At 37.8% G+C, this 57,671-nt stretch carries 41 protein-coding genes and 1 tRNA gene (1 of these 42 running past the window's edge); 20 read left to right on the forward strand and 22 right to left on the reverse strand.

Features of this window, described 5'->3' with window-relative positions:
* Nucleotides 1–758 precede the first annotated feature (758 nt).
* The 5 genes from QNJ50_RS08125 (at nt 759) to QNJ50_RS08145 (ending at nt 7,278) form a co-directional block, all read left to right on the forward strand.
* Nucleotides 759–1,352 (forward strand): hypothetical protein, encoded by a 594-nt coding sequence (locus QNJ50_RS08125; protein ID WP_300633911.1) that lies wholly within the window; start codon nt 759–761, stop codon nt 1,350–1,352.
* Nucleotides 1,353–1,515: 163 nt separating this feature from the next.
* Entirely contained in the window at nt 1,516–1,953 is a 438-nt protein-coding gene (gene dut / locus QNJ50_RS08130) for a dUTP diphosphatase (protein ID WP_300633913.1), read from the forward strand.
* Between the two features lie 384 nt (nt 1,954–2,337).
* Nucleotides 2,338–4,020, forward strand: a complete 1,683-nt coding sequence (locus QNJ50_RS08135) for an alpha/beta hydrolase (RefSeq protein ID WP_300633915.1) — start codon at nt 2,338–2,340, stop codon at nt 4,018–4,020.
* 623 nt (nt 4,021–4,643) lie between these two features.
* The gene (locus QNJ50_RS08140) at nt 4,644–5,456 is read left to right on the forward strand and encodes a PD-(D/E)XK nuclease family protein (protein ID WP_300633916.1); all 813 of its coding nucleotides are present in this window, start codon (nt 4,644–4,646) and stop codon (nt 5,454–5,456) included.
* Nucleotides 5,457–5,952: 496 nt separating this feature from the next.
* Nucleotides 5,953–7,278: a diguanylate cyclase gene (locus tag QNJ50_RS08145; RefSeq protein WP_300633918.1), complete on the forward strand. Its 1,326-nt coding sequence runs from the start codon at nt 5,953–5,955 to the stop codon at nt 7,276–7,278.
* A 495-nt stretch (nt 7,279–7,773) separates the two neighbouring features.
* Here the strand turns inward: QNJ50_RS08145 and QNJ50_RS08150 are convergent, their stop codons facing one another.
* On the reverse strand, nt 7,774–8,496 hold the full coding sequence (locus tag QNJ50_RS08150) for a rubrerythrin family protein (protein WP_300633921.1): 723 nt from the start codon (nt 8,494–8,496) through the stop codon (nt 7,774–7,776).
* A 792-nt stretch (nt 8,497–9,288) separates the two neighbouring features.
* Between QNJ50_RS08150 and QNJ50_RS08155 the strand changes: the two genes are divergently transcribed.
* Complete coding sequence (locus QNJ50_RS08155) at nt 9,289–10,194, forward strand: serine/threonine-protein kinase (protein WP_300633922.1); 906 nt, start codon at nt 9,289–9,291, stop codon at nt 10,192–10,194.
* Nucleotides 10,195–10,303: 109 nt separating this feature from the next.
* Here QNJ50_RS08155 and QNJ50_RS08160 read toward each other — a convergent pair whose 3' ends face one another.
* Entirely contained in the window at nt 10,304–10,561 is a 258-nt protein-coding gene (locus tag QNJ50_RS08160; RefSeq protein ID WP_300633924.1) for a TIGR03643 family protein, read from the reverse strand.
* Between the two features lie 268 nt (nt 10,562–10,829).
* Entirely contained in the window at nt 10,830–11,699 is an 870-nt protein-coding gene (gene pgeF / locus QNJ50_RS08165; RefSeq protein ID WP_300633926.1) for a peptidoglycan editing factor PgeF, read from the reverse strand.
* Nucleotides 11,700–11,767: 68 nt separating this feature from the next.
* Here pgeF and QNJ50_RS08170 point away from each other — a divergent pair, with 68 nt between their 5' ends.
* Both QNJ50_RS08170 and QNJ50_RS08175 read left to right on the forward strand, forming a co-directional pair.
* Complete coding sequence (locus QNJ50_RS08170) at nt 11,768–12,583, forward strand: biotin--[acetyl-CoA-carboxylase] ligase (protein WP_300634024.1); 816 nt, start codon at nt 11,768–11,770, stop codon at nt 12,581–12,583.
* A gap of 163 nt (nt 12,584–12,746) precedes the next feature.
* Nucleotides 12,747–14,408, forward strand: coding sequence for a M23 family metallopeptidase (locus QNJ50_RS08175; protein ID WP_300633928.1), 1,662 nt, complete (start codon nt 12,747–12,749; stop codon nt 14,406–14,408).
* A gap of 268 nt (nt 14,409–14,676) precedes the next feature.
* Here QNJ50_RS08175 and QNJ50_RS08180 read toward each other — a convergent pair whose 3' ends face one another.
* Nucleotides 14,677–15,357, reverse strand: a complete 681-nt coding sequence (locus tag QNJ50_RS08180) for a riboflavin synthase (RefSeq protein ID WP_300633929.1) — start codon at nt 15,355–15,357, stop codon at nt 14,677–14,679.
* Nucleotides 15,358–15,705: 348 nt separating this feature from the next.
* Here QNJ50_RS08180 and QNJ50_RS08185 point away from each other — a divergent pair, with 348 nt between their 5' ends.
* Complete coding sequence (locus QNJ50_RS08185; RefSeq protein WP_027841509.1) at nt 15,706–16,203, forward strand: bifunctional nuclease family protein; 498 nt, start codon at nt 15,706–15,708, stop codon at nt 16,201–16,203.
* A gap of 395 nt (nt 16,204–16,598) precedes the next feature.
* Entirely contained in the window at nt 16,599–17,729 is a 1,131-nt protein-coding gene (locus tag QNJ50_RS08190) for an aldo/keto reductase (protein ID WP_300633930.1), read from the forward strand.
* A gap of 128 nt (nt 17,730–17,857) precedes the next feature.
* Here the strand turns inward: QNJ50_RS08190 and QNJ50_RS08195 are convergent, their stop codons facing one another.
* From QNJ50_RS08195 to alr, 8 genes are all read right to left on the reverse strand, one after another.
* Nucleotides 17,858–20,680 (reverse strand): methyl-accepting chemotaxis protein, encoded by a 2,823-nt coding sequence (locus QNJ50_RS08195; RefSeq protein ID WP_300633932.1) that lies wholly within the window; start codon nt 20,678–20,680, stop codon nt 17,858–17,860.
* A gap of 1,178 nt (nt 20,681–21,858) precedes the next feature.
* Nucleotides 21,859–25,065: a response regulator gene (locus tag QNJ50_RS08200; protein ID WP_300633934.1), complete on the reverse strand. Its 3,207-nt coding sequence runs from the start codon at nt 25,063–25,065 to the stop codon at nt 21,859–21,861.
* 124 nt (nt 25,066–25,189) lie between these two features.
* Nucleotides 25,190–28,009, reverse strand: coding sequence for a methyl-accepting chemotaxis protein (locus QNJ50_RS08205; RefSeq protein WP_300633935.1), 2,820 nt, complete (start codon nt 28,007–28,009; stop codon nt 25,190–25,192).
* 62 nt (nt 28,010–28,071) lie between these two features.
* A complete protein-coding gene (locus QNJ50_RS08210) occupies nt 28,072–28,569 on the reverse strand; it encodes a chemotaxis protein CheW (RefSeq protein ID WP_300633936.1) in 498 nt (165 codons plus the stop codon).
* Nucleotides 28,570–28,585: 16 nt separating this feature from the next.
* Nucleotides 28,586–28,963, reverse strand: coding sequence for a response regulator (locus QNJ50_RS08215; protein ID WP_300633937.1), 378 nt, complete (start codon nt 28,961–28,963; stop codon nt 28,586–28,588).
* Nucleotides 28,964–29,031: 68 nt separating this feature from the next.
* Nucleotides 29,032–30,156, reverse strand: coding sequence for a response regulator (locus QNJ50_RS08220; protein ID WP_300633939.1), 1,125 nt, complete (start codon nt 30,154–30,156; stop codon nt 29,032–29,034).
* Nucleotides 30,157–31,574: 1,418 nt separating this feature from the next.
* A tRNA-Leu gene (locus QNJ50_RS08225) sits at nt 31,575–31,656 on the reverse strand.
* Nucleotides 31,657–31,760: 104 nt separating this feature from the next.
* On the reverse strand, nt 31,761–32,948 hold the full coding sequence (gene alr / locus QNJ50_RS08230) for an alanine racemase (RefSeq protein ID WP_300633940.1): 1,188 nt from the start codon (nt 32,946–32,948) through the stop codon (nt 31,761–31,763).
* Nucleotides 32,949–33,931: 983 nt separating this feature from the next.
* Between alr and QNJ50_RS08235 the strand changes: the two genes are divergently transcribed.
* The 6 genes from QNJ50_RS08235 (at nt 33,932) to ndhI (ending at nt 40,451) form a co-directional block, all read left to right on the forward strand.
* Complete coding sequence (locus tag QNJ50_RS08235; RefSeq protein ID WP_300633942.1) at nt 33,932–34,429, forward strand: HNH endonuclease; 498 nt, start codon at nt 33,932–33,934, stop codon at nt 34,427–34,429.
* A 494-nt stretch (nt 34,430–34,923) separates the two neighbouring features.
* A complete protein-coding gene (locus QNJ50_RS08240) occupies nt 34,924–36,216 on the forward strand; it encodes a bifunctional oligoribonuclease/PAP phosphatase NrnA (protein ID WP_300633944.1) in 1,293 nt (430 codons plus the stop codon).
* 209 nt (nt 36,217–36,425) lie between these two features.
* Complete coding sequence (sixA, locus tag QNJ50_RS08245) at nt 36,426–36,920, forward strand: phosphohistidine phosphatase SixA (RefSeq protein ID WP_300633945.1); 495 nt, start codon at nt 36,426–36,428, stop codon at nt 36,918–36,920.
* 150 nt (nt 36,921–37,070) lie between these two features.
* Nucleotides 37,071–38,225 (forward strand): citrate synthase, encoded by a 1,155-nt coding sequence (locus tag QNJ50_RS08250; protein ID WP_300634027.1) that lies wholly within the window; start codon nt 37,071–37,073, stop codon nt 38,223–38,225.
* 500 nt (nt 38,226–38,725) lie between these two features.
* Nucleotides 38,726–39,844, forward strand: a complete 1,119-nt coding sequence (nuoH, locus tag QNJ50_RS08255; RefSeq protein ID WP_300633947.1) for an NADH-quinone oxidoreductase subunit NuoH — start codon at nt 38,726–38,728, stop codon at nt 39,842–39,844.
* Between the two features lie 25 nt (nt 39,845–39,869).
* Entirely contained in the window at nt 39,870–40,451 is a 582-nt protein-coding gene (ndhI, locus tag QNJ50_RS08260) for an NAD(P)H-quinone oxidoreductase subunit I (protein ID WP_300633949.1), read from the forward strand.
* 226 nt (nt 40,452–40,677) lie between these two features.
* On the opposite strand, the gene QNJ50_RS08265 is transcribed toward ndhI, so the two are convergent.
* A complete protein-coding gene (locus tag QNJ50_RS08265) occupies nt 40,678–40,815 on the reverse strand; it encodes a hypothetical protein (RefSeq protein ID WP_300633951.1) in 138 nt (45 codons plus the stop codon).
* Nucleotides 40,816–40,943: 128 nt separating this feature from the next.
* Here QNJ50_RS08265 and QNJ50_RS08270 point away from each other — a divergent pair, with 128 nt between their 5' ends.
* The 3 genes from QNJ50_RS08270 (at nt 40,944) to QNJ50_RS08280 (ending at nt 42,909) form a co-directional block, all read left to right on the forward strand.
* Nucleotides 40,944–41,549 (forward strand): NADH-quinone oxidoreductase subunit J, encoded by a 606-nt coding sequence (locus tag QNJ50_RS08270; RefSeq protein ID WP_300633953.1) that lies wholly within the window; start codon nt 40,944–40,946, stop codon nt 41,547–41,549.
* Nucleotides 41,550–41,673: 124 nt separating this feature from the next.
* Nucleotides 41,674–41,979, forward strand: coding sequence for an NADH-quinone oxidoreductase subunit NuoK (nuoK, locus tag QNJ50_RS08275; RefSeq protein ID WP_027841525.1), 306 nt, complete (start codon nt 41,674–41,676; stop codon nt 41,977–41,979).
* A gap of 6 nt (nt 41,980–41,985) precedes the next feature.
* Nucleotides 41,986–42,909: an NAD(+) kinase gene (locus QNJ50_RS08280; RefSeq protein ID WP_300633958.1), complete on the forward strand. Its 924-nt coding sequence runs from the start codon at nt 41,986–41,988 to the stop codon at nt 42,907–42,909.
* A gap of 227 nt (nt 42,910–43,136) precedes the next feature.
* Here the strand turns inward: QNJ50_RS08280 and QNJ50_RS08285 are convergent, their stop codons facing one another.
* From QNJ50_RS08285 to QNJ50_RS08295, 3 genes are all read right to left on the reverse strand, one after another.
* Nucleotides 43,137–44,234 (reverse strand): trypsin-like peptidase domain-containing protein, encoded by a 1,098-nt coding sequence (locus QNJ50_RS08285; protein ID WP_300633960.1) that lies wholly within the window; start codon nt 44,232–44,234, stop codon nt 43,137–43,139.
* A gap of 607 nt (nt 44,235–44,841) precedes the next feature.
* Nucleotides 44,842–45,153 (reverse strand): DMT family transporter, encoded by a 312-nt coding sequence (locus QNJ50_RS08290; RefSeq protein WP_300633962.1) that lies wholly within the window; start codon nt 45,151–45,153, stop codon nt 44,842–44,844.
* Nucleotides 45,154–45,275: 122 nt separating this feature from the next.
* Complete coding sequence (locus QNJ50_RS08295) at nt 45,276–47,576, reverse strand: NACHT domain-containing NTPase (RefSeq protein WP_300633966.1); 2,301 nt, start codon at nt 47,574–47,576, stop codon at nt 45,276–45,278.
* 355 nt (nt 47,577–47,931) lie between these two features.
* Between QNJ50_RS08295 and QNJ50_RS08300 the strand changes: the two genes are divergently transcribed.
* Nucleotides 47,932–48,180, forward strand: coding sequence for a hypothetical protein (locus QNJ50_RS08300; RefSeq protein ID WP_300633968.1), 249 nt, complete (start codon nt 47,932–47,934; stop codon nt 48,178–48,180).
* 75 nt (nt 48,181–48,255) lie between these two features.
* On the opposite strand, the gene QNJ50_RS08305 is transcribed toward QNJ50_RS08300, so the two are convergent.
* The 6 genes from QNJ50_RS08305 to QNJ50_RS08330 form a co-directional block, all read right to left on the reverse strand.
* On the reverse strand, nt 48,256–51,534 hold the full coding sequence (locus QNJ50_RS08305; RefSeq protein ID WP_300633970.1) for an efflux RND transporter permease subunit: 3,279 nt from the start codon (nt 51,532–51,534) through the stop codon (nt 48,256–48,258).
* 171 nt (nt 51,535–51,705) lie between these two features.
* On the reverse strand, nt 51,706–53,124 hold the full coding sequence (locus QNJ50_RS08310; RefSeq protein WP_300633972.1) for an efflux RND transporter periplasmic adaptor subunit: 1,419 nt from the start codon (nt 53,122–53,124) through the stop codon (nt 51,706–51,708).
* Nucleotides 53,125–53,346: 222 nt separating this feature from the next.
* Nucleotides 53,347–53,994 carry a TetR/AcrR family transcriptional regulator gene (locus QNJ50_RS08315; protein WP_300633974.1) on the reverse strand — a complete coding sequence of 216 codons (648 nt, stop codon included), beginning with the start codon at nt 53,992–53,994 and terminating at the stop codon, nt 53,347–53,349.
* A 217-nt stretch (nt 53,995–54,211) separates the two neighbouring features.
* On the reverse strand, nt 54,212–54,865 hold the full coding sequence (locus QNJ50_RS08320; RefSeq protein WP_300633977.1) for a class I SAM-dependent methyltransferase: 654 nt from the start codon (nt 54,863–54,865) through the stop codon (nt 54,212–54,214).
* Nucleotides 54,866–55,164: 299 nt separating this feature from the next.
* Nucleotides 55,165–56,523 carry an amino acid permease gene (locus tag QNJ50_RS08325; protein ID WP_300633979.1) on the reverse strand — a complete coding sequence of 453 codons (1,359 nt, stop codon included), beginning with the start codon at nt 56,521–56,523 and terminating at the stop codon, nt 55,165–55,167.
* Nucleotides 56,524–56,932: 409 nt separating this feature from the next.
* Nucleotides 56,933–57,671 carry the 3' portion of an ATP-binding protein gene (locus tag QNJ50_RS08330; RefSeq protein ID WP_300633981.1) on the reverse strand. It continues 530 nt past the right edge of the window, so 739 of the gene's 1,269 nt are visible here — the last part of the coding sequence; its start codon lies off the right edge, out of view — the gene reads right to left on this strand; the stop codon is at nt 56,933–56,935.

Genomic DNA, 57,671 nt, shown 5'->3' on the forward strand with positions numbered 1-57,671 from the left:
TGCCATTGAGCCTCAAAAGACTTACAAAAATCATCTACATGACAAAACAAAGCATCTAAACTGAACATAGGACAGGCTGCTGATTTGATGTTATTCTCAGCTTACTACCTGTCCTTTTTCTTATCCCGAACTCAGGTTAATTAGGGTAATCAGGAGTCAGTTGTTAAAACCTATGGAAAATTCATAAATAGGTTATTTGGAATAACAGTGATTTTTAGTGCAAAAACCAGGTAATAAATGTAACAAATAAATTATGGTTAAGGTGTCACTTTTTTATTTTTATACTCATATTTTTCTAACTTATGGATTTACTTACTTAGTCAAGTAGAATTAAGTCTTCGTGGTTTACTTGTGGTTAATTGAAAAAAAGATAAGACTGTTCTTGCAGACCTTTGATTTTTAAGTATTACATGAAACTGCACTAACGAAAGCCATGTAATCAATGCGACTACTGTGCCAGTAATTAAACTGAGGTAATTAATATTGTTTTAATCATAAAATAATATTTATCTTAAAAATATTAACTTAGTGTAGTATGTCAGCATTAAGCGACTTTGATATCGAAAAAGAAGTAGGTATTAATATTTATATATATCCATTCTCAAAAGAGAATCTTAGAAGTGCGAGTTATAATCTCACCGCGAGTAAATTAGCATGGAAGTTAGAAGGGAAAGAAACTATATATTATCCTCAGAGCAACCAACTAATCATACCTAAGCTATTCAACTGTTCTTATAGAAACCAACGAATCTATTTGGGTGTCTAAAAAAATATCTGGGACTTATCATTCTAAAGTTAGTTTGGTTTCGAAAGGCTTATCTCACATTGGGACAACATTAGATCCAGAGTATATTGGGCCTTCTTTAATTGCTGTTCATAACCACAGTAATGAGAATATAACTCTGACTCCTGAAGTTGACACCTTCGCAACTTTAGTCTTCCAATATGTGAAAAATAAGGCATCTCATAAACATGGCAATAATCCAGGGCGTCCAGATGTATTGAATAGCTTCAAGCTAAGTGAACTGGAAAAAAAATGGCTGGAGGAAGATTTTAGACAAATTCCTGAAAAATTAAAAGCAAAAATGGAAGCAGATAGTAAAGATTTTCAAGAAATATTGAAAAAGCGTAAAGCCCCAAAAGTCAGGATTAGACCGGGTGTAGTATATATTTTTTTATTAATTATATTTATAATAAGCCTGTTTTCATATGTAATTTTGGATTCAAAAAAGACATCTTTTTCTAATCAGCATTGGTATGACCAATTAAGAAATGTACTTTTAGTAGTTACAACTATCGTACCTAGTATTTTTTTGAATCAGTGGCTTTCTGATAGTTCAAAGAGCCAATAATAACTGAACTTATAGGAGTTCGGTTTGATTTCTGAAAGAGTTTTTGGGTTTTAGGCTTCCAATATAAGCTTTTGAGTCTCAGTATCTTTTCAAAATTCAAATACGATTCCTAATATATGCTGATGATTAAATCGATGTGTAGTCAAAGAAAGGTAGATTTTTAATGAATACAGTCAAAATTAAAGTTTTAAAATTAGTTGAATCCGCTAAATTACCTAGATATGAGCATGAAGATGATTCAGGTTTAGATTTATTTGCACTTGAAGAGCAGGAGGTTTTATCTGGGGAAGCAAAGCTTATAAAAACCGGTATTTCAATAGAACTACCCGAAGGAACGGAAGCACAAATTCGTCCTAGAAGTGGGTTGGCTCTTAAACATTCGATTACGGTACTCAATACTCCAGGGACTGTAGATGCAGGCTACAGAGGAGAAATTAAAGTTATCCTTATCAATCATGGCAAACAGCCCTTTAAGGTACTTAAAAGTATGAAAATTGCTCAGATGGTTATTGCGCCAGTAATTTCAGCAGAAATTGAAGAAGTTAATAGCTTATCAAAAACTATTAGAGGAGAAGGTGGATTTGGCTCTACAGGGTTATAGGAGAAAATCTGAATATTGGATTGGAAAACTAAACTCGCAATGCTCAGTTTATTGAATCTGTACCAGAAGATTTGCTTGAGGAAGTGCAAGCAAAAATAGAACCATTACTTTTTTAAACATATCTTCCCGTGATGCTAGAGATATGTATTAGATGCGACTTCACCACAGAAATACTTTGCGAGTAAGTATCCATAAGAATGATAAACGCCCATAAAATATTCTTTTCATCTCCACAATATATTAACTAAATGCTTATACAAGTATTTATATTTTGTGACTTGATACTTATCTCACTGGACGTTGAATTGACATCAGCTATATAATTCCTTGCCATCGGCTACGTGTTTTTGACTAATAAATATAAGTAAAAGTAGCAAAATAATTATGGCAAGGCTTTGGAAAATTGCTGTTAGCTTATTGAGTATATTATCTATTTCACAATTCAAAGTTACTCCCGTACGAGCAGCAGAAAAGGTAGTGCTACGTTTTGGACCTTTTACAGAATCTATCTCTTTGACTGAACTACAAAGTATTGCGAATCAGGGAGAAGTACCTAAAAATTTTAAAATTTATACCAAAAAGTTGTCATCAGAAGAAGGTCGTTTATTTGTTGAAGCTTTAAAAACCAAAATACCAATAAATGTAGTTGCTGCTAGTAAATTACTGAATACACGCATTGGTACAACAATCCTCAAAGATCTCAATGCAGTTATTCGTCGTAAAGATAAAGCAGGAGTCCAAGCAATTAGAGCTGGTGTAGTTTTAGGAGCTACAGCACCAGAAGGATTTTCCATACTGAACTTTATTGCAGCTTATCCGAGCAAGCGTTTAGAAATTGATTTACTACAAGCTTTTAAGTTTACTCAAAAGCTGAATTTAGCATTTTGGCGCACTCAGGAATTTATGATTGCAATTTCTCCTCAACTCAAAGCTAAAAACCCACGACTTTCTTTTCCCTTTGACCCTTCTCAAAAAGGTAGTACTAAAGTTCAACTTTTAGAGTTAGAATTTACAGACCAAAAGCGAAATCGTAATATCCCAGTTAATATCTATCGAGGGACAAAAGTAGATACTGAAAAACCTTTAATAGTATTTAGTCATGGTTTAGGTTCAGTTCGAACAGAACTAAAATATTTAGCAAAACATTTAGCATCTCATGGTTATGTAGTCGCAGCATTAGAACATCCCGGTAGCAACGAAGCGAACACCTACTCAGCAATTCAAGGTCAAAATCGTATTGTTCAACCCGAGGAATTTTTGGAACGTCCCCGTGATATTAGTTTTGTACTTGATGAGTTAACAAAGCTCAATCAACAATCGCTAAATAAACAAGAAACAAGTAAACCATTCAAGCAAGCTTTAAATCAAAACTCATTCCGAAGTCAATTTCCAACAAACAAAGTAATGGTACTGGGATATTCCTTTGGTGGTGGAACAGCATTAGCGATCGCCGGGGGAGAGTTGCAATTAGAAAAGCTCAAGGAACGCTGTCAAGATAACTTGACTACATTAAGTTTGGGTGAAGGAATTCAGTGTGTAGCTCAAGAACTACCCAAAAATCGCTATCAACTACGCGACGAACGGGTCAAAAGTGTAATTGCTCTCAATCCCATAAGTTCTCTGATGTTTGGTGATACTGGTTTATCAAAAATCAAAGTCCCAACTTTAGTACTAGCTGCTTCTGCAGATAAAACAACTCCTGCTTTAACGGAGCAAATTGCTAGTTTTACTAAAATCCCCACTCCCAAATGGTTGGTTGGAATTTTGGGAGGTACCCATTTGAGTCTGAAAGATCCCAGCACTACAATGGACCAAAATGGAAAACCAAGTACAGCCTTATCTGGTGGAGAAGTAGTCGGGGAACAAGCTAAGGATATTCGCAAATATTTTCAAGCGATCGCTTTAGCTTTTGCTTCGCAACTTACCCCGGAAGCTGAACGTTACAAGATTTTTCTGACTTCCGACTACGCCCATTTTGCTTCAACTAAAGCTTTTCCTTTTCGGTTAATTACAAAAATTCCATCTGATGCCAAAGGAATCATCAAGAATTTTATTGATAAAGAATGACAGCTTAATCCAAAAATTCTAAGAACTGCTATGTAGTTACTATTATTGAATTCATCAATTGTTATACCAAAAAAACTTAAGAGTCAATATATATTGACTAATCGTAATATTTGACTTATTATTATTTACATAAGTTAACAAGAGCATGACTAAATAACAAACGCCCTAAGATTCTTCTCAGGAAACTGTGAGCTATGTATGTCAGTGACGGTTAACAGCAAAAATTTGATTTCGACATCGGTATCTCCCATCGACATTTGGATTCCTCAATGTCCCCCGGCTATTTAGTCGGGGATTTTCATTTGTGGAGTTTCATATTTAGGGTTGAGTGTAAATGTGACTAAAAATAACAATAAGCCCAAAATCAATCAAAGAAGCATATTCTTATTGGTCTTTATTTTCTATATTTATTCAATGCTAAATAAACAATTAAAAGGCGTAAATCTTAATTTATCCACTGATTTTGGGCTAATCTAGAAATTAGGTTGAGTATGTAAACGGAAATAAAACAACTTATTTTGTTATTAAGTGCAAATATTTATATTCCTTGTCGGTAATTCTGCAATCAAGGAAACAAACCCTGCTTAGATACAGTCATACAAATCATCAATGACAAATAAAAAATGTTGTCATCTCCAACTCAGTTAATTAGAATTTCCCAGGGACAACTAAATATCTTAGAACGTTGTCCTCGACAGTTTCAACATACTTATTTAGAACAATTTTTTTCGCCAGCAGATCCAGACACTGAAGCAAGACAAACTTTGGGAAGTCGTTTTCACTTACTGATGCAACAGCGAGAAATCGGTTTACCGATAGACAAATTTGTGAAAGCAGATAGCCAACTAGAAGCTTGGATGAACGCTTTTGCAAAGGATGCACCGGAAATTTTAACCAACACTAATAGTCGATTTTTCCGAGACAGCGAACATTATCGTACCTTGCAAGCTCAAAATTATGTACTTACAGCGATTTACGATTTATTAATTGCAGACGAGCAGCAAGCACAAATTATTGACTGGAAAACCTATCGTAAACCACCTAATAAGCGTAGTTTGGAATCAAACTGGCAAACAAGACTTTACTTGTATATCCTGGCAGAAACCAGCGATTATCTCCCAGAAAATATATCTATGACTTACTGGTTTTTCCAAGGAGAAGGTAAGCTGCGAAGTATCAGGATTGATTACAACACAGTTCGACACCAACAAACTACAAAAAAATTAACTCGATTACTATCGCGCTTGAGCAAATGGCTGGAAAAATATCAGCAAGGTGAAGCATTTCCCCAGGTTTCAGAAGGACAACGTAAAATTTGCGAAAAATGTCAGTACGCTCATCGTTGCGAGCGCGATTCAGTTATTGAAACAGAGGAATTAAAAGCAGTAGATACGACTTTAGCCAATCTCGCCACAATTCAAGAAGTATCTTTGTGAAAGATATTTATTCTTCACTGATTACAAAGTAGATTTTGAGTAAATTTTTCCTAAGTATTGGACATCAATAATCGTAACTTTATATTAGCTGAAGTATTTATTCATTTATAGTTACTAAAAATATAGTCAAATATATTAACTAACTTTTAGCTTTGTAAGATTTAACACCTGATTAGTTCAATATCAAATCACCAAGAAGATAATTTTGATTTTCAGAACATTAATAATAAACCAAGAAAAATCTTACACAACAAAGTTATTTCATCTTTTATTTTTTGAATTGAGTAACCTGATAATGACCGTACTCAAAAAATAAATTGCAAAGCAAAAATGAAATCAAATTAATCCTATATGTCTAATGATATGATTTGAATAGTTGGAAAATCAACTAAGGTGTGAGGGTAATATTAAAATTGAAAAGTGTCTAATTACTCATTCAAGTATCTACTTAGCAATAATAGTAAGATCTGAACCTTATCAAATCAATCGTCTTAGCATGGAATCCCCCAAAATTCTCATTTTTGAGGACGAAAAACTCCTATATATTGGCATTAGGGAAAGTTTACAAAAGCTAGGATATATAGTCCATGGGATTAATGAATCGGGAGAAGAAGCAATTAGAAAAGTAGCAGAGATTAATCCTAACTTAGTATTAATTGACATCTGCTGGCAGGGAAATATCGACGCACTAAAAACAGCAGGAATTATTCAAAAAAATTATCAAACACCAGTTTTATATTTAACAGATTATTCCGAGTATATATTATCAAATGAGAGGAAATTGAAAGAACCTTTTACTTGTATCACCAAGCCTTTTGCAGACAAAGACCTGCATATTGCCGTGGAAATGGCACTTTACAAGCATAATTTTGAACAGAAATTAGAACAAGAGAAGCAATGGTTGACGGCAATTATTAATAGTATAAATTCTGCGATCGTAGTTACAGATATTAATGGCTGCATTCAAATTATGAATCCATTAGCACAAAAGCTAAGTGGTTATAAAATCGAAGAAGTAGCAGGTGAATATATAGGAAAAGTTTTAAATCTAGTCAACGAAGATAACGAAGAAATTATCACAAATTTGGTTGCACAAGTAATATCTGAAGGTGAAGCCATCAACTTACCGAAAAACTGTACTTTGACTGCTAAAGATGGAAAAAAAATATTTGTAGCTGATAGTATTTCACCAATTTATCTTCAGCATATGTCATCAGAGAGTGACTATAAGGGAAATATTACGGGAACAGTTTTAGCTTTTCAAGACATTACTGAGCGCAAAAATATTGAAGCGCAACTTACCCGGAATGCTTTTTATGATTCACTTACAGGATTACCAAATCGAGTATTATTTTCCGACAGGCTCAGTCAAGCATTTGAACGTAGCAAGCGTCACAACGACTACTTCTTTGCGATTTTATTTTTAGATTTAGATGGTTTTAAAGGTATTAACGATGATTTTGGACATGCAATGGGAGATACTTTTCTAATTGCGATTGCTCGTCGTTTAGAATCATGCTTGCGTAGCGGAGATACAGTAGCGCGATTGGGAGGTGACGAGTTTGTAGTACTATTGGAAGAGATAAAAGATATTAGCGATGCAACTAATATTACTCAGCGTATCCAAAAAACCTTAAAAACACCACTTTATTTGAACGGAAGTACAGTAATTGCAACAGCCAGTATTGGGATTGCAATTAGTAGTAATCACTATCAGCAACCAGAAAATTTGTTGCGAGATGCTGATATTGCGATGTATCAGGCAAAAAGACAAGGAAAAGCTAGGTACGCTATATACAATAGCAAGATGAATTTATTCTAACGAAACACATATAATTAAAGATTAAGAAAATTAAGCGTTAAGTAAACTGTTAATTATTGTTAGTTTTAATAAAAATCTAGTACTTTCTCTGGACAGCTTAATCTGCCGAGTATTTAAAATAAAGATGCTAGTGTTCCCTCGTGCGCCTAAAGTGGATAATACTCCCATGATCAAACCCAGAGTTAGACGCAAACTACCACAATGTAATCGTTGTCGGTTCTATACGGGCAATCCTTTTTCTTTTTGTCTCGTTCTTGCGAAAGGTCCAGAGGATAGATTTTGTCCCTACTTTGCACCAGAACCCCTTGATTTTGAGAAAAATTTTAATACTAATTAAATTTTTAAGAATATTCCCAAATCTTTCAAGGTATTAGAGCCATATTTGATTTTGTGGCAGATTGTCTACAGTAGCCAAATGGTATGGGGAAATCTCTTAGATCTTCCAATTAATACACACCAGCGTAACTTGAGGTTACGCTAATGTGCTTAATTACTCTATACCGCCGATGCTACAGCAGCTTCTTCATAAGGAACAAATATTTTCTTTTGTGCGCCACAAATGGGACAATGCCAATCTTCCGGAATATCTTCAAAGGGTGTTCCTGGTGCAATTCCTGAATCTGGATCGCCCTCAACAGGGTTGTATATCATCGAACACTGACGACAAATCCATTTTTGAGTTGCTGGATCTTCACCAGCTTTTTTCTCTACAGGTGACTCACCATTAAGTGTATTAAGTGCTTCCGTGTATTGACGGGCATGATGATTTTCAATGTGTGTTAATAAACCAAAATTATGTGCTGCTTTACGGAATGTTTGAGCGTGCTCTTTCGATTCAGCTTCTTGTGCTTTAAATTCTTCAACAGCTCCAGCATCGCGATCGCTACGAGCCTGTTCGGCAAAACCTGGGTACATAGTTGTATACTCGTAGGTCTCACCTTCAATCGCTAACTCTAGGCAACGAGCTGCAACTTTCTTCTTGTCTTCTTCACTCAAGGAATCCAGATTTTCCACTACTAATTCTGGGTGCATCAAACGAAAGTGAGCAAAAGCGTGTTCCGTTTCTTGATTTGCCGTTTCCTTGAATAGTTTGGAAAGTTCCTTCATCCCTAACTTACGGGTGACTTCGGCAAAAAATAAATACTTCCGATTTGCCATCGACTCACCACCAAAGGCTTCTTCTAAGTTTTTGGCTGTATTGGAATTTGATAAATCCATACTTCTCTCTCTTTAATTTGTCACTATACGTAGTCGTTATGATTATGCTTTAAGCATATCATACATCAACAATTTAATAACCCAACTTGCTGGTTATCAGCAAAACTTTTTTAGATTCTCTTTGCTCTTCCTAAATTCCCCTGAAAGGGGCGTCGCAAGAACTCAACTCCTTTAAATTCCCCTCGCTCTCACTCACTGTCAAGCCTCGCTGTGGCGGGATTCCCTTACGGATAAAACATCCCATAGATTTGTAAACTTCTCATCACATTAATTTCTGAAGGGGGGATAACTAGCTAGCTGCCCTACCTACGTAGTCACTACCTACCGTTCAGATCCGCTGGCGAATAGCCTGCTAAACCACTATCAAATTCCTTGCTAAGGAAAATATGGTCGATTAATAGCAACTTCCGTCAATATGCTAATTCAGATTGTGGAGTCATTGGGACAAGAATCAATCTAAAGGTATATGTCAATATAAGTTTCAATTTTACTGAATCAATATTTCTATCTTTGTAGCTATTTAAAATACGACTTACACAATTCTGCATTCTTTGCTGTTGGGGAAACACGCAAAAGTAAGAGCGGTTTTTCAAGTCTGATGACGCATTTTTCATAGAAGGACTATGTTTCGATCTGGGAAAAAGATCTGAGGTGACAGGGACCAAAAAAACACAAACCTAAGAAGTGGATATGTCGTCAGTTCGATCTGTATTGGATTCAGTTTGAAAATGTGTAGGTTTTGTCAAAAAAAACTTGTAGCAACTACAACATAAACATGACAGGGCTAGAATCATGATAGATATATATCACAATAATTATTATCGAGAAGTTCTACAAAAACGCTACGAGATTTTACAGATATTGGGTAGGAAACCTCAAAGAAAGACACTGCTAGCCTACGATATAAAAATTAAAAAGCTAGTAGTTATTAAGTTATTAACGCTGAATGATGAGTTTATCGACGAGGATTTAAGGTTATTTGAAAGCGAAGTTCAAATTCTAAAAGAACTCAAACATTCAGGAATCCCTCATTATATCGATAGCTTTGAATTTTCTTATAATTGTGGAAACACCTGCGCCCTAGTTCAAAGCTACATACCAGGTAGATCGCTGGCAGAATATTTACAATGGAAGCGAAAATTTACAGAAAAAGAAATTAAAATAATTGCCCAATCATTGCTAGAAATATTAATTTATTTACATAAACGACTACCGCCTATAATTCATCGAGATATAAAACCCAGTAATATTATTTTGGCAGACCGTCCGTACCTAATTGATTTTGGTTGCGCCCAGATCCTGCAAACCAGATACGATGATATGGTGCCCATAGTAGGAACTTGTGGCTATATGTCTCCAGAACAATTAAATGGTGCAGCAACTACAGCTTCTGACCTTTATAGTTTAGGGGCAACATTAATTACATTGTCCACAGGTATTCAACCAACTAAATTACCTCGACAAAAAATGCGAATAGAATTTGAGCACGTCATTAAATTTAGTTCTAGTTTAATCAATTGGTTGCGATGGATGACTGAAACTAATGTAAAAAGGCGATCTCCATCTGCAGAGCTTGCCTTGGAAGCTTTAAAAAAAGGTAAAATCCCTAACAATAAATTATTTATGGTCAATCGTTACAACAAAATGACTAATGTAAATTCGTTTTACGATACGATGTGGGACAACATTTTTTACTAATCATTTAGCGGTTGTTAACACCACGATTAAAACTGTGCCCTTATAGGCTAAAGTTGTGAGTTAAAATTTACAAATTACCAATTACCAATAAACAATTACCAATTACCAATTATGTTTTTTGATTATCAGATTTAAATCTACCTTCTATAAACCCACGCTTATTTAGATGCTTTGTTTTACGTCCGCTAACCCGCTTACGCCACATCCGAAAACTGGATGCCTTCATCTCACGACGCATAATACTAATTACATCTTCTTCTTTTAAACCATACTGGGTTTCAATAGCTTCAAATGGGGTTCTATCTTCCCATGCCATTTCAATTATACGATCGATAGTTTTGGGGCTTAATCCGGGAATTTTTTCCACAATCAAAAAATAATATAAAATTGCGAACTAAAGAATAATCAAGAAGTACTAAAATTGACTCTTCTATTGCTAGGAAAACTTATGGTTGCCAGCAAACATCGGTATAGTTAACTGTCAACCAATAAAAGTCACATATTAATAATTATGCACTAATGATAAAGCACTAGTTATCAAGCACTAGTTATCAAGCACTAGTTATCAAGCACTAGTTATCAAGCACTAGTTATCAAGCACTAATTATCAAGTACTAATTATCAAGTACTAATTATCAAGTACTAATTATTCCCGACCACTGAACTTTTTTCTGTTTGGCTCGGCGATAGGAAAAGAAATGTTCTGGGGTTTGATAGGTACAATACGGCGCGATGGCAATTTGTTCTGGGTTTATTCCCAGTTGCTCCATTTGTACTACATTCACTCGGCGCACATCTAATCGAATTTTACCTGGTTCTGGATCGGGAAGTAAGGGAGAATTTGGTATTTCTTGCACAGCATGAACGATCGCTTGTTCTTGTTCCTGGGATAATATTTTTTGCGTTCCTGAAGCTTGGAATTCTGAAGCTTGGAATTCTAAAGATTGGGGTTCCGAGGATTGGGATGTTATGCTGGCTCCTACTTGCGCCGCAACATTGAGGGAAACTTGATAAACCTCACCTGCGATCGCTGGTCCCATTGCAATCCGTAGGTCGGAAATCTTACTACCTTTTTCTTGTAGACGGGCGATCGCTTGGGGAACAATTTTTTGCGCAGTACCGCGCCATCCAGCATGAGCAGCAGCAACTTGACCTGTCTTTCGATCTGCTATCAGTACAGGGGTACAATCAGCTGATGCTACCCAAAGCGCCTGCTGGGAATTGTCACTAATCAGTCCATCTCCCATTACGAAGGCTCTATTTCCTTCTGCATCAATTTCTTTGCCAGTTTTTAAGCGATGTTCGATTTCTGTTGGCGACAAAACGGTGTTGCCATGCACCTGTTTTAAACGATAGACTGATGTACCTGGCTTCAGTGCCTTTGTCATTTCCGATAGCGGGCGAGACCAAAAATGTTGAGTCAAAAAGCCATGCGCTATCGGCTCAAGCAAACTACAAGTCAAGTAAGGCAGCCCTTCCCAATCGCGCCAGTGCCAAGTGTGCATTTTAACCAAACCTAAAGAAAAATAAAAATAGCCAATTTATGCTAACTCGAACAAGTTATTTTGGGTAAATTGCTGTGGAATTTAATCGGCAAAAGCTAGAATTAGCCCTAGAAGAAAGGCAAAATTATACTAATATATTTTCTTCTATACATATTTTTGATACCGTATCTTCTACTAATACCACCGCCTGGGAATTACTCAAAGCAGGTATAAAACCAGGATTTGCAGTTATCGCTACAACTCAAACCAGTGGGCGTGGACAATGGGGACGTGAATGGGATTCCCCTAAGGGTGGATTGTATCTTTCAGTGGCTTTAAATTCCCATTTAGAAGTTAACCATGGCTATCAATTGACCCTTGCTAGTGCTTGGGGGATTGCCCAAGAATTACGAGATAATGGCATTTCTGTGGGGATTAAGTGGCCTAATGATTTAGTTTTAGATGGATACAAGCTGGGTGGTATCCTAACTGAAACTAAAGTAAAACAAGCATTAATAACTCAAGCAGTTATTGGTGTTGGGATTAACTGGGAAAATTCAACTCCTAAAACTGGAATTAATCTCCAGAGTTGGCAAAAAAATCAAAACAATTTAAATTTTATCAGCTTGGAAAAATTAACTGCGAAAATTATCCAAGGGATAGAATCCGGCATACATTGTCTTGAACGGGAAGGAGTAGATATATTATTGTCTCGCTATGTTCGACTACTAGTGAATATAGGTCAGAAAGTATATGTAAATAATAATCGTGGAACGATTGTTGGTGTAAACCCATCTGGAAGTCTTCATGTTCGCATGGAATCTTCTAATTCTGAATCAGTAACAACACCCTATATTGACCTGAAGCCCGGTACAATCAGTTTGGGCTACCGTAAAACCTCTTAATTATTCTTATTAATTGAATCCTCTAATTCAAAATTTTTAATTCAAGATTTTTAATTTAAGATTTTTAATTTAAGATTGTTAATCCGAAAATTTAAAATTTTGATTAGAGAATAAACCCGGAACATCTGATTAAGTAAACCTTCAGACAATTACAGTGAAAAATATGACGCAGCGCCATAACTCTGCCGATAAAAAATTACATAAACCATCCCAGGAAAGCCAAAATGTCAACCAAGACGTTAATATGAAGCGTTTGGTAACAACAGTACCTGCTCGTGGTTTATGTTGGTTGGGGAGCTTTAGTCTTCTTAGTAGTGGTCTAGTATTTGCACAGACTGAGTCTTCTATTGACAACATAGTACCCACAGTTATATCTTCTCAACCCACATCTCAAAAAACACAATCTCAGCTACAAGTCGGATTATCCCAGCAGCGAGCTTCATTGAGAGAACGGCTCAGAAAAGCAAAAGCTAGTAATGCAAAACCTGTAAGTAAAATTCAACTACAGAAAAAATCGGGTGCATCAGCTTTAGGTGCGCGCCAAGGAAAACCAAAAGTAAAAGTGACGGCTAGTAACAGCGCTAATAATCCCGTCATAATTAAAACTCGAGAATCCAAAAATCAAAAATCTCAGCCTCAAGTTTCTGCTAGTCAGAAAAAACCTAAAGCGACCAACTTAAACCCTTCTGTTGCTCCTAGAACGACTAAAAAAATTACTAACTCCACAGCTAGCCATGCTGTAAGAAATTCTGTCCTCAAAACAAGAGATTACAACAACGCCTATATTGATCCGACAGATTATAACCCTCAAGTAAACTCCAAATACAAAGCACCTAGCTCCGTAGTTCTTAAAGAACGCCGAACTGGTTGTGAAGCAGTACTGTCAAGGAGTAGAAAACTTGCAAGTAATTACTGTCAGCAATTAGTCAAAATAGCTGGAAATTCTAAAAGCAAAAATCCACGCAAACCTGTTCCAAGCTGGATGAAAAAAGGTCAGACCCTAAATTTAGGGAACATTTCATCCATTCGACGTTCTGGAAAAGGTTTGAGAAAAAATAGATCGTCAGCAAGTCGCCGATTTTCTCAAAGATTAGCTAGAGTCAATTTGAATGCTAAACGGGTTAGAAACACTGCAAATAATATTCTCAACCCAAATCGTTTTATTCCCAGCCCTAACAATTTTCTACCAAGTGGTCAGAATACAATTGTAAGTTCCAGTCCCATTGCCCCTTCTGGTGGAGCTTTACCATTACCATTAACTGCATTAAAGCAAGCACCTCGGGCAACAACACTTGCTTATAATATTCCTCTGGCTTCCGTACTTCCAAGAATTGGCTATCGCCCTGCGATTGCCTACAGTGGTCATGGAATGGCATTCCCTTTAAGCATTCCAGCAAGGATTTCTTCCATGTTTGGTTGGCGACAACATCCGATTGCGGGCGTTCAACGCTTTCACTCGGGGATTGACTTAGCTGCAGCAATGGGTACACCAATTATTGCAGTAGAATCCGGTAGAGTAGAAACCGCTGACTGGCTTGGTGGTTATGGTTTAACTGCCATATTGAAGCACAACGATCGCCAAAAAACCCTTTACGGTCACATGTCCGAGATATTGGTTCAACCCGGTCAAGTGGTAGAAAAAGGAACTGTAATTGGAAGAGTTGGTAGCACTGGTAACTCTACTGGTCCTCACTTACACTTCGAGGTTCGCCAACGAACCAGTTCTGGTTGGGTTGCTGTGGATCCTGGTATGGAGTTAAATTCTTCCCTAGCACAGCTAACTCGGAGCTTACAAACAGCCCAAGTATATCAACCAGAAAAATAGTTAATAGTTCTTGTGAAATTTGCTAATGGGTGCAAACACCTAAGTTAAACCTAAACGGCAGAGCGTTTGTCGATTTTGCCCTGCCATTTAGGTCTAATCTGTTTTGGAGAATATTCTCCGTAATCTTCCAGTTAATACGTCTTACAGGAAAAACTTTGATAGTAAGCTTACTACCGCTAACACCAATTACAAACTACCAATTACTAGTCACTAATAAAGTAGTCAGTATGGCGATCTTTTTCTGTTAAAATCAATTAATTGATACGCACTACAAATATCCATGCTCTGCGAGAAATGCTGGTGTTATTTGTTTTTCTCCAGAGTCAGAAGTAGTATGATAATTCGTTTTCCCATTGGTAATAAATTTCTCCACATATTTGCCTAGAATATCCCCTTCCAAATTTACCCAGCTTCCGGGGACCAAATGGCAAAGATTTGTCTCAGCATAGGTAATAGGAATAACTGCGACTTTCAACAGTGCATCATTAGGTTGGTATTGGGCAACTGTTAGACTTATCCCATTTATAGCGATACTACCTTTTGGAACTAGATAACGTGCGATCGGATTGGGAACGCTAAAGGTCATTTCCCACGAAGTTGCCGTTTTCGAAGCTTGGACTAATTGACCAATACCATCTACATGTCCCATGACGAAATGTCCGCCAATCTTGCTACCAACACGCAAAGAAGTTTCTAAATTCACAGAAATTTGTAATGTTTCTTCTTTACCTAGGGTTGTACGTTGTAAGGTTTCTGGTGAAGCTGTAACAACGAAACCGTCCTTTAATATTGTTTCTACACTCAAACAAACTCCATTGACTGCTACACTATCGCCAAAAGCTAAATCTTGCATAATGGGAGCAGAGGCACCATCAATACAATTAACTTGCCAATAATTTCCTTCTAGAGGTCTTATGGTTCCCAATGCTTGGATCAATCCAGTAAACACGGCTAAATTGCAACACTAAGTTTATTTATCTCTTAATTTTGACTGAAATAACTGATATTTATTTTAAGATTTTGCAAACACAGTGTATAATTTCTAACTCTTGCTCCAATAAAGACGTCAACACATTTACTCCCAAATCAAGGCATACTTGGTTAAGGAGATGTTTATTAAAACAGATGGATTTAATTTACTCTGGTATTCGCAACAATTTGGGAGTTTAATAGAAGCAATTATAAAAAATCATCACCTATTAATGACCTATGTTTACAGTTTTACGAAAATTTCCAGACTATACGTATCATTTATTACTTTTCTGTTAATGCTCAAAAGATCTTAGAGGCTTAGCCAATGATTGAAATGAAAGTCGCTGGTATAGCATTGGATGCCATCACTCGTAGTCCTATTGTGCTACTGAAAGATGCATCCGAACGCCGTGCCTTACCAATTTTTATTGGTCAGGAGCAAGCAAGGGCTATTATGGGTCCATTAGAAGACCATAAACCCCCCAGACCTTTAACTCACGATTTAATGGTCGGCATTCTGAAAGCTTTTGACCTCACCTTAGAACGGATAATCATCCACTCTTTGCAAAATGATACTTTTTATGCATCTTTAATTTTGCAACAAGGAGAAACCAAAAAAGAGATTGATGCTCGTCCTAGCGATGCGATCGCAATTGCACTGCGTACCAATTCGCCGATCTGGGTGATGGAAGAAGTGATTGCTGATGCTTCCATACCTGTGGATAGAGACGCTGATGAAGCCGAACAAGAAGCTTTCCGTGAGTTTGTATCTGAACTACGTCCAGAGGATTTGATTAAGCGTTTTGGCAAAAATGAATCTTGAAGATTCTAAAAAGTTATAAGTTTGCTGAGGACAATGACGAGCGGACTAGAAAATGTTCTAGTTGCGATAAGCACGTTTGGACGCACTCCGTGTTAGTACGCGCCTTCCGGCGTTCGCATAGCGCGTCAACAAACGGCTAAGCCGCGTCAACAAACACCGCAGGTGCAGTTCAGTGCATGCGCTGAGCGATCGATGCTTTGCACTAGCCAACAAGGAGAATCTTTAGCTATAGCGCGCTCTGCTACGCGCTATAGAAAACGGTTATTGACCGTGAACGAAAAAAAAATTATGGAATAAGAAAATCATAAGTCACAAAAATTGTGAATCACAAAAATCATGACGTGAGTACTCTTATTAATAACTCCTGGCTGTTTAACTTATAACTTTAAGAGTAAATGCAATACCGACGTTTTGGGAAAACAAATTTAAATTTTTCCGTGTTTTCCTTGGGAACAATGCGCTGTTTAGCTTCACCTACAAATGTACGGCAAACCTTAAAACAAGCAGTAGAATTAGGGATAAATCACATAGAAACTGCCTCAAGTTATGGAAAAAGTGAGGAGTATCTTGGTGAAATTATTAACTCAGAGCTTCCCGTATCCCGCTCCCAAATCTATATCACAACAAAAATACCACCGACCGCAGACGCTGATAAAATGCGTTGGTGGATTGATGAATCTTTCAAACGCCTCAAGTTAGATTATATAGATTGCCTTGGGATTCATGGGTTAAATACCTGGGAACATTTTGATTGTATCAAGCAGAAAAATGGTTGCATGCAAGCTGTGGAAGAAGCCATAGCTGATGGTCGTGTAAAACATATTGGTTTTTCCAGCCATGGCTCCCTAGAAGTAATTATTGCGGCAATAAATACAGGTTTATTTGAATTTGTAAATTTGCATTATTATTACTTCTTCCAAAGGAATTATCCAGCGATCAAGCTAGCTTTACTTAAGGATATGGGGATATTTATTATTTCTCCTGCGGACAAAGGAGGACGCCTTTATACACCACCTCCAGCATTAACAAGTCTTTGCAAGCCTTTTTCACCTTTAGAATTAAATTATAGATTTTTACTTAGCGATCCTCGAATTAGTACTTTGAGCGTGGGACCAGCAAATCCTAAAGAGTTGGAAGAACCATTAAAATTTGCCGATCGCACAGAAAAGTTAACTATAGAAGAAATCACTATATTTAAGAGTTTAGAAAATCACATAAATTCAGTATTAGGTACTGATAAATGTAGTCAGTGTTATGACTGTTTACCCTGTCCGAAAAATATTAATATTCCCGAAGTGTTACGACTTCGTAATTTGGCAATAGCTTATGATATGACTGAATATGGAAAATATCGCTATCGCATGTTTGAAAATGCGGGTCATTGGTTTCCGGGAATGAAAGCAAATCGTTGCACTGAATGTGGAGATTGTTTACCCCGGTGTCCAGAAGAATTAGATATTCCGAAATTATTGCAAGATACTCATAATCGTTTAAAAGGAAAAGAAGGTAGAAGATTGTGGGGGTAAGAAGTCAAAAGTCATTAGCACCGCGTGCCCGTAAGGACATAAGTCAAAAGTCAAAAGTTAGAATTTCTCATTATGACCCTAGTCCCCAGTCGCCAATCTCCAATCCCTAATCCCTAATCCCTAATCCCTCAACTAACTTTAAAGGTTTCTACAATTTCCTGTAATTCCTGAGAAATTTCTACAGTTTCTTGTAGCGATTTACTTACCTGGCGAGAAGATGTACTAGTACGTTCTGAAACGCCGGCAATTTGTTTCATTAATTCACTGACATTTTGTGATGTTTGTGCTTGAGAAGTTGTAGCACCAGAGATTGACTGTACTAAAGAATCAATTTGTTGGGAAACTGTTAGAATCTGAGTCAAACTGTATTTGGCACCTTCAACAATTTTTGTTCCTTCTACAACCTGGGCTGTACCTAATTCCATCGCTTGCGCAAGTTCGCTAGTTTCACGTTGGATATTTTCAACTATTTTTTCAATTTCTTTAGTTGCATTTGCACTTTTAGCAGCAAGTTCGCCTACTTCCTCAGCGACAACAGCAAAACCTTGACCTTCTCCACCAGCACGGGACGCTTCAATTCCAGCATTTATTGCTAATAAATTGGTCTGCATAGAAATTTGATTAATTAGTGCTACCGCACGATTAATTTCCTGGGTAGATTCCCCTAAGCGTTTTACTTTTTTGGCAGTTTCAGCTACCGTTGTACGCAAGCGTAGGATATTTTGTACAGTTAAATCCATTGCCTTGCTACTTTCCGTTGCAGTAGTCTTAGCACTTCCAGCTACCAAAGCTGCTTCTTGAGCGCTGATAGCGATTTGTTGCATTGATTGACTCATGGTGTCAACTGCATCAAGAGTATGGCTGATTTCTGTTGCTTGGGTCAGTGCTTCTTCTGCTAGTTCACGAATAGCATTTTCATTAGAACCAATAGCTGTATTTACTTGACTTGCTGATGTTTTAACTTTAGTCACAATTGAGCGTAGACTTTCAACAATGGAGTTAAAGAAGTCAGCGACGGTTCCAATTTCTCCATCACTAACATCTGCTCGCACGGTTAAATCACCACTTGCTGCACCTTCAATGTTGTCAAGAAGTTCTAATAATTGCATTTGCAAGGCTTCTTTCTCCTTGCGTTCTTCTTCAGAAGTTATCTCAGCATTTTTCATTCCTTGTTCGATCTGTTGGAGTAATTGCGCTTGTTCCAACGCATAACCAACTTGAATCGCTACTTGGGAAAATAAATTAATTTCAATCTCTTCCCATTGACGATAGGTAGAGCATTGGTGAGCTGCTAACCATCCATAAAGTTGTTTATTAACAAATACCGGTGCAAGTAAATGGGATTTGACATCCAGTTTTTGTAGTTGCTGGAGATACTCTGGAGAAAAGTCGCTAGCTTCAATATTTTCGACTACTTGTACGCTACCAACTTTAGCTTCTGCTGTAATTTGAATTTGAGTAAATTGACTTTCCGAAGCTGCTTCCCATTCGTAACTTACAGACTCCGCAATTAATTGAGGAATATTATAATTATCGCAATGATAGAAAATCACTCTATCCAGTTGTAATGCTTCTCTAGTGTTAGACACAGTTGCTTTTAAAATTTGGTCAACATTCAAAGTTTCGCGAATATTCGCAGCGACATTATTTAGTTGAAGTGCTAATTTTGTCTCTTTTTCCTGACGAATCACTTGTCGGGTAATTTTGTCAGCCATTCTATTAAAGTTAACAGCTAATTCTCCTACCTCATCAGTTGCAAATACCTCAGCACGAGAAGTGCGATCGCCATTTGCATAGTTCTTTGCAGTTTGCTGTAGATTTTTAATTGGTGTAACAATTGACCGTCGTAAAATAAGTGCCCAAATAGCAATTAGAGTTAAAGCAAAAAGAACTGTTAATAATTGTATTATCACCGTCCGACCAATTGCTTGGTTCAGAGCATTTTCTGGGGTTCCCCTCACTAAAATCCCCACTGGTGACTCTACTCCAAAACTTTTCTGGGGTCCATTAACTCCTTGGATGATTCGATTGGGAATGGCTGTTGCTGCTATCGTGTAGGTCTGGTTACCTAACTTAATGCGGTCTGTAAAAGTTTCACCTTCAGGATTTTGTGCTGCTTTTATTAATAAAGATTCACCTTTTGAGGATAATTTTAAATTAGTTGCGGCTCGATTGATATTTTCTGATTCACCTTGATTTAAAGAGGAAGCTAAAACAAATTCTCCGGTGGGTAAAATCTGGTAAATTGCACTATAACCCCCCCCCGTTGCTTCTAAAGTCTTCTTAACAATATCGTCTTTGCCATTAACAACATCTCCAGAAATTAGAACGCCAATTATTGCCCTTGTCGCCCTATCTTTTACTGGTGTTGCAGTATATCTAATTAAGGCTTTACCTTGATTAAAAGATTCTTTTAATGCCTTGAGAGAAGGTGGCGCTTCTTTTGTTAACTCAGATAGGCTTACAAGACCAGTAGCTTTAATTTGTTGTCCTGTTTTGATAGCGTCACTAACTAAATTATCTGGGTTAAATTTTTCTCCACTACGTTCGCTATTTGCGTTAAGAACTATTCTTAAATCTCTACCAACTAAAGTTGCATATTCTATTTCTCTGGCTTTAATCTCATTACGAAGAATTTGCTTGACTTGCGTTCTTAAACCGCCAGTGATACCCCTTCCTGATTCATGTATTGATGCTGCATTAATAATTGCTGCATTATCTGACTGTCCCCTAAATCCAAAGCCCATTTGGTTAATTTTAATATTGTAATTAGTATCGGTGACAGTAATTTCTGACTTTGCTTGCTCGGAAAGTTGATTCCTTAAACTACTACTAATGATTGAAGTTCCAACAACACCAATACCAATAACTGAAACTAATTCTGAAGCAACTAATGCAACCAGTTGTTTGCGACCAATCGAGAGGTTATAAAATCGCTGTAAAATTGACATTTTTTGACCACTAAAATTAGATGTATGATGTTGCACAATGATTTTTGACTAATTAAAGCTCAAGTATTTTCAAGCCGTTTATTGTTATTATTATTAGGACGAAAAAATATTTTTCTAGTGTTTTTTGATATTATCAATATATGCGGTATATCGAAAGCGACAGGATTACATTATTCCCATTTACCAAAATAGTTGATAATAGTTAATCACTTCTTAATTAACTAATAAAAATATATTTTTCCAATGTGGAAATAAATATATATTTGTTATCATTTTTTCTTATTAGGATGACATTTCAGTAATTTCAATAAGTAAATAATTTTGTTATTTGAAAACAAAAATTATTATATTTTTTATACATTAGAATGAATCCACGCATTTCACGTCCGGAAAAGCATTTTCAAATTATTTAGCAAATAAATAAATCAATTGAAATATTAAAAGTTAAATATAGGCAATTAATCGAACGCTCAATTAATTCAGGGTATGAAATAATCACTACACATAAAATTAATAATTATTATGCTTATGAGATACGTCTTTACTAGCAAATTTCGATATAAACTCTGTTAGAGATTAATCTATCTAAATTTCCAAGCCCAGAAATGTTTATAAGCGTGCAACCTTGATTCTCTAAAAATAGAAAATGGTATATATTGCTTTATAAACTTACAATAATTTTGCAGAAATATATGTATATCAATTAACTATAGCTCTTAATTAACTTACAATATTTCGTTAGTTTGAAAATAATAAATCAACCTGAAAATTACTTTGTAAGTAATTTTTAGCAACCCATTTATAATTAGCCAATCAGATAATTTTGCAATAAAATTCAGCAGCAAAATATATAGATCTACTTATTCATAGTATGCTATACTGATACTTGATTGATGTTGCTTCAGCAAAAAATATCCAAATTAAACGTAGTAAAAATCGTAATTATTAAAACAAGATGTAAAATCTTAAATCAAAATTTGAAATTCCAATTATCAAAGCGAAATATTGGTTTAACAATCAATAAAAGCAATACTTATAAAGCAGCATCATTACAAAATCAAACAATAAAATGCAAACAGAAAATCTTAAAAGCAAATCAAATTAAATACAAAGATAAAAGGAAAAAGAGAAAATAATTTCCCCTTTCCCTAGTCCTGAGCTAATTTATTCATTATTCATTACTTTGCAGTTGTACCTGCTACAGGGTAAATTATTTCTTCTAATGTCTTGAGTAGATCTTGTTCATTGTAAGGTTTAGAAAAATAAGCTACTGCACCAAGTTGCATCGCAAGAAGTTTATGTTTGTTGCTGCTACGAGAAGTGAGCATTGCAACTGGGATATTTTTTGTTTTAGCATTTGCCTTAATTCGTCCTAAAAAGCCATAACCATCGATTCTTGGCATTTCAATATCACAAATTACAGCTTGTACTTCCAATCCAGAATCCAACTTTTCTAAGCCATCTTGACCATCTTTAGCCTGCTCTACAGTATATCCAGCTTTTTCTAGTGTTAAAGCTAAAAACCGGCGAACATTAATAGAGTCATCAACAATCAAGATTTTACCCTTACGGTTGCGAGATGATTCAGAGGATTTACCTTCACCGGAAAGTAGAAATGCTGTTTTTAGCTTGGCTGAAGGTAGTTTATTGCTCCTAGAACTGCGATCTTTATTAACAACTCCATAAAGCAGTTCATTGATATTAACTAAGGGTACTACTCGACCATCACCGAGAATTGTACAGTTACTAAAGCCCTCTGGTAAGTGAATATCTCCTTCCACCTGACGAACAGCAACTTCCATTTCTCCCCACGTGCGATCCACTTGCATTGCAAGTTGTTGATTTCCACCTTTAACGATTAACACGCTGTTAGCATTGATTGCTGCTGGGGTTTCCAAGTCTGGATTATCGTAGCGTACGCAGTTAAATCGCAAATATTTACTTAAACGAATCAATGTTAAATTTTTATCTTGCCAATTTAATAATTCATTCGTGCCCGTCACACTAACTTGTTTGTCGTCCAACAAAAAGATTTCTTCCACTATGTCTGTTGGAAATGCTAACAACATGCGATTACTTTCCACTAACAGTACCCTTGCAACAGAAAGGGTAAATGGTACGGAAAGAGTGAAAGTTGTACCCTGTCCGGGTTCGGTATTAACGGTGATATCTCCCCGGATTTGTTTGAGGTTGTTCCGAACAACATCCATCCCAACACCCCGGCCAGATAGTGAGGTGACTTTCTCACTAGTACTAAACCCTGGTTCAAATATTAGAGATAGGAGTTCTTCTTCTGTCGCTTGCTCTAATAAAGATTTGTCTAAGCCCATGTCTAGGGCTTTTTGGCGAATTTTACTTAAGTCAATACCACGTCCATCATCTCGCATGGTGATGACTGTACGATTACGGCGATGACAAGCTTTAATTTCAATTAATCCTGACTCCGGCTTATTATGTGCAGTACGGGTAGCTGGATCTTCAATTCCATGGTCAAAAGCATTTCGCATCAAATGCATCAATGGTTCGCCCAAGGACTCTAAAATACTACGTTCAATTAAAGTGTTTGCACCTTCGATTTTTAATTGAACATTTTTGCCATGTTCGACACTCATATCGCGCACCGCTCTGGGGAAGCGATCAACAACATCTCCCAAGGGACGCATTCTAATTTGAGTTAATTTTCTTTGTAGCTGTTTGGAAGTTTTATTTAGTTTGCGGGAAATTTGGTCGGTATCTTCAATGCTTAGCTCAATATCAGTAGCAACTTCCTGCACCTGAACAATAGTTTCCATTACTTCCTGAGAAAGGAAATTTAGCTCATTGTAACGATCCATCTCTAAAGCATCAAAACTGCTGTTAATGTTTTGAGCGATCGCATCATCATCCGAGCCGAGCTTGTTATCTTCACCGTTACCACTGTGAATAACTTCATCATCAGATGAAGAAGTATTGTTAAGTCCTTGACTACCAGGTAAAGTTAGTGGGGAAGTACTCAAAGATGTAGAAGACCCAGTTGCTATTTTGTCATATGCCGTACGCAATTGATGGTTCTCACGATCCAAAGTTTGGACTCGTTTATTCAAATTGCGAATTAGCTTACGCAATCTTTCTAATTGCAAATTAAGTCCATTACGCTGAATAACGAGTTCCCCAAATAAATCATTTATTTGTTCTAACTGCTTGCTAGGAACGCGAACTGTGTTTTCTGGAGCGTCACTTTTATTCCCAGCAAAATTATTTTCTGCTTTGTGTTCGATCAGTTTATAGTCTGTAGTGGAAATTTCTTCACGGTTTGCAGCTGCTGAGTGTGTTTCTTCCACTACTTCTTCTGCTGCTTCCTGAGCAAAAGCTGCTTCTAGAGCTTCAAAATCAGTAGAAATAATCTCATCTTCTAGCCATGCAGCATCTGCTTGTTGGCTTGATGCATTGAAAGCAAAATTTTCTTCTTCCTGGGTTTCTGCTTGAGAATTTGTTAATAAATCTTCAATACTAATGTCTATTGCTGTGTTATCTGATTTATTATCGTTTGTCGATACCGTGCTATCAACTGGAGGTGTTTCAACTGCTGAATCAATATTCTCAGAGTTAATAACATCAGAACTAATACCTTCTAAATCGATATCAACTGGCAAATTATCAACTTGATTTGTTAAAACTAAGGCTTGCGATCGCCGCCATACTTCCAATGCAGCTTGAGCTAACTTACTTAAATCTCCATCTCCATCGGTTATTTGAACCCGATTCGCAATGGACTCACATAATTGGGTAAAAGCCGGTAATTCCAGCATTTCTCCCAAACCGCCCAACTCAGCAGCCATTACTGTTAGTTCTTCTTTTAAGCCAGATCGCTGGTCGTGACTCAAAATAGATTCTAGACGTTCCAGACTACCCTCAACTTCGGTTTGAAAAAGCAAAGGTATAATATTTTGACCTTCTTCCGGCGATAGCATCGTTGAAACATCTTCCGGTGCTGGATCGCCCAAACGTTCATGAAGTTCTTCAAATACTGGATAGCAAAAACTTGCTAACCACTGCTCCTCAATCGCATGACCTTCCGAGTGTAAATCTACGATTTGACGTAACCAATCAACGCCAGAGATAAGTAGACTTTGCAACTCAGTATCTATATCTAGGGAACTCTTCCGTGTTTTTAATACTTTGAAACAATCTTCAAGACGATGAGCCAAATCGCTCAAGGCGCGGAATCCCATCATTGCTGCACCACCCTTAATAGAGTGAGCAGCACGCAGCGCAGCGTTAATTTTTTCTAGAGGAATGTTACTACTGGGGTCTATTTCAAGTAATACAGCCTCCAGAGTATTAAGATAATCGGTAGCTTCCTCCAGAAATTGCATCTGGATTTCGAGTTCTTTATCCTGTGACATCGTTGTTGTCCTTAGTCATTATTTATTAATTGGTAGTCATCAGTCATTAGTCAAGCATTAATCCAACATTGACTGTAGACATACATCGACACAACGGACTGGGAGCATGCAGCAAGACAGCAATTTAATTGACCTTGAACGTACCAACAGTTTTTTGTAATTTTTGGGAAATTTTCACAGTTTGCTGTAAAGATTGCCTTACTTGATTTGAAGAAGTACTAGTGCGTTCTGAAACACTAGCAATTTGTTTCATCAACTGACTCACAGTTTGAGAAATTTCTACCTGCGATGTAGTTGCTTGAGAAATAGAGTTTACTAAAGAATCAATTTGTTGGGATACTGTCAAAATCTGATTTAAGCTGTATTTTGCATGTTCGACCACGCGGGTACCTTCTACTACTTGGGCAGTCCCTAATTCCATTGCTTCCGCTAGCTCGCTAGTCTCACGTTGGATATTTTCGACAATTTGCTCGATTTCTTTGGTCGCACCTGCGCTTCTAGCAGCAAGTTCACCTACTTCCTCCGCGACAACTGCAAATCCTTGACCTTCCTCTCCAGCTCTTGCGGCTTCGATTCCGGCATTGATTGCCAGTAAATTAGTTTGCATGGAAATTTGGTTAATCAATGCTACCACGCGGGTAATTTGTTGCATTGATTCACCCAAACGCTTGACTTTTTTTGCTGTATCGCCAACAGTTTGACGCAAATGTACTATGCTTTGTACTGTTAAATCCATTGCTTCGCCACTTTGTGTCGCTGTTTGGGAAGCATTTTTTGCCACTGATGCGGCTTCTTGAGCGCTTTGGGCGACCTGTTGCATGGATTGATTCATATTATCCACAGCATCCAGAGTATTATTAATCTCTGTTGCTTGGGAAAGTGCTTCCTCTGCTAATTCTCGAATAGCACCTTCATTGGAACCAATAGCTGTATTTACTTGGGTTGCAGTATCTTTGACTTGGGTAACAATTTCTCGCAAACTTTCCACAATTGAGTTGAAAAAGTCAGCAACAGTACCAATATCTCCTGGTGTTACGTCCGCACGTACTGTTAAGTCACCACTAGCAGCACCTTCTACTTCGCTGAGCAATTCTACTAACTGTAGTTCCAGTTTTTCTTTCTGTTGTCGTTCTTCTTGGGACTGTGACTCAGCACTAATCTGGCTTCTTTCTAATTTTTCTAGTAGTTTCGCTTGTTCGAGAGCATAACCGGTTTGAACTGCAATTTGCTCAAATAAATCAATTTCTGATTTTTCCCAACGGCGCGGGCTTTGACAATGGTGAGCAATTAATAATCCTAACAATTTACTTTCGGTAATGATAGGAGCAACTAAATTTGCTCGAACAGCAAATCTTTCCAATGTTTGCACGTAACAATCTGCTTTCTTCAGAGCGGGATCTTCATAAATATCTTCAATTGCTCTGACTCGACCTTGTTGGTAATTTTTGATTTGGCGTTCTCGAAAACAGGGGTCATCAATTTTTTGTCCGGCGATCGGCACAAATTGGGGATTTACTGATTCAGAGGCTACAGTTCCATCCCAGGTTTCCGGATTGAAAATATAAACGACTACCCGATCTGTATTTAATGCTTGACGAGTTTCGTCAACTATTGTTTTTAAAATATCTTCGGTTGTAAGACTTTTACGGGTTTGTAGGACTATATCTGCTAGCAATTTAGCCGTTGTACTGTCAATTTCTTTTTCTTGAATCAGTGTCTGCAATTGTTTTGCCATTAAATTGATATTGGCACCCAATACCCCTATTTCATCTTCTCCATTTACTTCCAAGCGAGTATCGAGTTTACCTTCCCCGAGTTTTGCTACTGCTGCTGCTGCACTGACAATTGGTCGGGTAGCACGCTTAACCAACAAAGTAGATAGAACCGTTACAGCAGTTGACATGAGTATAGTCCCGAGGAGCATTTGCAACCATAGACTTCTTTGGGGTTCAAATGCTGCTTCCTTATCCCGAGATAGCAATATACTCCATTCCAAACCCGATAGTTTACTTGACGGTATGTAGCTAACAAGTTCCTTGCGATTGTCCCTTGCTCTATCGGTGATGAGTGTTCCAATTTTTTGAGGATTTACCAGTGATGATATTTCTTTATATTCTGTTGTCAGCTTTTTCCCAATTGATTCCTTCTCCGGGCTTAAAAAAATAGTTTGAGAACTATCTACTAAATTATATTCCTGCCCTTGACCGGCATAATTTTTTACAATTTCGTCATTAATAGATGCTACGGGCATTTCAGCACGGATAATATAGAGAATTTTCCCTGTAACTGCATCTTTAATTGGTGCGCCAACGTAAATGTTGTAAATACTATTATCTTTAGATTTTTCTGGTTTGGAGATATGAGTTTTACCAGTTTTACTAATGTATTTAAAATATTCAAAATTACTTTCGTTGCTCAAGTTATTTTTTTGAGATTGGTTATTTTTTTGAGATTGGGCAACTACATTTCCTTTGAGATTGAGAATAGCTATATTACTATAAAAACGACTGTTTTCCCGAAATTTATTTAGTAAACTACTGGCATTATTTGGATTTCGAAAAGTTGGCAAAGTTGACCAAAGTTGAACTTCTCTAACTCGTTCTGACATAAAAAGATTAACTTTTTCCGCTAATCCAGTTGCTTTTGTTTCCTGGATTTTATGAATTTTATCTCTAGTTCCTTTATCTGTAATTTTATAAGCAAAAACTCCTAGGCCTAAGATTGGCAAAGTACCAAAAGCAACTGCTAATATAGTTACTTTTCGTCCCCAACTTATTCCTTGAAAAATATTTCCTGGGCGATTTAAGGAAGATTTATTTTCAACGTTACTATTGGAAGATATGGCGTTCAATTTTGCTTGAGCCTTCGTCAATTTTCCGGATGAAGTAGATGACACTTCCCGACCTGTATTGCCATTCTTAAGATCGTCAGCTTTATCAAACATAAACAGTATTTCCCTGCACTGATGAATCAAGATACTAAAAAATTACTTTTTAGCAATACACCCTAGTCATTGTGAAGAATAGAAGACTGAACAATTGCTCGCGCATCTAGCAATAGTAAGATTTCTTTTTCTTGCATGACGCATCCACGTAAATAAGGAACTAAACTAGATGCAACTTGTCCGACTGGAGAATGAATTAGATCGGGCATAAATCTAACCGTACCAATGATTTCTTGGACTATTAAGCCCAGCAATACTGATTCGACGCGAATAATTATCGCATTGTATTGGTGCAATCTGGTATCTAAGGATTCTAGATTTAACATCTCTGGCAAATCTATTGACCAAATTATTCGACTGCGCCAATTCATTAACCCTAGAATACATGGAGGCATATTTGGCATTGAGGTGATTGATTCCACAGGAATAACAATTGCTTCCTGGGTATATTTCATGGATAAAATACCAAATGTTTGCCGGTTAAGCTTAAATTTGAGATATCCGTCGCCAGAATGGTTTTGTATTTGTTCATTAGCAACGGTTATTTTAGAACTATTCATATTTTGAGCAGATTTATTAATTTGTTACTGACTTAATAGCACGAAGAAGTTGCTCTCGTGTATAGGGCTTTGTTACATAAGCTTTTGCACCTTGTCTCATTGCCCATAAGCGATCAATTTCTTTATTTTTAGAACTGCAGATTACTATTGGGACTTCCTGGGTATGGGGATTTTTCTTTAAGTAACGACACAACTCAAAACCACTCATATCTGGCATGACCAAGTCTGTAATAATTACAGTTGGTTCTTCCACTTTTACCTTTTCAATTGCTTCTTTTGCTCCGGTAGCCTTGAGGACTTTGTAACCACTTTCTTGAAGATAATGACTCATTAACTCCAATTCACTTGGAGAATCCTCAACAATTAGAATTGTCCCTACTGAAGTAACGTTCACTCCTCTAACTCCTAAATTAATAAATCAATTACGTCAAACACTTGTAAATCCCATTTCATTCCATAGTTCTAACTAATATGCTTGAAAATTGCTTTTAGTAGGTCTGATTGGGTAAAAGGTTTGGTCAAATACCCAGATGCACGAACCATTTTTGCTTTTGCCCTATCGATAAATCCAGTCCTTCCGGTTACCATCACAATTGGTAACTCTTTGAAACTTGAGTGCTTTCGCAGTAATGAACATAGCTCATAACCATCTAAATTAGGCATCTCAACATCAAGCAAAATTAGATCTGGCTTGCTACGCAGAATCAACATCAAAGCTTTTACTGGATCGTTAATTGCAACAACTGAAAATGTGTTTTTATCCAGAAAGTGTTTAATGGAATTTAAAACAGTTACACTGTCATCAATACAAGCAATTGTGTAAAGGTTTTTTTTCAGCAGCTTTGGATGGTTGCTGTCATTAATATTTTGCTCTTCAGAATTAACACTTTCCTGAATATTATTATTTGCTGATATTGGTTTAACTTCTGCCTTTGGTTGCACCCTTGGCTGTGTTAATTGTGTTAGGATTTGCGTCTCCCTAGAGGTTTTTGGCAAAGATTTTTGTTGGGAATCTGGCAAAGATTTTTGCTGGGAGTTTGATGAAACTGCAATACTTTTCTGACTTCGCAGTTCCTTTTGACAATACTCAACTATCAGCCGCAAATCCAAATAACAGAATTTTGGTAATTCATCCAAAGGTGTTTGAGTACTGAATTCATATCCTCCTTCTTTAAGACTCAGAAAAGATTGCATTACTTCTTTTGCTAGCTCTTCAATTAGCATCGCTGCTTGGTTAGGAGCAATACACCCCCTATCCACTAACCAGCAAATAGCTTGGTAGTCTGTGATCGCACCTTTTTTTTCTTGTTTTGATTCAAATATTAACCTCACCTGCATCCTTGTGCTGCTGTGAAGGCTGGGAATATTTTCGCTTAGATTTCGTAAGTGGGTGTCGAGCCTATCAAACAACTGATTGGAACAAGATGCATAAGTTAACTTGCCCTCTTCTAGATAAATTAACCAAGAGTCATATTGTGTGAAAACACTTAAGCAGCCTGTAACTCTTCTGCTAGTAAGTTGTGCGAGCAGAGATAGCGGGTGCAGTTTCTGGAAAAACTTGTAGCCACTTGTAGGAGTTGTGCTCATTTTACTTTTTATGCTGACTACTTTAATACAAGCAAGCTCTTATTTTGCTTTGGCATCAACTATCATTTCTTCCTAAAAGTAGATGAAATGTAGTTTGTAATACGAATTTTATATATTCTTTGAACGTAAATTTGAGCTTGCTAGCTTTATTTTAGGATAATCAAATCTCAATTAGATTGTAAGTCGCGGTGATTTTGCTTACTTGTATTGAGATTACCAGACATTTTTGGATAAGGAGTAAAAAAAATGTAAAAACTACATTAAGCAGCTAACTTTATAGCAAAGTGAATTTAATTAATACAGTATTTTTACCATACTTTTTTAAACTAAATAAAAGTTCTAGTGGTGATAATACTGATATTCACTCCGAGATAAATGTCTAGTTAAAAACAAGTTTTAACTGTGGGAGAATTTATTTTATTAATGAATAATCAATAGTTGTAGCTTGCATTCTCTTGATCGATGATTATCAATAATAAATCTATTACAGTCAAGCATAAGTAAAAAAAATACTTCTTATTTTATACATTTAGGTCGAATTACTTTATCCTTTATTGTTAGCGACCATGGAATTTTAACTATAAAAAATTTTAACTTGTGTTCGATATTGATAAGATATTTTTGGTTGGAGAAATAATAAGATACATATATAAACTTATGTGATTTAATTATTTTGCTAAAACACATAAATAAATATTTATTCACAACAATAGGTTTTTGCTTCTAATTTCAATTAGTATGAATAATTTTAATATTTTTGTTTGATGACAGGTATGATTATACTTATGCAATTTATAGGCTTTGATGGCTAAATAAGTAAAAAAATTAATGTTTATTTTTCTTGCACTTTAGAGGTAATTATTAGTAACAGTTCTTTATCATACTGAATGTAAATTATACGGCAAACCGATTAAAATGTACTTTAAGTTACATCTATGAGAATCCCATTATATTTTTGATTTTTATAATTTATGCTATCTTTGCTGGAAAGATGAGTGTTTATAATTTTCTGTAGTGCAATAATTACGACTCTATCCACTAATACATAAAGCTCTTCCGGAAAATTTCTGCTAAAACTATATTCAGGCTTGGTACTTGTAAGAATAATTTTATATTTAAAAAAAATTTTCGACCCTACTAATTCAAAGTGAAATAGTAGGATCGAAATATTGTTGCAAGGTCAAAGGATAAATAATTTTATATCTAGTGTATGGTAGTACCAATTGCAAAAATTATATTTGTATCGCGATTGAAATAGAGTCTTTATCCGACAAATATTCCACTTCCCAAATGAAATGTTGCACTAACCTGGAATACCATGTTCTTGTAATATACAAAAATACTAGATAATCTTTAAGTTACAGACTTCTAGTAAAAAATTGTTATTTAATTTGGAATTGTTCGCTATGGAATATAAATGCGGATGAAAGGACTTGAACCTTCACGCCTTGCGGCACTAGAACCTAAATCTAGCGCGTCTGCCAATTCCGCCACATCCGCATAAGTTTGTGTCTAGAGCATGATAACACTAAACTGAGAAAAAAGTGCATATTTTTTATTTTTAATTGAAAGTTTTTTTATTGCAATCTTTTACCAGGGTTTAATCACATTACAGCGACCCTTGGTAAACGATGCTTAAAGCCACAAACTATTTCCCAAGAGATAGTGTTAAGTTGATTAGCCCATTCATCAGCAGAAATTTTTTCTTTCCCCTGTTGTCCTAACAATGTGACAATTTCTCCTTCTTGTATGTGGGGAACATCACTAATATCGAGAATTAACTGATCCATGGTAATTGCACCAATTTGCTCCACGCGTTTACCACGTACTAACACTTGCATTTTATTGCTTAGGTTGCGCGGAACACCATCTGCATAACCAATACCAACTACTGCGATTCGTAATTCTCTGGGTGCAATGAATTGATAACCGTAGCTAACTCCAGTCCCTTCAGAAATGGTTTTAACTTGTGTCACCCTAGCTTTTACTTGCAAAACTGGTTGCAGATCGATTTTTTCTTGCAAATAAGTTGCAGGGTAAAGCCCATAGATTGCTAAACCGACTCGAACCATATCGTAGTGCAAATTTGGTTCGCGAAGAGTAGCAGCTGAATTAGCCAAATGTAAGCGTGGTCGTTCTATTCCTGTCTGTTTTATTTGAGCGATCGCTCGTTCGTATCTCTGATGCTGTAGATGCATGACTCTAGAGTCCACACTATCTGCAGTCGCCAAATGTGAGTAAACACTAGCAATTTCTAAATGGGGTAAACTTTGGACTAGTTGCACAAAATTTCCTGCTAACTCCCAATTGGTTCCTAACCGAGACATTCCTGTATCCAACTTAATATGTACTGGAATAGAGGAAGAATAATCTATTGAACCCAAAGTCTCTGAAAATACCAAAGCCTGTTTTGGAGAACAAATTGTTGGCTGAAGTTTCCAATAGGCGATCGCGTGAATTTGTTCGAGGGTATGGGTAGCTCCTAAAATTAGAATTGGTGTATTAATTCCTGCTTCCCGTAACTCAATACCTTCAGGAACTGTTGCAACTCCCAACCAATTAGCTCCAGACTTTAATGCTGTTTGAGCAACTGTAACTGCTCCATGTCCGTAAGCATCGGCTTTAACTACCGCCATCAGATCAGTATGTTTTGAAATTAATTGGCGCAATTGTTGTACGTTATGAGACAGTGCTGCTAAATCAATTTCTACCCAAGCGCGTTGAGAAAACCAGGCATAAGTATCGCAATTTTGATGAGAACCAACGTTATTACCTTGTTCGCGACTTAACATTTTTTCATACTCCGCTCGCACCAGTGTTTAGTATTAGTAAGTTTATAGTTGTATTCACGCTATTGTGATGTATTCAGGTCAATCTTGAATTTTTTATTTGCGAACACTTAAACAAAAAGTATTTTTTTGCTTTGTATTTTAAATAACTAATTTTTACTTTCTAGAGTTTAAATGTCACCAAGTATAGCAAAGCATGGGAGAAAGCAAAGTTAGTAACGATAGTTGACAAATTAGATTTGACTGAGATAAGTAAAAAGAAAATCACCTCATCAGCAAATATAGTGTTACTCACTATATAGTTTCTATTCTTAATAACAACATGTGATTTTTTGGCTTGAATAGAACAGGGAGTAGTGGTCTGTCCCATTAGTTTTGAGAGGTTGTAGAAACGTAAGGTTGTAGAAACGTAAAATTTTACGTCTGTCCGGGAGTTTTGACTACAAACAAATACGTCATAATTAATGGGGCAAAGCAGTAGTGGTCTGTCTCATAAATTCTGAGGGATGATAGCAGGTAAGGGAAGATGGGGAAGTGTGGGGAGAAAACAACCCTTATATTCTCATCATTAATCCCTCATAAGTTATCTGGTGGAGCAGTAGGAAATGTCCTAAAATTTATGACTATTGCTATATCTGGATGCTTTCATTCGCAAAGTTTGTTTGGGTATTTGAAATCTCAAATCTCATAATCTTAAAATTTGAAAGTCTAGAATTAGGAAATTTAGCAATTTTTCCAGCTAAGAAGATATTGAGAAACAAGTTAATTAATACACATAAGATGGTGGGTGAGACAGGAGTATATTTATATCCCTAACTCTTCAAAGCTAATCTATACATACTTCTAAAGATTTATGCCAATCAATTATCAACAACACTGTAGAGATTAAAAAATTACGAGATAGAATAAGTATAATTTATTCTCATACCCACAGCAGATAGCATTTGTGTTAATATATGTAAAACTAATACCTTGAGCTGTAATCAATGGGTAAGGTTTTAGTATTAAACGCTTCCTACGAGCCACTCAATATCACGAGTTGGCGTCGCGCTGCAGTATTGATAATTAAGGGTAAGGCAGAGCGAGTCGAACATAACGGCAAGACACTTTACTCTGATTTTTTACTTCCGACTGTTATTCGCCTGCGATATTACGTGAGGGTTCCCTACAAGGAAATTCCTCTTACAAGACGTAATATATTGCACCGAGACAGTTATACTTGCCAATACTGTGGTTATACGGGGGATGAACTCACCCTCGATCATGTTATTCCACGTTCTCGTAAAGGAGGAGAAACTTGGGAAAACATGGTAACTGCTTGCGTGCGCTGCAATGTCAAAAAGGGCAATCGTACTCCTAAGGAGGCTAGTATGCCCCTAAGGAATCCACCACGTCGCCCTTATAGCAGCTTGTACTTTGAGGTAAGCAAACATCTCAAAAGCGGCATGCATGCTGAATGGCAGAAATACGTTATTGGTTTGTGAGGTTTTTAACAAGTGAACGTCTTAGATACTACTTGAGCCTAAGTTCTAGTAAGCAATAAGCAAATAGTTGTGTTGGTCTATTTGTGAAACAAGCTTACCAGTAATCTATTAATTTGTTTACAGCACAAGTGACAAACATATTCGCCTGCCAAAAAATAAAGCCGTTCCCAGCGACTCGATAAATATAGCACATAATGTTTTCGTTCGATGAAAAAAGTTAGATTTTCCAAAAATGGGGAATAGGTTGTGTTGAATTATTGAATGGTATTTGCACGAAAATACCAATAAATTCCCAGAAAAATCTTTTTAGCGGGGGCTCAAATCACATCGTTCGCTGACGCTTTTACTTTGGCTCTATAGCTGTTTTACTGACTACATTTGCGAACACAGGTAAAACAGTGCAATGTTGGTTTGATGATTTGCGACATAATTACTTACTAAGTAATGTAATTCAGTGCAAGTTAACCAACATTAAGAATTTAAATTTGTTCCCTATGCCACTTAACTCTTCTGCAAGTCAGCCTGAAAATCTGCAAACAGCCAAGGATAAATCTTTGGAAGATGTGCAGTTAAAAAAAATCGCAGAGCGAGGCAGTAAATCCAAGTCAAAAAAAGAAGTAAATCCAGACAAATCAGAGACTCCCACACAGTTTTCCCGTGGGAGTTCTATTGCCGAGCAAAAAATAGAAGAATTAAAGAAAATGCTTGGCGCTCATCGGCGCGAACATCATTTAATTGTTTTACAAGATTTTCCCGATCCTGACGCCCTTTCCTCGGCTTGGGCATATAAGTTAATTGCCGAGCAATATGATATTAAGTGTGAAATTATATATGCTGGTACGCTAAGTCATCAAGAAAATATTGCTTTAGTTAAGCTGACAAGCCTACCATCCCAAAGATGGTCGCTACAAACTATTAAAGGTAAAGACTTATCTCTGTACCAAGGTTTTGTTTTACTTGACAATCAAGGTACAACATCACAATTGGTACCAGTGCTGGAAAAAGCAGGAATGCCCCTTTTATCAGTCATTGACCACCATAATTTGCAGGGGGATTTGAAGTCAGAGTTTAGTGATATTAGACCCTATGTGCGTTCTACAGCAACTATCTTCACCCAATATTTGCAACTAGGTCTACTTAAGTTGGATAGTAGTGTTAGTCGGCATGTAAAATGTGCTACAGCATTAATGCATGGTTTGCATTCAGACACTAATCGTCTGATGGAAGCTAAAGAAGAAGATTTCATGGCAGCAGCCTATTTAAGTAGATTTTATGATGCCCAACTCTTGAATGTAGTATTGCAGGCTACTCGTTCCAAGCGAGTCATGGATGTCATTGAGCGGGCTTTGAAAAACCGTATGGTTCAAAATAACTTTTCCATCGCTGGAGTAGGATATCTTCGCTACGATGACCGAGATGCTATTCCCCAAGCTGCAGATTTTTTAGTTACAGAAGAAAATGTACATACAGCAGTGGTTTATGGGTTAGTTCATGACGAAGATGATGAATTGGAGGTGGTCATCGGCTCGTTACGAACAAACAAATTAACTTTGGATCCCGATGAATTTATTAAGCAAGCCTTTGGGAAAGATAGCACCGGGCGCTTTTTTGGTGGCGGACGTAGTAGTGCTGGTGGCTTTGAAATCCCAATGGGTTTTCTATCGGGAGGAAATGAAAACGCTACTTACGCGAAGATGAAATGGGAAGTTTTTGATTGTCAGATTAAGCAAAAGCTTTTGAGATTAGTTAATCCGAAAGATAATCCAATCTCATCTGAGGAATTTTGATTTTTTAAGTAATAGGGAGCAGAGAACGGGGAACGGAAAATGGGAAGCTGGGGGCTACAAAAAATAATTACGCCAAATATATTTGCTATGCAATAGTCAGTTTTTTAGCACAAGTAACAATTGGAATAGTACTTGAGTCTCCCAATCCGTACTAACAGAATTTAAAATAAATTAGAAAATGAATCAGAAAATTAAGAAAACAAGAAGAAGTGGAATTGTATTTAATTCGTCATGGAATAGCGGAAGAAAGACGACCAGAAATTACCGATGAAAAACGGACACTAACTAAAGAAGGAAGACAAAAAACCGCAAAAATTGCTCTACGTTTAAAAAAACTAAATTTAAATTTTGATTTAATTCTTACGAGTCCTTTAGTGAGGGCATATCAAACAGCAGAAATACTTGTGGAAAATGGAGTCGGGTCCCGCCTCGAAGAATCCCAATATCTTTCACCTGAAGGTAATTTATTTGATTGGGTGACCCAATGGTTGATGGGAAAAGATCGTGCTGTTATGGGTCAACTTGCACTGGTAGGACACGAACCTTGCTTGGGGGAATGGGCTGAAATTCTTCTGTGGGGTGAAAGCAAAGCAAGTTTAATAGTTAAAAAAGCGGGTATCATTGGAATAAAGATACCAGATCTAGGTTCTCCCATCGGTCGTTCCCAAATGTTTTGGCTAACTCCTCCCAAGTATTTGCTTTAATAGCTTTTCCAAGATTTTTATACAATCTTGGCAATCAGTGACAATTAAACGCTAAAAGCATATCGGAAATGCAATCGTAGCGACTAATGGCGAATATTTGTCTGGTAATTTAATCTTTTTCAAATTTTTCACAAAGTGAATGGTATTGCCATGATGGTGTGCGAATACAGGCCTGGATTGGAAGGCATCCCCGCCGCCCAATCCGCAATCAGTAACGTTGATGGGCAAAAGGGAATATTAGAGTATCGTGGCATCCCCATTGAGGAACTTGCCTCAAAAAGTACGTTTCTAGAAACAGCATATCTTCTCATTTGGGGTAAACTTCCAACTTCGGAAGAACTAATAGTATTTGAGCATGAGGTTCGTCAAAACCGACCAATCAAGTACCGGATTCGGGATATGATGAAATGTTTTCCCGAAAGTGGTCACCCAATGGATGCTCTCCAAGCTTCAGCTGCAGCATTGGGTCTATTTTATTCACGACGCGACTTAGATAACCCAGCATACATCAGAGATGCAGTTGTTCGGCTCCTAGCGACTATTCCAACAATGGTGGCAACATTTCAGTTGATGCGGTGTGGGGATGATGCAGTACGTCCCCACAATGACTTGGATTATGCTGCTAATTTCTTGTACATGCTCAACGAAGAAATTCCGGATCCTTTAGCCGCGAGAATTTTTGATGTCTGCTTGATACTTCATGCAGAACATACAATGAATGCTTCGACTTTCAGTGCAAGGGTAACGGCTTCGACCCTAACAGACCCCTATGCTGTTGTAGCTAGTGCTGTAGGAACTTTAGGTGGTCCTTTACATGGGGGAGCCAACGAAGAAGTAATCCAAATGCTAGAAGACATTGGTTCGGTAGAAAATGTCCGTCCCTACATTGAGGACCGTTTACAACGTAAAGCTAAAATAATGGGTTTTGGACATCGCGTTTACAAAGTTAAAGACCCGCGTGCCACAATTTTGCAAAAGTTGGCAGAACAACTATTTGCTAAATTTGGACATGATAAGTATTACGATATTGCCCAAGAGATAGAAGCTTTTGTTGGCGAGAAACTCGGTCACAAAGGAGTTTATCCTAATGTTGACTTTTACTCGGGGCTAGTGTATAGAAAGTTGGGAATTCCCACAGATTTCTTTACGCCAATATTTGCGATCGCCAGAGTCGCCGGATGGCTAGCACATTGGAAAGAACAACTAGCAGAAAACCGGATTTTTCGTCCGACTCAAGTTTATAACGGCAAGCAAAATGTACCATATATACCAATAGAGCAGCGTCGAACTGCTTTAGATTGTTAAAGATTGGTATTGGCCATAGGTCTTAGGGCATAGGGTATGGGGTAGTTTTTGGGGTCCTATCTGTTTGGAATGGAGGACACTGGTAATTCAAGGGTTAGAGTTAGGAAGTGGCAATAATGCCATAAGCTTAGTTATCTAGCTCGAGAAAATCTAGCTCACTTGAGTTTAGCCATAGTTCAAACCACAAAATTCTCAAACCATAAAATTCTCCAACCACAAAATTCTCCATTACCCCATGCCCATTACCCTATGCCTATCAACCATTGCTATTATCCAAGAGCATAGTTAGCTTATGGTAATTCATACTATAAGCAAAAATGCTTCTGTTTATATGAGTTGGAAAAAGATCCAAGTATATACTAAGCATGGGAGGCGGGTACAAATTCAGATATTTAGTAAAATATCATCTTGGCAACAAGATATTTGCTGGGGCGTTTACAGGTATTAATACAACTAGTAGTTGTAAATGACTGCGATCGGATGAAATAAATAAAGGAAACATGAATCCAGGAATCGATCTCCAAGGAACTTTTATAGAATCCCTCAAGGATTTAGGACTACCCGCAGGAACAGCCAAAGCAGTTTGGATGCCACTGCCAATGATATTAATGATTATTGGGGCAACAGTGGGAGTACTAACCTGTGTTTGGTTGGAGCGGAAAATTTCTGCTGCCGCCCAGCAAAGAATTGGTCCGGAATACATTGGTCCATTAGGCTTACTTGCTCCTGTAGCCGATGGCTTAAAGCTTGTTTTCAAAGAAGATATAGTGCCGGCGAAGTCTGACCCATTATTATTTACACTGGGTCCGATTATCGTTGTGCTACCTGTATTTCTGTCATATTTAATCGTGCCGTTTGGACAAAATCTGGTAATTACAGATATAGGCACTGGAGTATTTTTGTGGATTGCATTATCAAGCATTCAGCCAATTGGCCTGTTAATGGCTGGCTACGCTTCAAACAATAAATACTCTTTGTTGGGAGGATTGCGAGCTGCTGCGCAGTCCATTAGCTACGAAATTCCCTTAGCATTAGCGGTGCTTGCGGTTGTGATGATGTCCAATAGCTTGAGCACCATTGATATCGTCAATCAACAATCAGGTTACGGTATATTAGGTTGGAATGTATGGCGACAACCAGTAGGTTTTATTATCTTTTGGATTGCCGCTCTTGCTGAATGTGAGCGGATGCCTTTTGACTTACCGGAAGCAGAGGAAGAAATCGTTGCAGGTTATCAAACCGAGTATTCAGGGATGAAATTTGCCCTGTTTTACTTGAGTTCCTATGTCAACCTCGTACTTTCTGCGTTATTAGTATCAATTTTATTCTTGGGTGGTTGGGATTTCCCAGTTCCTATTAATCTTGTAGCTGGCTGGTTAGGTGTCAGCGAAACAAATCCTCTTCTGCAGGTGATTACCGCTTCATTGGGTATCACCATGACAGTACTCAAAGCTTATTTTCTAGTATTTATAGCAATTTTATTGCGGTGGACAGTACCCCGCGTTCGGATCGATCAATTGCTAGATTTAGGATGGAAGTTTTTGCTACCAATTGGTTTGGTTAATTTGCTCATCACAGCAGCTCTAAAATTAGCCTTTCCTGTAGCTTTTGGCGGTTAAAGGGAAAGTTAAAGAGAGAGACACTATGCTGAAGTTCCTCAAACAAGTAGTTGATTACGGTAAAGAAGCGGTACAAGCCGGACGTTATATTGGTGAGGGTTTATCTGTAACCTTCGACCATATGAGTCGTCGTCCTGTAACCGTTCAGTATCCTTACGAGAAACTGATTCCCAGCGAACGGTTTCGGGGTAGAATTCACTTTGAATTTGACAAGTGTATTGCGTGCGAAGTCTGCGTCCGCGTTTGTCCAATTAACCTACCGGTAGTAGATTGGAAATTTGACAAAGCAAGTAAAAAGAAAGAACTAAAACACTACAGTATTGATTTTGGTGTTTGTATTTTCTGTGGTAATTGCGTGGAATACTGTCCGACTAATTGTTTGTCGATGACAGAAGAATATGAAATGGCGACCTACGATCGTCACGAATTAAATTACGACAACGTAGCGCTTGGTCGTTTACCCTATAAAGTCACTGATGACCCAATGGTCACACCATTACGCCAATTAGCTTACTTACCTAAGGGTGTGATGGATCCACATGACCTTCCTGCTGATGTACAACGTGCTGGTGATCGCCCAGAAGACCTTGTAGAACAGGAAAAATAAACTAGTTAGTGGTCAGTCTTAGTCGGAGCGATCTGTTAGATAATTAGATAGCGTTTTCAGATCCTATGAACTGACCATTAACTATAAATCAAAAGCCAAGTAAATCAAAAGCAAAGCAAATCAAAAAAAGTTGTGCATACCAATGTTCGCAAATAGCGGTTGCGTACCGTATGTATTACATATTCGCAGGACATATTTTTAGTTATGTCCTACGGACACGCAATACCTAGAGCCTGCGGCGACGGCGTTCACCGTAAGGTGCGTCTTTGCCTCTAGCTATAGCTGCGCTACCTACGGAACTGCTACCTTGCGGATCCGGTACGCTAGAGCCTGCGGCGTCGGCAAAGCCTCTGACTAACGTCACGCAGGGCGCGCTTACACGAGCTGCTAACCGCTAGGCGCTAATGACTTATGTCCTATGGACACGCTTGCGCTAATGATTTCCGCGTAGCGGTAGTTTGATAACTAACAAATAAGTAAAGGACCTAAAAAGTGAACCTCGCCCAAGGAGTACAACTTGTTTCATTTGGCATTTTGGCTGCAATGATGATTGGTGCAGCACTCGGTGTAGTGTTGTTTGAAAATATTGTTTATTCAGCCTTTATGCTTGGAGGTGTTTTTATTAGCATTGCAGGAATGTACCTGTTGCTAAATGCCGATTTCGTTGCTGCAGCTCAGCTACTAATTTATGTTGGTGCTGTTAATGTCCTGATTTTATTTGCCATCATGTTGGTGAACAAACGGGAAGATTTTGCACCCCTTCCTAATGCTTGGGTACGCAAAGTACTAACTGCAATCGTCAGCCTGGGATTATTTGCTTTGTTAGGTGTGATGATTTTAGCTACACCTTGGGTCTCATCATCATCTGTGACTTCCGTAGGTAGTACTGCAATTTTAATTGGCGAACATTTCTTCAGCGATTATTTATTACCTTTTGAACTCGCTTCTGTATTACTTTTGATTGCCATGGTAGGTGCAATTATCTTGGCACGTCGTGAGTACTTGCCAGAACAATTACCTTCTGACACTCAACAGACAGTTTTAACTTTACCAGAACGCTCTAGAGAATTATTCTCTGCTAGTAGCGAAAATGAGTAATATTTAGTTAAAAATTGTTAGCCTGATTGTTAGCATTGACTGTTAGCATTATTTCGAGTTAGCAATTGCTGGACAGATAACCAATAAAGAAACTGACAGAGAAATCACAACAACATCAAAATTCATGCAACTTGAGTATTTCTTATTACTTGCAGCAGCGTTATTTTGCATCGGAATTTACGGTTTAATTACAAGCCGTAATGCCGTACGAGTCCTGATGTCTATCGAACTGCTGTTAAATGCGGTCAATCTCAACTTAATGGCATTTTCCAATTTCATGGATTCTGATGCAATTAAGGGTCAGGTATTTACAGTATTTGTGATTACCGTAGCTGCTGCAGAAGCAGCGGTTGGTTTGGCGATTGTACTTGCAATTTATCGCAACCGCGATACTGTTGATATGGAGCAGTTTAATCTCCTTAAGTGGTAATTTTAGGTGGACCTAAAGCAGGTAATTATTGCCTACAAGGCACGGGATTCCCAAGCTAAACGCTGGGCAGAAAAGTGTGCCTCCCAATTGGAAGAACGCCACTGTCAAGTCATGATTGGACCGAGTGGACCAAAGGATAATCCCTATCCGGTATTTTTGGCATCAGCAACCCAATCAATAGACTTGGCAGTTGTGCTTGGCGGTGATGGTACGGTTTTAACTGGAGCCAGACATTTAGCCCCGGCTGGCATTCCTATTTTGGCCGTAAATGTGGGAGGTCATTTGGGATTTTTAACAGAATCCGTTGAAGAATTTCAGAACACAGAAGAAGTTTGGGATAGATTATCGGATGACCGCTATGCCATACAACGGCGAATGATGTTGTATTCTGCGGTCTATGAAGGACAAGGTAATCATTTAGAACCAGTAACAGAGCGTTATTTGGCTTTAAATGAAATTTGTATTAAACCTGCATCTGCCGACCGAATGATTACATCGGTTTTGGAAATGGAAATCGATGGGGAAATAGTTGACCAGTATCAAGGAGATGGGCTGATAATTTCTACTCCTACTGGTTCAACTGGTTATACGGTTTCTGCTAATGGTCCAATTATGCATGATGGTATGGAAGCGCTCACTATCACGCCTATTTGTCCCATGAGTCTTTCCAGTCGCCCAATTGTATTACCTCCTGGCTCTGTTGTTAGTATTTGGCCATTAGGTGATTACGATTTGAGTACTAAGTTGTGGACGGATAGCATACTGGCGACTTCGATTTGGCCGGGACATCGGGTAGATGTACGTATGGCAGATTGTCGGGCTAAGTTTATTATTTTACGTGAAAACTATTCCTATTATCAGACGTTACGTGAGAAACTGCTTTGGGCAGGTACAAGAGTGCGCTACAACAGCAGGAATCATGTGAATTAGGGGTTGGGGATTGGGGATTAGGTATTAGCGTTAGCGCCTAGCGGCTAGCGGAAGCGTACTGTAAGTATTGCGTAACGGATCCGTAGGTAGCGCAGCTATAGTTATTGCGTGGCGTCAGCCATATAGGTATTAGCGATTGGGAAGAAAGAAATTACCAATTACCAATTACCAATTACCAATTACCAATTACCCATTACCCAATCGCCAGTCGCTAATCCCCAATCCCTCTACGAAACCGGAAACTGACCGGGTATAACGTTAATATTCAAGTTGCGACCGTTGCGGTTCACTTCTAAATCGACATTACCGCCAACGGAAGTTTTTTCTACCTGCTGTTGTAGCTGATCTGCGGTTGTAACTCTTCTACCATCAATTTGCTGAATTACATCGCCTGTTCTCAAACCAGCTCTTGCTGCGGGAGAGTTACTGGCGACATCTAAAATTAAAACCCCTTCATTAGCTGTGACCCGCAGGTTTACCTCTTGGGTCAAATCTTCTACAACGCCCGGTGTCAGTGTAGCCATACTAATTCCTAGGTAGGGATGTTGAACCTGTTCGCCAGCAATTAACTGATTGGCGATGGTACGGGCTCTGTTGATGGGAATTGCAAATCCTAATCCCTGGGCGCGTCCAATAATTGCTGTATTAATACCTATTACTTCGCCTCTTTGATTTAACAGTGGTCCACCAGAATTTCCTGGATTGATTGCAGCATCGGTTTGAATGAAGCGGAGACGTTTATCTGGAGTACCAACTAAGCCACTAGAACGTCCTGTTCCACTTATGATACCTGCAGTTACGGAATTGTCTAAACCAAGGGGATTACCAATTGCGATCGCCCATTCCCCTGGTTTCAAGGTGTCAGAATTTCCTAACTGTACACTTGGTAGATTATTGGCAGAAATTTTGACTACAGCCAAATCTGTTAGTTTGTCTCTACCTAAAACTCGTCCGTTAAAACTGCGACCATCACTTAGAGTTACTCTAACTCTACTAGTGCCATCAACAACATGGGCATTGGTTAGTAATGTACCGTTTGAATCAATGATAAAACCTGAACCAACACCACGCTGACCTCTACGACCGCTTCGTCTTCCAAGCCTTGTTCCACCAGAATCAATTCTTACAACTGCTGGACCAGTTTTCTCTACTGCTGTTGCAATAAAGTTAGAAGGTACTCCCTGTGTTGTATTTAACTGAGCAACGGACTGTTGTGGTTGGGCAATTGTAGGTAAAAGTTGAGTTACTGGTAAACTAAAAGCTGCTCCAGTAACAAATACGGATGCAAGAGTGAGTGTTTGTGGTAAGGAGAATTTGGGAGCCATGGGTTTTTATTTCAGTTATCAGTTAACAGTTAGCAGTTAACAGTTAGCAGTTAACAGTTATCAGTTGAGAGTTGACTATTCTTGTTTATTCACTGTTAGTTGCGATATATCAAGATTTTTTATGTTACTTTGGATGACTAAGTGCAAATTAAAATACTTTGATTTGTGGATGTTTGGTGTGTAGTTTTTTGATGTGTGAATTATTTTTTAATGTGTGAATTATTTACAAAAATGACATAATTTGAAAAAAAATTAGCAGAATTCAATATTGTGCTTAAATTCAGGAGTTTGCATTTAAAATTGTTTAAGACTTATTACTTTTAGTTTTACAAGCAAATATGACACAAAAGTGTCAGCGCAACGGTACTAGTGTCTTAAAATTATTACGTTATAGTATATTTTGTAACTTTAATAAATGTTTTTGACATAAATTACTCTTCAAATAACTGCTGCCTATGATGTGATTATAGGTATTCAAGCTTAGCAGTATATGAGAATCGACTGAGTTTTCTATAAACTTTTTCTTCAATAGTGAAGGTTAGCCGGGGATGGCGATTATAGGTGGATCTGTGTCCCAAAAATAATAATATGATTTTCCAGATATCCTCTAAAAAGATTTTGGGTTATGTATAGTTAATTTTTGGGGGTGTAATCTTTGGATATTTTGATTAACGGTTACAGTGTTTAAGCTTTGAGACCAATTGCCAAAATAGCTCAATATAATTCCAAATAAAATAATCGTACCGCCAATTAATTGAGCGGGAGTAGGTATTTCTCGCAAAATAACATAAGCTGCAAAAATTGCTGCAATTGGGTTAAATGCTCCGGCGATCGCAATCATGGAACTACTAAATTTCTTTAAGCCTTTAAACCAAAATGTTTGACCAAATCCAACAATTATTGCTCCATAAATTAACATCCATTGCCATCAAAAAGGCGAAAAGATTGATTCGCTAAAATGATTTGTGCTGCGAATAGATAAAACGGCAAATAAAAAAATTAGAGTTGATAGTGTGGTACGGCACCCTACAATCTACATTTTTATTGAAATTGATTTTTTACTTGCTCGAAGGGTAAATACAAAGTTGACTCAATTTCTTCTCTGACGGCACGGGTGACATAGCCATTATCTAAGCAATCTAATAGTAGATTATTGGCATTAAGGTACTTTTCAAGATTTTTCTTTTCTTCTTCATTGAACTCCCATTTATGTGCAATATCACGATGCTTAATCATTACATTTCTCAATTGATTTGACCAAGATTGACCGTGCTCAAGCCACCAATACATAATTGTTTCCGTATCGTTGTCTTCCTGTGGTAATTGCTTTTTCAAATCTTGTAATGCTTCACTCAATCCTTTAGTAATCTCAAGCTCAATATATCTGTTGAGATCTTGACTCAGGTCTCGATTTAGGTAGATGCTTAGGTCTCGTCTGAGTTCTGGGCTAAGATCTTGACTCAGGTCTGGACTAAGATATCGACTGAGGTCCTTCTTGAGGTTTTGACTGAGATTAAGCCTGAAATCTTGGCTAAAGTCTCGAATAAGGTCTCGATTGAGGTAGCAACTAAGATCTCGAGTGAGGTTGAATCTGGGATATTGATTGAGATTGAGGTTCAGGTTAAGGCTTAGGTTAAGATAACAAGCTCTAACTACAGCTGGTTTGTGGCTTGTTTTCACAGAACTAGCTTTTCTACTAACCCAAGCAAGAAATTCCTGCACCTTTTCGTCTATTACTAATATTCTATCTACTTGCTGTTTAATTAACTTTAACAGTTCATTTGTATTGGATAGCATCCCTGATGTCAGCACAAAAACTTCTCGCCAACGTTTTTCTGTAATATGCTTGACCAAATCTGATAGTGTTTGCTGACTAACAATTTTTCTTGCCGTAAAGTATTCTTGAAACGTCAAATGAGAAAATGAATATATACCTATTGCGCGTTCTACAAGTAATCCATGTTGAGCTTCGATAGATTTCAAGACTGCTTCACTATCAAGATGCAACTTTTCAGTTTCAGTTGGTGCGTCTGGTAAATTACTGATGTAATCAGCAATGTAATTTTCTACAATTCTTTGCTTGAAAAAATATTTTTTCTCACTAAAGGTGTTAAAAGCAACCTGACTGAGCAAATCTTCCTTTCGTTTTACAAAAAGTTGCTTGTAGACCTGTTGTCGGTAAATTTGGCGTTTATCATCCCATTTTCGAAGTAGAGTTTCAGTTGCTCGTTTGTACAACTCAGCACGGTCCTTAGGAAAATTTCTAGAGTCTTCAAATTCTAGACAAAGAAGAGTTAACAATAAAGGACTGGTTGCTAATTCTTTGATCTGCGGATCCTCTTCCAGTTGTTGGATAAAATCATTGGCATAATCCAATCTTTTTATTTCAAACCAGCAGTTAGCAAATTTCTGAATTTGCTCATCTTCAAAATCAGCGACTTCTACCTCAGTAAATTGAGTAAACGTATACTCTCTAGCTGCAATACGACAGGTTATAACAAATTGAGACGAGTTAAATTGCTGGGAAAACTCTTGAATTTGCGTAATGATGCGAACGCTATCTTCTTCTCGAACTTCATCTAAACCATCCAGCAACACCAATGCTCGACCTGCTTTCAATATTTGCTGTACTTTGGTTGGAGCTTCTGTCACCCCACATTTATCTAACCACTTAGAAATATAATCCAGCAAACCAGGTTCGTCTTGTGTTTCCGCGAATTGCTTGAGGGGAATAAATATAGGGACGTAATTTTTCAGTAAACCTCCTGTGCTGCACTGCATTGATAAGTATTTAAGGAAGGTAGTTTTTCCTGCTCCCGGCTTACCCAATACCATCAACTTTTTGTAATCTTGTACCGCTTTCAATCCTTCTAGTCGCTCCTCTTTCACTTTATTCAAGCAAAAGCGGTCAAAATTTTCCAAGTTTAAGTCTTCTGAAAGCTTCTTTAATTCAAGTCGCCTACGCCCTGTAATTTTCTCCAGAATGTTGACTTGAGTATAAATACTACCTAAATCAATTGGCTGGGTCATGTCCAAAACCCTTATGGTACCGCAAGATTGTTCAATATCAGCCTTTATCTTTTGTCTTATATCCTGCACTAAAGTATCGATGTCGGGGAAATTATTTTGAGGTTCACATATTTCATTCCACTTCAGATTAAGTTTGTCGCAAATTTCTTCAAAAATGTAGCGATCTACAGTTTTACGGTTAAAAAATTTGTTGATCGTTGAGCGATGTTTTTCCAAAGATTCTGCTAAAGCTGTTTGAGTTAGTTCATTACGGCGTAAAGCCTTATTTGCTTTTTCAATCCCTTCTGGTGATGCTTTGAAACCTCTAGCCATGAACTAATCTATCCATTAACTAAATGAATTTGATGAAAATATTTGAATGACTCTACTTAGATATTTTATTAATAAAGATTTTATTAAGAAAGTGTTTAAATAACTCAGTATGAAGACTTAAATCCTTAATTTATGTCTTTTACAGTATTTTATGAATGCATTTTTTATACTTTTACCCAAATTAATTAGTTTTTTATACTTAAATTTTTAATATCTAACTCTCATTTAGAGTAAGACACAACTAATACAAAATCATAAGTTACAGCGACATTCAACGACACCTAACGACACCTCTAACGACACCTCTAACGACACCTCTAATGCATATTGATAAGTAAGAGTTACCAAGACATTAATGAGCAATAAGAACAAAGTAAAAATTAACAGAGTATTCCAGCTAGTTTTTTCTGCAACACTGGCAATTACCCTACTTTCCGGTGTAACTTCTATATTGTTAGCATCACAGCAAGAATTAACAGAACCACAACAACGCATACTAGAAAATTGCATTGCAACTTGGCAAACTGGTTGTGGTGCGATATTTGGGTTGCTGGGTAGTAAAGGAACGGATCTACTGGAGTCAAATAAAAATGAACGAAATTAAAGTTGGTAGTTGCACTCAAGTGCTAAAACGCAATTACCAACAGATTATTTTGCAACTAATCAACCAAACTTGATGTTACTTGCGATCTATTCTACTTAATGGGGTACTCATCTTCCCATCGGCATTACCTTTATGATTTGCAATAACTAACTCAAAACTTTCTTCATTCTTACTTGCTTGGGGCGGCTTGCCATCAGAAAAATCACGTAGTAAACCCATTAATGCAGGTACAACAGTTGGGGTCAAAATTGTAGAAAATGCTAAACCACCAGTAAGCACAATTCCCAATCCTTGATAGAGTTCTGCACCTTTCCCAGGAATTACAGCCAAAGGTAACATTCCTAACACACTAGTCCCAGCAGACATAAAGATGGGACGCAGACGGTCTTTTACTGACAAATAAAGGGAAGTATCATAATCTTTGCCTTCTTTTTGTAGGTGCAAAGCATGGTCAACTAACAGAATTGCGTTGTTAACAACAATCCCGGTAAGAATCACAAATCCTAAACCGGTAATCATGTCTAGGGGAACCACTACCCCAGGAATGGAGTTAGCAATTACCAAACTTAAAAGTGCGCCGGTAATACCCATGGGGACTGTCGCCATAATTAATACTGGATAGGTAAAGGAACGATATAAGGCGACTAGTAATAAATAGGTAATTACTAAAGATAAAACAAAAGTTGAGCCTAATTGAAACAAGGTTTCCGATAACACATCTGCAGAACCAGCCAGTTCGAGGCGAAAACCTGCTGGTAAAGTTTGGCGCAGGGGGTCGAGAATTTGCTCTTCGGTTTGTTCGATTAACTGACCCAGAGGTGCTTCTCGGGCTAAACGCACGGTGAGAGTTAGCGATCGCTCTAAATCCACATGGTTAATTGCATCTGGTCCCGTAGCTTCGACGACATCGGCGACGTCTGCAAGTTGCACTTGGCGACCATTACCAATATTTAAAGGTAATTGACGCAGTTGTTCTGGTGTTTCAACGAATGTATCTTGTAACTCAACAGTAACATCTAACTCTCGACGACCGTCGGTAAACTCGGAAGCGCGCAAACCTCCCAATGCAGCTTCGACGATCGCTCCTAAATCTGCTTCCGAAAGTCCCACTTCTGCTAAACGTTCTCGATTGGGAACAACTTGAAGTTCTGGTGCTCCGGTGACAAAGTTAGAACGGACATTTTGCACCCCAGTTAGTCCCCTTAATTGCTGCATTAATTTTTGCTGCAATTGATTTAACTGTTCCAGGTCTTGTCCAATCAGGTTAACTTCAAATTCTTTACCGGGGTCTCGGAAAATTGATACACGTCGAGGAACGAGAAAACGATAACCAGGGAAATTACTACTCGCTGCACGCATGCGATCGACTAATTCGTCGAGTTTTCTCCCCGTTGCTTCCTCGGGTTTAACAAAAGCTGCAATTGCTCTGAGTCCGTTGCGATGGACATATAGCGATCGCATTACTTCTGGTTGTTCGCTAACAAAATCCCTTGCTCCTTGAGAAAGTCTGATAGCTTCGGGAATACTGGTTCCAGGGAATGGTTCAGACAACCACAAAATTAGATTGCGGTTTCCTTCGGGTAGATAATCTGCGGGTGGGAGTAATTGAAAACTAATAAATAACAACGCGATCGGAATTGTTAAAACTACCAAGCGTCTACCTTTGCGTTTTTCACCAATCGACCAACCCACAGTTAAAAGTAAAAACTTCTCTAACTTGCGTTGGAAGAATAGAAACCCGGTTGAGGTTTTAATGACAGCTTTTTCAAGTAAGTTTTTAGTTTTAATTTTAGTTTTAATTTGATTTATATTTACCTTCCCATGTTGATTATTTCCCATTCCCTGAAGGATTCGTTCTGCTTCTGCTGGATTGAGGAATAATCCCGACAACATTGGAACTAGGGTTAATGCAGCAAACAGAGAAAACATCACCGAAGCTGAAAGGGCGATACCAATATCAAAAAATAACTGTCCCGCTTCACCTGTAACTAAGATAATCGGAGCAAATACAGCTACAGTTGTTAAAGTCGAAGCTAACATCGCTCCACCAACTTCTTGAGTTCCTTCGATTGCAGCTTTAACTGGAGATTTACCCCGTTGCATATGGGTAAAGACATTTTCCAATACCACGATCGCATTATCTACAACCATCCCCACAGCAAAAGCTAACCCAGCTAAGCTAATCACATTGAGCGATCGCCCTAATAAGGAAAAGACAATAAAAACTGTGATTAATGTAGTGGGAATGGTAATTGCAATTACTGCAACCGTTCGCAGCGAACCCAAAAATAATACTAATACTAAAGCTGCAAGGACAGCCCCCATCATCAAATTACCTTGGACAAAGGAGATGGATTCATTAATATAGTCATTTTCGTCATAGGGGATATCAAAGGTAATACCTTCTCCCTCACGATCAAATCGAGCTTCTAAATCCTTGAGAGCTTGACGAATCCCTTTAGAGATTTCTGGTACATTTGCATTAGGTTGACGAATAATTCCTGTAGCTACCGCAGGTTCATTATTACGAATTAAGGCGCGGTCTTGAATACCCCGACCGATCCGAGCTTGAGCAACATCTCGAAGATAAACCGTTCCCGACTCATCCCGTCTTAAAATAAAATCTTCTAATTGTTTAACATCTGTCGAACGGCTAACTGTACGAACTCGATATTCCCTTCGTCCCAACACTAAGGGACCACCCCGAATATCTCTGTTATTACTACGCAGCGCATTGACTACATCACCAATTCTCAAATTGCGATCCGCTAAAGCTTTGGGGTCAACAATCACTTCAACTTCTCTTTCCCTTCCCCCAGAAATCAGAAACTGACCGACCCCTTGAACCTGTCGAAACCTAGGAATAACCACATCATCAACTAGGTCGCGGTAATGGTTGTCATCAGGAGTAAAACCTTCCTTGGGAGTCAGAATTACCCACATCATGGGGCTACTGCTACCACTAACAATCTCTACATCAGATTCACCAGCTTCTTCGGGGAGTTGTTCTACCTGTTGGAGTTTATTCAAAACATCCACCAAGCGCTGATTGATATCAATATCCCAGTTAAATTCTAAGTTGATAGTGCTAATACCAGAAGAACTACTACTAGTAACTTCTTGTATTCCCTGAACCTCTTGTAATCTTTCTTCAATGGGACGAGTAATTAATTCTTCAACTTCAGTGGGACTTGCACCAGAATAAGGAGTAGTAATAGTAATTTCCGGACGTTCTCCACCCGGTCGTAACTCTAGGGGTAGGTTTAATAAAGATAGAGTTCCGAATAAAGCCAAAATACAGAATAGAACAAAAGTTCCATGTCGCCAACGGACAGCAGTTTTGATGAAGTTCATCGGTTTGGAGTAATGAGTAATGAGTAATGAGTAATGAGTGAGGAGTAATGAGTAATGAGTAAGGAGTAAGGAGTAAGGAGTAAGGAGTAAGGAGTAATGAGTAAGGAGTAATGAGTAAGGAATAATTAATAGATACCCAATCCCTAATCGCCTATCGCCTATCGCCTATCTCTACAAAGGCTTGATCGCTGCACCATCTCTAAGTCCATCCCCGCCTTTTAATACGATGGGTTTACCATTTTGTAGCTCATTACTAGCGATCGCTACTTGTTCGCCCATATCTGCAACCATTTCTACCTCAAGCTGTTTTGCTTGACCATTCTCTACAGCAAATACAAACCATTGGTTTTGTCTTCTGGTTAATGCGTCGCGGGAAACAACAAAACTTGGTGTATTTCCAGGTAGTTCTAAATTCGCTGAGATTGCCATTCCGGGTAATAATCCTTGAGGTGGATTATCCAACCTTACCCTCACTCGCTGTCGTCTGGATGCTGCTTCTGCTGAAGGTACTACACCTGTAATTGTGGCATTTCCCTGCCATTGTGGAAGTGCACGAGCGGTCAATACAACTCTACTTCCCGATGGAACTCTACCACTCAAATTTTCTGGTAGCTCCAAGAAAACATCAAGTCTTTCTCCTGCAACTAAGGTAAGAATTTCATCACCTGTTTCTACATAGTCACCGGGACTAACTTGTCTTTCCAAAGCAACTCCACCGGAACCTGCTTTGATATTTGTACGTTCTAATGCTAACTTCGCTTGATTCACCGCTGCTACTGCTGCAGTCATATTCGCCCGTTGTGCTGCAATTTCTTCCCGGGTGGGACCTGCTTTTGCTTCTGCTAATTCTGCTTCAGCTTCTAATCGTTCTCCCCTTCGATCATCAACTGTTGTTCGAGCTTGGACTAAAACCCTTTCGGCGATCGCACCTTCTTTGACTAATTCGCTTTGACGTTGAAAGTTATCTATAGCTTCCTGTTCCCGTGCTTTTGCAGAACGTACTGCAGCTTGACGTTGAGCAATAATTTCTGGTCGAGTACCAACTTCCAAGCGAGCTAGATTATTTCGCTGTTGTGCTAGCTGAGCTTGAGCTTGAGATAGGGCTAACTTTTGATCAGCATCATCAATGACTGCAATTGTCATTCCTGGAGTTATGCGATCGCCTGCTTGTTTCAATACTTGGGTGATTACACCTTCTGTTTGCGCCCTAATTGTTGCTCTTTGAGGAGACTCCACTTGACCTAAAAGCTGAATCCTTCTCGTTGAATTACCCCTTGCTAATCGGGTAACTTCCACTGGTCGAGGTGGTGGTGTTTGCGCTGCATTTGCAATAGGTTCTGGCGTTTGCTTTAAGGGAGATATAAAACCCCATAAAGCAAATCCATTAGCCGCAATAGATAACAATAACATCATCCATAACCAAGACTTTCCTGATTTTTGAGTAGGGTATGACGACTGTTTTTGTTCTATTTGATTTACATCCACAGAAATATCAGAAGAATTAATATCAGAAGAACTATCTGAGTTAGTTTCTGTCTGAGGTTCTGGCTGTTTATCTAAAACAATATCTGATGGTTGCAGTTCATTCATGGTTTTTAGTTGGGTAATGGGGGGGTAGCAAGGAAAACTTAAAACTGAACAGTCAACTCTTGAATTATTAATACTCAAGATTAATACTCAAGTAATTGATATTTGATTTATTCACATTTAATTACTTGGGATGCAATTTATTAAGATTTGAAAATTTTATGCATACCAGTCGGTATGTCAATGGTTAAAAAATTTAGGTTAAAGGCATTTAGATTAAAGAAATTAGTTTTTAATACCCAGTATTCTTAAAAGCCCAGGTCTCAGGTCTGTTTTAACAATTTTTAAATCATTTTTAACTCTTCCTAAGGTTAGAACTCCCTGTACAAATTCATACATATAAAGAGCTATTTTCACTGAATCTAGATTTTGCTCGACAATACCCTCTCTTTGTGCATCAGCAACAAGAGAAGTAAAGTATTTGGTCATGCGATCAATAATTTCAATAGATAGATTTTTGAGTTTATCCTCAGTTGTACTTTGTCCGCTAGAGATGAAGGGACAACCAACAACATGTCCGCTCTGAGCTAATTTATTCTCCTGCATGGAAATGATTAGATCGCAATAGTTGTGAACTCTTTCCACGGCAGAATTCTGGGATGAAAAAACTCGGTCAAAATCAACTCTAACACGTTGCCAATGCTCTTCAAAAGCAGCAGTTGCTAAGTCAGCCTTTGACTTAAAGTAGTGATAAAAAGCACCTTTTGTCACACCTGCTTGAGCACAAATTTGAACAATTCCGACCGAATCATAATTACTTTGCCATATCAAGTGAAGCGCTGTCTCTAACAGCTTTTGTTTAGTTTCTCTTTGTTCTATTAGCCTTGATGTTGCCATACCATGAAAATAAACATGTATGACTACATCATACATACCAGTTGGTATGTTGGCAAATAGGTTAGGAAATCGAGAATAAATACCCGCGACTGTAGTAGGAGTTTGTTTAATTGAGTGAGTGCGAGAAGTGTGAGAAGAGGAAGAGATATTTTTTACAGGTAATTTTAAGGTAGGAAAGGACTAGTTAGTACAAAAATCATCAAGTAAAAATTTACTAACGACCAATGACCAATGACCAATTACCAATTACCAATTATTTTTGAGAAGAACGCAAATTATTTGGAATATTCTCAGGGATAGTCCACTGGTAAAGCGTATATGTACGACCATTATTAGCCTTTACCTGTTCTTCTCGTTCTGGTTTCCAGTCACCCATATTAAAAGCATGGGAAACAACGCGAGTACCAGGTTTAAGTTCCTCAAATAACTTGGGTCGGAGCTTTAAGTTAACATCAGGAAGTAAGTAAAGGGTAACCACATTTGCACCCCTCAAATCAGTCTTAAACAAATCTTGTTGTAAAAACTCAACACGGTCGGAAACACCAGCTTTTTCCGCATTTTCTCGACTTTGCTTAACTAAATCTGGGTTAATTTCTACACCGACAGCACGCTTAGCAGCATATTTTTGTACAGCGGTAATAGGAATTCGACCATCACCACTACCCAAATCAAAAACAACATCCCCATTGGAAACATTAGCCATTTTCAACATTTGCTCAACAACTTCATTTGGTGTTGGAACAAAAGGAACATCAGCTTTAGTTTTTTTAACTTCTACAACAGGAGCAGATGATGCTTGTTCGGTAGTTTGATTTTGAGCTTGTGCGTTTGGTTTGCAACCAACAACACCAAGGGATAATACCCCAGCACTGACAAAAACTAACTTCTTAATGTGGCGTACATGCATAATAATTTTCTCCTTCTTAGTTTTGTCTCAGAATTCAGGAGTCAGAAGTAACTTCTAATATCAATACCTACAGTACGCAATAAATAAGTAACCTATAGTAGGCTGTAGCTAGCCGCTAACACAATAGACCGCGTTCTTCACGAACATTGTTGTAGCACTAATTAAATGTCCTAACCCTATTAATTAGTATTGTAGAAGTCATAAGTAAATAATTAATTGCACCTCTGAAATACTATCTTTAATAAAGTCAACTTTTAAACGCATCCCGTAAGATTCTGGCATTAATCATAAACTAATTGCTAGCGACGAGAAGATATAAATAGTAGTGGTATTCCAGTCAAAACAACTCCTACACCGAACAGAGAACCTACTCCGGTATAAGCAAGACTAGAGTAAAGTAAATAAGCACAAGTCATGCAAAATAATATGGGTGTTATGGGATAAAAAGGAACCCGGAAAGCTCTATCCACAGCTTTTTCACGAATTCTCAATACGATCAGAGATAAGCCAGAGAGTAGAAAAAAGAACCAGAAAACTGGAGCGGTATAATCTACCATTGACTCAAAACCCTTACGCGTTAGAGTTCCTAATATCACTAACCCTAAAGCAAAAGTTCCTTGAACTATATATGCATTAATTGGTGTATTGGTACGATTTCCTAAACCTCCAAGAAAAGAAAATAACGGAAAATCACGACCCAAAGCATAACTGCTACGACCTCCAGTAAAAATTGTGGCATTGAGTGCACCTAAAGCAGAAATTGCAATTAATGAACTAATAAACGCAGCACCTGGTTCTCCAAAAGCACGACGCATCAAATCTGCTGCAACAGCTTTGGAAGCTTCCATCCCAGCAATTCCCAAACCCTGTATATAAGCCAGGTTGATTAACAAGTAAATTGCTGTAATGATGCCAATACTCCACATGAGCGATCGCACCATATTGCGTTGAGCATTTTTCAAATCTGCGGAGATAAAAGCAGCTTCATTCCAGCCACCATAACTCAACAATACGAAAACCAATCCCAAACCTAAATTTAAATCATTGGAAGATGGCTCGATACTAGTTGCTTGTGCAGGAGTAAAACGGAAAGCCAAACCCAAACCAACAATTGTCACTAGGATTAAACCCAGAATTTTTATTGCTGTTAACCAATTTTGCGTCCACTTTCCTTGGGTAATACCAGCAATATTTAACCCAGTTAATACTACAATCGCGACACAAGCATATATGGAAGAAGAGCGATTGCCAAAACCCCATATCTGTGCTGTATAGTCACCAAATACAAAGGCTAAAAGTGCAATTGAACCGGTTTGGACGACAGTTAAGCGCGACCAAGCGAACAAAAAGCTAATCCACGAACCAAAAGCACGCTGTAAATAGTAGTAACTACCTCCTGGATGGGGATATGCTGTAGCTAACTCCGCAAAACACAAAGCTCCGACAAAAGATATAACGCCACCCAAAAACCATAAGCCAAGAGCCATTCCCGAATTGTTGACATTAGCTGCAACTAGAGAGGGGGTTTGAAAAATACCCACCCCAATAACAATACCGACAATGATTGCAACTGCATCCAATAATCCTAGCGCCGGTAATGGTGCTTTTCCTTGCTTAGAATCTGAAGAAGCTGCAAAACTTTCATCTAGTTCATTCATGTTAGTACCACCCTTATTAGACGAATTTTGTTTGATACTAACTTCCTATATACCTAGATAAAAAAATTCCCAGGAATGGAACATAAATCCAATTGATTCGGCACAATAGTTTTTGGTTCATTCACACCCACCCCTTAAATTTGTTTTGTCAATTATCCCAAATAAATATGACGAGAAAGTGACAGATTTATAGTCACAACTCAATTCAGACTCAAACAGCTTATAAAATAAATGTCAACTTTTTAACAAAAAAATAATAATAAACTGAAATATTAGATTTCTCAACCTTTCTAAAATAATTGAAGTTAAGTTCGATAAGCATAAACTCTATTCTTGAAAACACTCATAATTTTATACACGTGATTTTAATCTTGCTAGTTAATTATGCTGTGGAATTTTTTTCTTTGATTTAATTAAGTTTTTTGACGAAGAGAGTAATTTCAAAAGTGGTACCTTCTCCAACAGTACTATCTACGCTAATTTGCCCATCATGGGCTTGAATAATTTGTTGGACTATCGCAAGTCCTAAACCAAAGCCACCAGACGATCTAGTTCTTGATGTATCAACCCGATAAAAGCGCTCAAAAATGTGAGGTAGATTTTCTTGTGGAATTCCAATTCCATTATCTTTTACTTTGATCAATACCCGGCGTGATTGAATAACAAGTTCTAATTTAACGCTTCCTCCTTGAGGAGTATATTTAAAAGCATTGTCTAATAAATTTTTAATTGCATGGCGCAAAAGGTCTGCATCTACTTTTAAATTAATTGGTGGAGATGGGAAATCAGTAATAAAATTTAATTCTTCAGTTTTAGCAATGGAATCATATTGAGTAGCTAATTCCTTGAAAATGTTCACAAGTTCGCAATTTTGTAAATCTTGCGGGTTTAATTTTCCTTCATGGCGAGCTAAGAATAATAAATTACTAATGAGGGTACTCATAGTTTTGGAAATATCGACAATATTTTCCAATCTTTGACGTGGTTGTTCTGCATTATTCTCTGGAGCAAGCAAACCAACTTGAGCATTACTCAAAATAGCTGCAACAGGTGCTCTTAACTCATGGGATGCATCAGCAGTAAAACGTTGTAACTGTTCGTAAGAGCGTTTTGTAGGTTCCATAGCCAAACCGCCAAGATACCAACCA

This window comes from Mastigocoleus sp. MO_188.B34, from assembly GCF_030065675.1.
GTDB lineage: Bacteria > Cyanobacteriota > Cyanobacteriia > Cyanobacteriales > Nostocaceae > Mastigocoleus.

Excerpts from the sequence above, each read along its gene's own strand:
- dut (WP_300633913.1), top strand. The coding sequence starts at position 1,516 with ATGAATACAGTCAAAATTAAAGTTTTAAAATTAGTTGAATCCGCTAAA.
- QNJ50_RS08135 (WP_300633915.1), top strand. The coding sequence starts at position 2,338 with ATGGCAAGGCTTTGGAAAATTGCTGTTAGCTTATTGAGTATATTATCT.
- QNJ50_RS08140 (WP_300633916.1), top strand. The coding sequence starts at position 4,644 with ATGTTGTCATCTCCAACTCAGTTAATTAGAATTTCCCAGGGACAACTA.
- QNJ50_RS08145 (WP_300633918.1), top strand. The coding sequence starts at position 5,953 with ATGGAATCCCCCAAAATTCTCATTTTTGAGGACGAAAAACTCCTATAT.
- QNJ50_RS08150 (WP_300633921.1), bottom strand. The coding sequence starts at position 8,496 with ATGGATTTATCAAATTCCAATACAGCCAAAAACTTAGAAGAAGCCTTT.
- QNJ50_RS08155 (WP_300633922.1), top strand. The coding sequence starts at position 9,289 with ATGATAGATATATATCACAATAATTATTATCGAGAAGTTCTACAAAAA.
- pgeF (WP_300633926.1), bottom strand. The coding sequence starts at position 11,699 with ATGCACACTTGGCACTGGCGCGATTGGGAAGGGCTGCCTTACTTGACT.
- QNJ50_RS08175 (WP_300633928.1), top strand. The coding sequence starts at position 12,747 with ATGACGCAGCGCCATAACTCTGCCGATAAAAAATTACATAAACCATCC.
- QNJ50_RS08185 (WP_027841509.1), top strand. The coding sequence starts at position 15,706 with ATGATTGAAATGAAAGTCGCTGGTATAGCATTGGATGCCATCACTCGT.
- QNJ50_RS08190 (WP_300633930.1), top strand. The coding sequence starts at position 16,599 with ATGCAATACCGACGTTTTGGGAAAACAAATTTAAATTTTTCCGTGTTT.
- QNJ50_RS08195 (WP_300633932.1), bottom strand. The coding sequence starts at position 20,680 with ATGTCAATTTTACAGCGATTTTATAACCTCTCGATTGGTCGCAAACAA.
- QNJ50_RS08200 (WP_300633934.1), bottom strand. The coding sequence starts at position 25,065 with ATGTCACAGGATAAAGAACTCGAAATCCAGATGCAATTTCTGGAGGAA.
- QNJ50_RS08205 (WP_300633935.1), bottom strand. The coding sequence starts at position 28,009 with ATGTTTGATAAAGCTGACGATCTTAAGAATGGCAATACAGGTCGGGAA.
- QNJ50_RS08210 (WP_300633936.1), bottom strand. The coding sequence starts at position 28,569 with ATGAATAGTTCTAAAATAACCGTTGCTAATGAACAAATACAAAACCAT.
- QNJ50_RS08220 (WP_300633939.1), bottom strand. The coding sequence starts at position 30,156 with ATGAGCACAACTCCTACAAGTGGCTACAAGTTTTTCCAGAAACTGCAC.
- alr (WP_300633940.1), bottom strand. The coding sequence starts at position 32,948 with ATGTTAAGTCGCGAACAAGGTAATAACGTTGGTTCTCATCAAAATTGC.
- QNJ50_RS08235 (WP_300633942.1), top strand. The coding sequence starts at position 33,932 with ATGGGTAAGGTTTTAGTATTAAACGCTTCCTACGAGCCACTCAATATC.
- QNJ50_RS08240 (WP_300633944.1), top strand. The coding sequence starts at position 34,924 with ATGCCACTTAACTCTTCTGCAAGTCAGCCTGAAAATCTGCAAACAGCC.
- QNJ50_RS08250 (WP_300634027.1), top strand. The coding sequence starts at position 37,071 with ATGATGGTGTGCGAATACAGGCCTGGATTGGAAGGCATCCCCGCCGCC.
- nuoH (WP_300633947.1), top strand. The coding sequence starts at position 38,726 with ATGAATCCAGGAATCGATCTCCAAGGAACTTTTATAGAATCCCTCAAG.
- ndhI (WP_300633949.1), top strand. The coding sequence starts at position 39,870 with ATGCTGAAGTTCCTCAAACAAGTAGTTGATTACGGTAAAGAAGCGGTA.
- nuoK (WP_027841525.1), top strand. The coding sequence starts at position 41,674 with ATGCAACTTGAGTATTTCTTATTACTTGCAGCAGCGTTATTTTGCATC.
- QNJ50_RS08285 (WP_300633960.1), bottom strand. The coding sequence starts at position 44,234 with ATGGCTCCCAAATTCTCCTTACCACAAACACTCACTCTTGCATCCGTA.
- QNJ50_RS08290 (WP_300633962.1), bottom strand. The coding sequence starts at position 45,153 with ATGTTAATTTATGGAGCAATAATTGTTGGATTTGGTCAAACATTTTGG.
- QNJ50_RS08295 (WP_300633966.1), bottom strand. The coding sequence starts at position 47,576 with ATGGCTAGAGGTTTCAAAGCATCACCAGAAGGGATTGAAAAAGCAAAT.
- QNJ50_RS08300 (WP_300633968.1), top strand. The coding sequence starts at position 47,932 with ATGAGCAATAAGAACAAAGTAAAAATTAACAGAGTATTCCAGCTAGTT.
- QNJ50_RS08305 (WP_300633970.1), bottom strand. The coding sequence starts at position 51,534 with ATGAACTTCATCAAAACTGCTGTCCGTTGGCGACATGGAACTTTTGTT.
- QNJ50_RS08310 (WP_300633972.1), bottom strand. The coding sequence starts at position 53,124 with ATGAATGAACTGCAACCATCAGATATTGTTTTAGATAAACAGCCAGAA.
- QNJ50_RS08315 (WP_300633974.1), bottom strand. The coding sequence starts at position 53,994 with ATGTATGATGTAGTCATACATGTTTATTTTCATGGTATGGCAACATCA.
- QNJ50_RS08320 (WP_300633977.1), bottom strand. The coding sequence starts at position 54,865 with ATGCATGTACGCCACATTAAGAAGTTAGTTTTTGTCAGTGCTGGGGTA.
- QNJ50_RS08325 (WP_300633979.1), bottom strand. The coding sequence starts at position 56,523 with ATGAATGAACTAGATGAAAGTTTTGCAGCTTCTTCAGATTCTAAGCAA.